Source organism: Candidatus Methanoperedens nitratireducens, assembly GCF_000685155.1.
GTDB lineage: Archaea > Halobacteriota > Methanosarcinia > Methanosarcinales > Methanoperedenaceae > Methanoperedens > Methanoperedens nitratireducens.
The window spans coordinates 294,712-340,169 of record NZ_JMIY01000007.1; the positions used below are offsets into that span (position 1 = coordinate 294,712).

The following is a 45,458-nucleotide window of genomic DNA, read 5'->3' on the forward strand; positions in this document are numbered from 1 at the left end:
CCAAAATAATAGCGAAAAGTGTCCATATTATATTTTTCGGCGTTAACTCTAAACCCTGAAGCATTAACTTTAGTACATCTAATTTTTTCATGCTGGAGGGTGCATACCCTTTTGTTTTCTTAAGATGTAGATGTCCTGCAAATATTCTTCGTCTCTGTTTAAGAAAATCTGAAATGGTCTCAGGCCCTTTATTGTAAACATTGGCGTCTGGAGCATATACTAGTTCGTATCCTTTCTCTCTAATAAGTGCCTCTACGAAGGCCTCATCTACAGCGGTATCATTCGGAATCTCCGTTATCAGATCTCTTCTAAAAGCTACTAATTCACCCAATTTCGGATGTCTCAGAGCAAGTTTATGGTGCATGTCCCATAATAAATGCACAGTAAAGCCCATAAATGTGTTCGAATCGTTTACTGGAATCGGATGACCTCCAGTCATGCCTACCTCCGGGTTTTTAAAAGGCTCAGTTAGATTTTCTATTGTATCGATTGCAGGAATAGTATCTCCACTTTCCAGCACCAGTATATCGCCACTGGCATATTTTAAGAAGAGGTTTATTGCAGAAGCTTTACCTTCTCTCTTTTCCTGTTTGATTAAAACTATTTTAGGGTTTGAGTTTAAAAAATGATGTTCGATAATATCGTTTGTTTTATCACTACATGCAGATGATACAACTATAATCTCTTTGATATATTTCGTAGTCTCCTGGTTTAATAGTGAATTTAGCAAATCCCTGATATTCTTCTCCTCGTTGTAGACGCAGACACCTATGCTTATTGTAAGCATTTTATAACCCCTTCTCAGATAATACCGAAATGGATCGATCTTACATTAATCCCACTTTTTTCCTGTGCCAGGGTTAACAGTTTACTCAAGCATCGCCCGCATTACTGCAAGGGACGCAATTAGTTCCACCATTCTATACTTCATATTATCTCTCCTGTAATTTATTCAGAACTGTATTACATAAACACATAATACAACTCATTAAACCATATATATTTATCGCTTGGAAAAAATATTATTAGTATAATACTCATCATTATCATGGATAAAAAATTTATTAGGATAAATCCCGTATTCAGTACCCCTGGATTTAAAACGGCCAGGACGAATAAAAAATTAATTAAGCTATACACTCTCTAAAAGGTACGGAATATACGATAAATCAGGGCTAATCCCCTTATTTATGCCCGTAAATTTATTGGTGGGAGGAAATCACAGAATACCTGTATAGTTTAATTAAATGTTGCACATAGTTTAAATGTTCCTTCCAGTTTAACTTGCTCTCGCCCTTATATCTATTCTTGAAGGTGAAAGGAATTTCCTTGATATTGATATATCTTCCTTTAACTATAATCTCCAGCATTATTTTATAACCGATTGGAGAGAGTTCAATCCCATCAATAACAGTTCTTTTTAAAAAAAAGAAGCCACTCATCGGATCACTGACATCTGTTAATGGCCTTGCAAGTATAGTTGCTCCCCGACTGATCATTTTTCTGCTAAGCGGCCACTTTTCGATTTTTTCTTTTCTTATATATCGACTTGCGATTACAAACTCTGATTCACCATCCAGCAGGGGCCTGATAAGTTCTGGAATCATCTCCGGAGGATGGCTTAAATCAGCATCCATCACCCCAATTATATTGGATCCAGTATATTTAAATCCTTGTATTATTGCGCTGCTTAAACCCTCTTTACGCCTTCGGTGAAGTACCTTAATCTTATTATTCTTTATCGAGAGTTCGTCGGCAATCTCTCCGGTTCCATCAGGAGAGTTATCATCCACGATTACAATATCTCCTTGCAATAAATTATCATTAAACACTGAGAAAATAGCATCCACCACTATTGGCAAATTATCTTTTTCATTATATGTAGGAATTATAATTGTTATCATTTTTATTCCCTTTCATACGTTTTTTTATACGTTTTTTTATTCCTTTCTTTATACGTTTTTTTGCAGGTCAGGACTAACAGAGACAGGAGTTTGATATTTGTAGTATAAATTGATGATATTAGGTCGTGTATTGAACAACCAGCCCGGGCATAAGATCTGTGTTATCCAGATCATATCTTTCACTATTTTTAGTGTCTCAGATAACCCCCACATGATACAATCCCTCTATATATATCTGTTGGCTTAAATACTTTTAAGTATTATAATCATCATCACTAAAAAAACCTGTTCAATTCAATTTTGGATTTGAATTGTATTTAGAGCAGCAATTAGATCGGAACTCTACTTGTTTTACGTAATACCTAACTTTGATCGAATGTTTATTTTCTATATTTTTTAGCTATATATACGGCAGCCAGCAGTCCAATTACCGACATTATAATTTTGAAACCCCGGGCAGATTTAGGTACTTCGAGGAGCAATGAAGTAGCTATTGTTGATTCATCGTTTAAAACATATAGCAACCAGGCATCTGAACCTCCCGCGCCATAGCTGAACGTAGTCCCTGATATTATATATCCACCGTCAGAGGTTTGCTGTACAGAGGCTGCTGACTCGTTGTTTACTCCACCAAAGGTCTTGTCCCACAGTCTGCTTCCATTAGCATCGGTCTTGATCAGCCAGGCGTCTGATCCACCTGCGCCATAGCTGAACGTAGTCCCTGATATTATATACCCGTCGTCAGAGGTTTGCTGTATTGAGGATGCCCATTCGTTATTTACTCCACCAAAGGTCTTATCCCATAGTCTACTCCCGTTAGCATCAGTCTTTAGCAGCCAGGCATCCGAGCCGCCTGCTCCATATGTAAACGTAGTCCCAGCGATTATATACCCGTCGTCAGATGTCTTCTGTATAGAAGCTGCAGATTCGTTACCTGTTCCTCCAAAAGTCTTATCCCACAGTCTGCTTCCATTAGCATCGGTCTTGATCAGCCAGGCGTCTGATCCGCCTGCTCCATAGCTGAACGTAGTTCCTGCTATTATATATCCGCCGTCCGATGTTTGCTGTACTGAGGCTGCCCATTCATTTTCTATCCCTCCGAATGTTTTATCCCAAAGTCTATTTCCATTGGCATCTGTCTTGATCAGCCAAGCATCTGATTCGCCTGCTCCATATGTGAACGTGGTCCCTGCAATTATATACCCACCGTCCGATGTCTGCTGTACTGAAGCCGCTGATTCGTTATTTATTCCACCAAAAGTCTTATCCCACAGCCTTTTTCCACCAGAATCAGTTTTGATAATCCAGGCATCTGAGCCGCCTTCTCCATATGTGAACGTTGTCCCTGCGATTATGTACCCGCCATCCGAGGTTTGCTGTACAGAAGCTGCCGATTCGTTGTTTATTCCACCAAATGTCCTGTCCCACAGCCTGCTTCCATTAGCATCGATCTTTAGCAGCCAGGCATCTGAGCCTCCGGCTCCATATGTGAACGTAGTTCCTGCTATTATGTACCCGCCATCCGAGGTTTGCTGTACAGAAGCCGCTGATTCGTTATTTACTCCTCCAAAGGTTTTATCCCATGCAGGAACCGCGCCATGCACTGCACTGGCAAGCAGGAAACCAAGCAGTGCGGCAATTATTATAGCTTTTTTATGATACATAACATCCCACAATTTTATTATCAGTAAGTGGACTTCCCCTTTTATGCCGTAGCATAAGAGAAATAGCGCGGGGACGCCAGGAAGTCCATGAGTATTATCACGCAGCAGGTTTATATATTTTGTTAAATGAGCTCATCATTGCCTCTGCAATTATGCCTTCTTCATATCCACGGATGTCTTATTTTTTTTAATAGTCGTCTCTCCAAGTAATCTCTTTATCATTGGCGCATCCCCGAACACATCCTCCCGTTTGCCCTTTCCATTGATATAGACCGCAACAAGTATTATTGTTAAGCCAATCTGTGGATTAGCTTCTGTTATACTCAGTCCTATCAATGCAAGAGCGCCTGCAGCCATACCCCGCAGGGCGCCTCTTCGATATGATTCTATTTTAGTTCGATGATAGATACGGATATCCCGCAGAGTAAGAAAAATAATCACTATAAACCCGAACGCTGCAATATATACGTACACCATGCTAGACCACACCTGCCACTTTCTCAGGCTTTGTGCGTTTCAGGTACTCTCTTATCATTGCTGGAAACGATTTTGCATTTACGAAGCGAAGCCCGAGCTGCTCAGCCCATTTCTGGATGCCCATATCGCTTGCCACCACGGCAGCATCAAGCTCTTTTGCAAGCAAAAGCACATCAATATCAGGTGCACTATCAAGAATACCATAGCGCAGTGCATTTCTGTATTTGTCCCTGAATTTGCTTATAATCTCACCGATCACATGGCGTTCGATCTCTGGCTCGATCTCATGCCTTGTCCGTGCCTTGGTAGTGCGGAAGAGACATTCTGTAGCGCCTGCCCAGATCGCTTCCTCGGCAACATCCATACCCTTGTTGATGCGGCCTCTCATGAAATCCACGTAATCATAGAATATCTTGGCAGGGATTTTCACCTCGTATCTATCAGGGGTTTTTTTGACAAGCCATGTATCTATCTTTGCAAGCAGATCTTCATCACAGCCGTTGCTCTTTGAAAATTCTCTCAGCTCATTATATACAGATGGGAACGGGATGTAGCAACTGATCCCGAGATACAGGCGCGCCTCAGCTATGATATCAAGTATGCTGCCCATTGCAGTACAGAGTGTACCCCCTTCAAGCTCTCGCATCTGGGTATCGGTAAGTGCGCTGGTATCCAATACAAATCTCTGTCTAATCATGTGAACTATTATTGTATTTTATTACGTTAAATTAGTAGTATTTTTCTTCAGGGTCTGTTTTGCTCAAGAATTGTTCTGGTTATTTAAGAACTTCACTGTAGATATCGCGCCAAAAACCGATGCAACCGAAAAAAATAATACCCGGCTTCACTATCCTATCTTGAGGTCTGATTAATGACATCTGAAAAATGCAGCTACTATTCAGAAGAGAAATGCATTGCCGCAGATCTAGTCCCCTGCGATTTCCAGGGAAATGACTTCAAAGAGTGCCTGCGCTACCGACTTTATTTCCTGAGACCACAGATGATGCAAATACGCTAAGTGCTATTCGGTGGTTACCAATCCATGGATTCACCACTTAAAGACGATTAACAACGAACTCAAAACGAACTTAAACGAACTCATCAGCCCAAGTTCGTATCGAGTTCGTACCAGTTCGTTGTTTATATTAGCTGAATACAATGGTATGGGAAAAAGTTACCAATGGTTTTGGATAGGCGTTGGTAATCACCTATTCTCTGGAGCGATAGTTATTTAACTTCATGGAATTAAAACTAATGCCATGGCAAAATATCGATGTACTGTCTGCGGTTATATCTACGATCCTGAGATCGGGGATAACCCGATAGTCAAACCCGGAACTGCCTTTGAGGATCTGCCGGATGACTGGGTATGCCCTCTGTGCGGTGTGGGAAAAGATATGTTTGAGAAAATTTAAATGAGGTGAGAGAATGTGCAGTGTAGGTGATATGTTCGATATTGACATATCAGGCGAGGCAAAGGTGAACGAGTATATATGCCGTGATTGCGGCAAGGAGTTCAAGGGAATAGGAAAAAACCTTCGCTGTCCTGCGTGTCATTCGATGAATTCTGAGGTAAAGTAATACGACTCTGTAACAGAAAAAGCGAATGCCTGAGCCGTGGCATTATCCTGAGTACTGGTAAGTACGAAAAGCATATATAAAAAAACAACATTTACTTTATTAGTACGTAAAAATGTAATGGTGGAGTTTGGGGTTCTTTTTGAATGAGGGGATCAAGAAGGAATAGGTAAGCAAAGGGGTGGAATAGATTATGGACAGGAAATTCAGTCTGGCCATAATTGCACTTGTTGGGATAGGTGTATTCGCTCTTCCAGCAACGATAGCGCTGTTCGCAGGGCAGCACTCATTCTACAACATAGATGCAACAGGCAACCAGATACCGTGCCAGAAATGCCACGGTGATGTGAAAGCAGAACTGGGCAGTGGATTTGGATATTCTCCGACCACAGGAACGCCCGGACCGCATGCGAAATTCAAATGCGAGTATTGCCACAGGGCTGAGCAGGGCTACTCAAGCGGAGATGATGGATACGGTCTTATCTATTACAGAGGAGACGGATTCAATGGAGACGGAGAAAGGAGTCTTGTGATCTCTATATACGATTATGAGACAAGAGCATATCCTGAGTATATACTTGCTGAAGGAGACATAAGTGAAGCAGCACCGGGTGTTATAGGCAGTATAAGTCCTGGTAGTGGCACAGGCGTATTAAGATACGCAGGTTCGTATCTGCGCCCTGCATACAGGAACGGTGAACCGATCGATACGAATCCGACTACAAGGTTCGGTGGATTTGATCCAACCAGGATCACGAACTGGAGGTGGAGAGGAGCTTATTATGAACCGGCTGATCTTGACGGGGCAGGTTCCAGATCAGTCAATCCGGGCAGCAAGTATCATGCAGCATCGCTGGTCTCCTGCATGGAATGTCACGGCGGAGAATACCCGGTCGGTCACTACAGCAGACTGATCGATGACGAAAGAGTAAATACAGAAGGTATAAAGTGCGGGGACTGTCATTATGGCGAGGCTATCAATTTAGTAACCGACCTGCGCGCCGGAGGGTTCGGCCTTACAGAAGACTTGAGAGTGGATCTGGAGACAGGCGAGCTGATAAATCTGGATACAGGTGAGGCAGAAGCCCACAATGCATTCGTGAAAACAGATCCGGGAAATATCCTGAGATATCAGTACGGTGCAGCCAATGCAGCCTGTGTATCATGCCATACGCATGTGGCAGTGGACATCAGCTTCACGAATAGGTACAAGATCAAGCTCGATGCAGTCGCAGGCTCAAATGGTGAGTGGTATGTCGGCGACTACTCGGCTGAAGGCAGCGTCTTCATCCCGACGTATGGCAACCGCAGTGGTGGTACATACGCAACTGGTGACAAGAGCATTAACTGGGTACCTGGCACAGATCTGTATATCAACGGCACAGGAGAACGTATCACCGGTCTATACAACGCTACGGATGACAGCAAGGCAGCATTGACGGCAGAACTATACGATAGCGAGGCAGCACTGATAGCAGAGCCGTAAATGAAACAGGAACTGGATTTCTTACCTCTTCCTTTTTTTTGCTATCCTGCTATATTCTATGTCAGTAGATCGTTAGATATTTCGGATGTAATTTATATACCCGCATTGTTCAACCGATCGCAGACTCCAGGCGGGAAAGTCATTCTTTTATAGCGGATATCTCTACTGTTAGATTAGCAATCCGTTCCTGTGAATCAACATCATGCTTTGTCATGATGTTTGTAAGCCGATTCAAATTTTCATTTGTTTCATTTTTGAAATCATTCAGAATGGAGGTATTCTCTTTCAGAATGGAGGTATTTTCTTTCAGAATGGATGTATTATTATCCAGCTTTTCAGATATTTGTAAAAGAATAGGTATTCCTTTACCCCATTGCTCCATCTGAAACGATTGCATAACACGCTCTATAGGGGGAACAGTGTTCCTGTAATCCTCAAAGGAGATATTTTCCATGATCGCTTCTTTTGGCCTGAAGTCTGTGACGTAATTTTTAAACTCCTCGATTGCTTCATCATTTGCTTCAATGATTGCTATAACTGTCTGAGTGCCATCAAAATATGTATTGAAAGCATTAAAACTATCCACGCCAAGCGATAGGGCTTTGTTGACCAGGAAAACACGATATCCTACATCATGCACCTTACTGCCCGTGATCTTAACTTTAAGTTTTTGCATTTCTCTTACTTGCATAGCTTTCATTCCTATTTGGTTCTTGATTCAATAAAATATTAACCGCAGATGTGCTAGTGTATATCTGCGGTTTTATTGCTGAGGTATTTAAATATTTGAAGTATCATAAGGTTTACATAGTTATATATACTATTTGTCCGTTGATGAACAAAACCCCCTATGAATATCACTTATACAAACCATGCAGAAGAGAAATTATCCGAAAGAGACATTTCAAAATAAATAATTGAAGACTCTATTAAAAATCCCGATGATGTCTTGGACGGCAATTTTGGAAGAAAAATCGTGCATAAACTTATAAAAGACAAACTGCTAAGGATTGTATATGAAAAAGAAAGTGATGCATATATTGTGATATCTGCATATTATACCCACCCAGAGAGATATTGAGATGAGAAAATGAAAATAACATACGACCCTGAATCTGATGCAATGAACATACAATTCCAGAAAGGAAAGTATGAGATAAGCAAAGAAATAGCGGAAGGCATAATAATAGATTATACCAAAGACGGCAAAGTTCTTTCCATAGAGATTCTGGATGCATCAAAAAGGATGCCCATTGCGAGCATCAAAGATGTTACGGTAGGTCTGCCTATAGAAGCTTAATTTTTTTATTTTGAATATTCATGTTAAACCCCGCTCTTGAGCGGCGCATCCCATGGGATCTGGGGTCGCACCCCCGGCGCCATAAGGCTAATGTTGACCAAAAGTATTAATAGTACGCTTATCTGCGGTTTATAAAATTAAAGGAACCGCAGATGAACGCAGATGAACGCAGATGAACGCAGATTTACAACGCTTTTTTACTTTTCGGATAGGCTCTTATGCGCAACCATCCTCCAACTTTTAAACCAAATACGAAAAGCATATATATAAAAAATATCATCTAATCCACTATGTGTACCTTATCGGTACATTAAATTGCAGGTGCCCAAATTCATCTGAACAAGGGTGGGAGCCCAGGTTCTATCTGAACAGGAGTGAAGACCCAAGTTCTATCTGGACAAGGGATCGCCTGCATGGAACGGATAGGTAAAAACAAGGAGGTAGAATATGGATAGGAAATTCAGTTTAGCCGTGATTGCACTTGTTGGGATCGGCGTGTTCGCCCTGCCGTCAACAATTGCGCTGTTCGCAGGACAGCACACCTTCTACAACATAGATGCAACAGGCAACCAGATACCGTGCCAGAAATGCCACGGTGACGTAAAAGCAGAATTGAGCGGACAGGCTGTAAATCCTGTTACAGGAACAAAAGGACCGCATTCAAACTTCCAGTGCGAGTACTGTCACAGAGCAGAGGCAGGAGCATCAAGCGGTGATAATGCATATGGAGTTATTAGATACGGCGATGGTACCCCAGCAAATACAAGATTCCTGGCAGTTACAATGAATGACTTAGAAAATAAGAGCTGGCCAATGACCATTAATGGGAGCGATCCAACAGTATCTGGTCCGAGAGGTCAGTATAAACTCAGTCCCACAACCCCGGGAGGAGTATTAACTGCTAACAGGGAACGAGAAGTATCAACATATAATAGAACAACAGGACAACCGCTTGATACAAATGAAACCACAAGATATACAGGATTAAGACTGGCGAATGCTGTCTGGACAGGAACAGGAGACAATCAGGTATTGAATCTGAATGGTGCAGGTTCCAAAGCAGTCAACCCCGGTACAAGATACCATGCTGCATCACTGGTCTCATGTATGGAATGCCATGGTGGAGAATATCCATTAGGACATTATACCAGGTTGTTAAATGATGAAGCAGTGGCAGAATCTGGTTCAACATGTCAGGAATGTCACTATGGACCAAGTGGACGATACTGGACTGACCTTGCAGCAGGCGGATTTGGTCTTACAGATGCACCGGGTGACACAGGAGAAGCAGAAGCCCACAATGCATTCGTGAAGCAAGATCCAGGAGGAATCCTGAGATTCCAGTACGGCGCGGCTAATGCTGCATGTGTGGCATGTCATACACACGTGGCAGTGGACATCAACTTCCAGAAGAGGTACAAGATCAAGCTGGATGCCAATGCATTTGACGATGGCAGCTGGGGCGTCGGCGGCTACGCGGCTGAAGGCGTGGTCAATATCTCAGTGTACGGCAACAGTACCGGCAGCACATTCGCAATTAGTGACCAGGACTATAGCTGGACTCCAACTGAGACATTGTATATCGGCGGCGATAAAGCAAAGGTCATCACTGGTCTTAGCAACGATTCGGACGACAGCGAGACAGCACTGACAACGTAACTGAAATGGGTTTTCCCATTTCTCTTTTTTTTATTTTAAATCGTTATAAATGTGTTAAACGAAAAAGCAAACTATTTATACTCTTGCATACGACATATTTCGTATTGAATCGAACAACAAAAATATTTATAAAAATAGCGGCTCTCTGGCTCTTCATTATTTCTGCTATACTGACTCCGGGGTCTGCCCAGTATATCCGGGACTGGCATAAGCCTACCCCGTGCTTTGGATGCCATGAAGAGACTCTTGGTGCACCTTATGGGAGCGAGGAGTGCGGGAACTGTCATTATTATTTCCTCGATGTGCCCAAACTGCAGGAAGAACATAACCCGAAGATCTGCAGGTCATGCCATATAGGGAACACCATGGTTGAGGGCAGTGATAAACAGATCTTCCACAGCGGTCACAGTGCAGTAAGCTGCACGCGCTGCCATACCGAGGATAATTTCACTGTAATAAAGATCGAGAGCAAGGGATTTGAATGTGTATCCTGTCACGGCAACCAGGTTCATTCCATACATATCAAGAACCTTGGCAGGGCATGTCCCATATGTCACGGCTCATGGGCAGAAGGCAGGAATTATAAAGCAGAGAACACTTCTCCTATACCTGGCAAAGAGCAAGGAAAATCCGTACTAGAAAATTTCACAATATTTAATTTCTTAAAAGACCTGTTCTACGCTATATTTGGAATAGGGAGGTAAAAAAATGGATAAGGAAAAAACAATCAAATATACTAAAGTATCTACGGTAGTACTGCTGATATTCCTTGCATCCGGATACTACCTGTATGACCATACAGTGGAGTTCAGAGTGGCAAATAATGCAGTGGAGTTTGGAGTGGCAATACCCGGCTCGGACATATTGACAAAACTACTGGAATGGGTAACAGATTATGTAGTGAGGCTCGGAGTGGCAAAACCCACGCTTATACTTACGATCTCCACGAATTTAACAGAGGATGACACGCCCTTGGTCAACAATGTCACGTTCGAGCAGTCAGGTGTGCCGTTCTTCTATAAGAGAGTGGATAGTATTCCAAAGTTCCCTGAAATAGATGTCAATGCCCGCATCAATAAGCTGGATTCGGCCCCGGCAAGCTACTGGGCCTCCACAACCTACACAGGTGAAGGTACATATACCCTCACTCTATTCTTCAAAGATGGAAATGAACCAAAGGAGGGGGATATCCTGATACTACCGATACGCATCACAGGCCCGACAGGCGTTATCGTCTATAAAACAACAGCTTTCTGGTTATGGGAGTGATGGGGAGTGGGTTATGGGAGTGATGGGGGAATGATATGAGGGTAGTATGGGCAATGCTTGCTCTGGTCGGGGTCTCCTTATGGTACATACCCGGTACCTTTTCCCTGTTTAGCGGACAGCACAGTTATTATAATATCGACCCTGAGGGCAATCAAATACCATGCAAGAAATGCCACGGGGATATAGCATTAGATCTGCATACAGGCTTTACACACAGCAACTTCACATGTGCAGACTGCCACCGTATCCAGAAAAGTGTTCAGTACGCATCAGGCGATGGGGTGGGTAATACCACACCAGGTATGTTGGCCCATGCCGCAAGCACTGTCCTGTGTGCAGATTGCCATTCCGAATATCTGGGCAGTGTACCCGATACTATCCATGATGCTTTTATCAGGTACGGCATGGAACAGAATACAAATATTAACTGTATCGCCTGCCACACTGCCACAGCAGTCTCGATAAACTGGACGCGCCCTGCTGCGATGAGCATCGATACGATATCAGACGGGAACAATATAACAATCAGAGGGACCGGCACTGCTTACAGGATCAGGGTAGAGACCTTCGGGAACAGGTCAGGTGATGTGCTTGCGGTATCCGATGTTACGGTGATCTGAGATGAAAAAAGCGATAATACTTATCTTTTTGATCGCTCTCATGCTGTATATACAGTATGTACAGCCTGGATTAGCACAGGATGAATCAGCAAAGGGGGAGTTCAGGTTCGATCTTGCTGCACAGGTCGCAGGGATCGATAACTACACAAAACACTGGTCTGGCATATACCCTCCGGACCCAAAAGCTGACATTATAATCTATTCTTATGCCGGCAACCTGTCCTACAGGCGCATGTCAGCTCTGGGATTTTTCTATGTTGTCTATGACCCGTTTGATAATATTGTTGCCGTAGAGAAGATAGAATCCTTCAAACGCAGTTACGAGCCCAGCGTTGTTTATTATACCCTCCATCCCGAATCCGACTGGATGGAAGGAAATTACAAGATCAGGGTTATAGTATATGATAAAATAAACAGGGACGCCTGGGATAATATAACTACTGACCCGTTTGCTATTGCGCGTGAACCTGAAAAATACAAGACATTCTATGAGACAGGCTCTAATGCTGAAGAACTGGGTATTATTCAACCACTGGGTGATGCTGTTGTTCAGGCGTTCCTTTATTTCCAGATCGACAAATCAGTAACAACATATCCGCCTGACAGGTTCCTTATCCGTGATGTACGCTTTGTTGATGACAGTATGGAACGGATACTGGGTGAGAAACTCAAAGTTGAAGTAAAGGTAGATAATAATTACAAAGATGATGGCGAATTCAAACTGGTCATGATGGTGGATAACAGCATCGTGTCAACACAGGATATCGCTGTTAAGGGGTTCAATACCTCTACGGTCATCTTCGATGCCAAAGCAGGTAAAATCGGTACGTTCAAACTTCACTTTGGCGCTGATACGCCTGATGTAAAATATAAGAATGCTGAACTGATGTTCACCATCAAGAACGAGACCGAATCTACAAGGCTTGATGTACCCAGGATCGAGATCACAGGGATGAACGTTGATAAGGAGTTCGTGCCTCTGGACAGCAGCGTGATCGTTTCAGTGACAGCGGTCAATAATGGTAAGACAGGGACCAAAACAATCACAGTGTACTCTAACAGAGAGCCGATCGGATCGGCTGAGTTGAATTTTCAGTACCTTGAGGAAAAAACCGTGGATATACCTGTAACCCTGAGAAGCATGGGGATAAACAGGATCACAGTATCCGACGCACCCCAGCTCTACAGGAATGTGTTCGTACAGGAAGCTGATGGATCATCGCTCGGAGATAGCCCTGTCATGAAGCGGCTTGAAGAAAACCCACTAAAAGTCTCAGCAGTAGTTGTGCTTCTCGTGTTCACAGGCGTGCTCTACTATGTAAGAAAGAGGCTGCTCGGAGATGAGATGCCTCAAGTTGAAGCTCCTGCGAAAGCATCTGAGGAAAAACCGAAGAAAAACAGACTATCCGGTATGAGGGAGTATCTGGCCGGTAAGGTACAGAATGTTAAAAAGATCACAAGAAGAAGGCCCTGATTATAATGAAAGTGATAGATTATACAACACCAGCGCTTGTATCAGGATCTTTCGCACTGTTACTGTTAGTCTTCTACCTCTACAAATCAGAGAACAGCAAAATGATGCACTTCCTCTCAGCCAGGTTCATGAGAAACAGGTACAGCCCTGCCCAGATCCAGAAGGATACCCGCAGTCAGGATGCTGTTATGTTAACCGTACTTATGATCATGATACTTGCACTTGGTTTAAAGATGATTATGCTCCAGGCTGTCGTCTCAGATTCCATGGTACCAGAATTCAAAAAGGGGGATCTCATATTGACTCAAACCATGTCTAAAGAACCACAGGTCGGGGATATTGTAACATTTAAAGCAAGAAATGTTATAAACCCGGTGACCCATAGGGTTATTGATATACGGGATAATATAGTGATAACCAAAGGTGACAACAACCCTCTTGTTGACGACTATTTTACCACAAGGGACGATATTATTGGAAAGGCCGTTGTTATAAGGGACAATCCTGTTGTGATCAAGGACATTGGCTCTTATTTCATTCTCGATTTTAGCAAAGAGGGCAGGCTCTATAAGTACGGTGATAAGTTCGAATTCATTCAGCAGATGTTTTTGACCATACGGACATGGGGATATGTCCTTACAGCAATCGCTCTTATTGCTTTAATAATGTCCATGGCTGGTAATAAGATATGAACAGAAAAATTTCAGTGTCGTGAGTGGTGATTAAAAATGTGGATCGACAATAACTTCCATCGAAAATGAACAAGGTAATATATATAATAGTGCTGGTATCAATTGCAACGACCACCTTGAGCCAGACCGTTTCATTCGTTGGTGGTGACCATCAGTTCTACGAGAGCGTACAGGATAAGTGTACAAAGTGCCACGGGGATATCAAAATGCAGCTATCAGCTTCATCTGAGCATTCCTCTTACTCATGTACGTTCTGCCATACCAGATCAGAAAATAACCATACCAACACCAAACCCACATGCCAAGACTGCCATTCATCTGTGCGATTGAACGATACACGTGAGGCACATCCAGGCTTTGCAAGCCTGGGCTCAGAAGGCTGCATTGCCTGCCATACAACCTATAACGTAATTGTGAACTATTCCAGGCCTGAATATATCGATTATACCATTATGAACAAAAACGGGGACTGGGTCATCTCTGATGTCACGACCACAGGAGAGCTGAATCTCTCCTATAATGCTATGAGGCAGGGTGGAGACCATAATGTGAAAAATTTATCATGCAAAGACTGCCATAAGGATATCTTCGATGCTGTCTCAGTCGGAGGTCATGCAGTCGTTCTTGATAAGAATGGTACACAGGTGCCCTACCACAACAACACCAATTCTAACCTGGAAGCATGGTGCAGAACCTGCCATAATCGAGATGATACTAAATTCACAACTCAGCAGCATTCAGTACGAAGAACCACGTGTGAGGGATGCCATCAAGCCTATAATTTAACACCCCATCCAGGTAATTTTTTTACGAGTATCAATACAGTCCCCCATCTGTACCGCAGTCTTGTCTGCATATCCTGTCATTCAGTGGGCTGGCCTGCACCGACCGGGGGAATACATTTCAAGGTACGCCAGGAACCGTATTTCGATGTTGAGTATGAGATAATAACACCTCTATCTATTACGAATTCATCACCTGCTGGTGATCCAACTACAGCAGTTGGTACAGTCCAGACGTTCTCTATCACTCTCGATAGGATTGCTGATGTTACCTGGTATAAGAATGGATCTGAGATCTTTACAGTACTGGGTGTTACATTATCAGGCTATACCAATTCTAATGCAGCTATTGGAGTTTATAATATAACAGCCACTGCCGATGATGGCTATACATCGGCCCTGAGGACATGGAACTGGACTGTTACCGCCAGTGGAAGCGGTGGAGACGGCGGAGGAGGCGGAGGTGGTGGAGACGGAGGCAGCGGCATAGGAGGCAGCGGAGACGGCCTTAGCAGTATAAGCGGATATGTATTCGATAACTATGGTATTGGCCTGGAAGGAGTTACTGTGAAGGGCACCATGGATAACATAACCGCAGAAAATATAACTATAATGGACGGCTATTATTCAATAACCAATCTGTCCAGCGGCACTTATAACTTTAGCTTATCAAAGGCAGGATTTGATACTGGCTATTTTGAATTTACATTCAACGGAGGGGTTATAGTAAGGAATATGAACAAGACTATCTTCGATACTACGCCACCCGCTCAGGTTACCGGGTTGAGGAGTGATAATCTGACCAATTCAACTGTTAATCTGAGCTGGGATCCGGTAGAAGATGCAAATTATTACCAGTTATTCAGGAACTCCGATAGTCTTGGGTATACCCGGAACACCTACTGGAATGATACCGGGCTAACTCCGAACGTTCTATATCAATATATGGTCAGAGCAAATGATTCCTATAATAACTGGGGACAAAACTCATCGGTTTTAACAGTAAATATGCCTTTGACAATTATATCCTGGTCACCTGTTGAAGATCCGACTGCAACAGAAGATACAGCCCAGACATTCGAGGTAGTTCTTAATAAAACTGCTGATGTCACCTGGTATGTTAATGATTCTATAGCAGGGAGTAATTCAAGTATAATATCAGCAAACTATACTAATTCTACAGCAGGCATTGGAGTATACAACGTAACAGTATTTGCTTCAGATGGCTATAATTGGGCATCAAGAGCATGGAACTGGACTGTTATCGAGCAGCCCAGGTACAACCTGAGCGGGTATGTATTTGACAACTATGGTCTGGGACTTGGGGATGTTCTGGTACAGAACAGCAGCTATCAGAACACGACACCGGAATCCGGATATTATTCAATAGGCAATCTGTCCAATGGCACATATAACTTTAGCTTCTCAAAGGCAGGATTTGATACCGGGTATTTCGAGATCATAATCAGTGGCTCAGATAATACAAATGAAAACATAACAATCTATGATACTACTCCGCCTGACTCAGTATCCAACCCGGATGCAACAACAGGCAACTTCTTTATAAACAACACCTGGATTAATCCAGAAGATGCTGACTTTGATCATATACTGTTCAGGTACAGCAACGATACGACCCTGCAGAACGTCAGTAACCCTGCTAACTATCTCAATCTAACCTGGGCGCCGCACTATACCCAGAATATCAGCGCTCAGACTGTGGATATATATGGCAATATCAATCAAACGAAGGTATGGTTCAATGCCACTATACCGAATAATGTGCCAATCCAGCTTCCGATTGGAGATAAAACGGTGACCGAGGGAGAGCTGTTAACCTTCAATGTATCAGCCACGGATGCAGATTCAGATACAATAACATATGGCACCAATGCTACAAAGGGAATCTTCAACACAACTACAGGTGAGTTCTCATGGATACCTGGATATGAGGATGCAGGAATCTACATATGGTACTTCAACTCCAGCGATGGATATGACGGTGTAGCAAGTGAGACAATAACCGTAACTGTGAATGATATGCCCTTATCAGCTATATTCTCATCACCTGTTAGCGATCCTATTACAACAGTCGGCACAGTCCAGACATTTGAAATAGATCTTAATAGAGCTGCAGATGTTACCTGGTATATTGATGGCTCTGCCGTCCAGAGTAATTTAAGTGTAATTTCGGCAAACTATACTGACTCCACAGCAGGCATTGGAGTATACAATATTACTGCTATTGCCAGTGATAGCTTTGATTCAGCCTCAAGAACCTGGAACTGGACTGTTATCGCACAGCCCACGTATAATGTGAGCGGCTATGTATTCGATAATAATGGTGCGAGATTAGGAGATGTCCTGGTGCAGAGTGACAGCTACCAAGACCCCACAATAGCATCTGGTTACTACTCGATAACAGGTCTTTTGAACGGTACATACAACTTTAGCTATTCTAAATACGGGTTTAATACTGATTATTTAGAGGTTGCGGTTAATGGTGCGGATATCACTAATACAAATATAACAATCTACGATACTACACCTCCTGCCCAGGTTACCGGGTTGATGAACGACACTCCTACTCAGACAACTGTTAACATTAGCTGGGATTCAATAGCAGATGCAAGCTATTACCAGGTATTTAGAGATTCCATAAGCATTGGATATACACAGAATACCTACTGGAATGATACAGGACTAACTGCGGATACTTTATATGAATATGTGGTCAGAGCCAATGATTCATATGACAACTGGGGACAAAACTCTTCAATTTTGAGTGTTAAAACCGCTGTGGCTGCTGATACTACCCCGCCTGCTTCGGTATCAAATCCAGGTACGACAACAGGTAACTTCTTTATAAACAACACATGGGTTAATCCAGAAGATACTGATTTCAGTTACGTATGGTTCAGGTACAGTGATGGCACTATCCTGCAGAATATTACTAATCCTGATAACTATCTCAATCTCACCTGGTCACCACATTATACCCAGAATATTAGCGCCCAGACAGTGGATACTTCAGGTAACGTTAACCAGACGAAGGTATGGTTCAATGCAACTATACCGAACAATATGCCAATCCAGCTTCCGATTGGAGATAGAACCGTAACCGAGGGAGATCTATTGATCTTCAATGTGTCAGCCACAGATGCTGACTCAGACACGATAACATACGGTACAAATGCAACAAGAGGTTCACTTAATCCCACAACAGGAGAATATTCATGGCAGACAGGCATCGGCGATTCAGGAACATACATCTGGTACTTCAGTTCCAGTGATGGCTATGGCGGTGTAGCAAGTGAAACTATAACTATTACAGTAACCGTGAGCCCACCAACAGAATATATCCCGCCAGATCCAGTGAACCTTGCCAGTACGCAAGGAAACTTCTGGATCAACTATACATGGCAGGCAGGAGCAGGCAATGTGACTGATAGTTATAACATCAATGTTAATGGTATCTGGACAAACGGGACAAACAGCACTTATTATAATAACAGTGTTGGGCCACATGGCTGGAGCAATATAACTGTATGGGCTTACAACAATTCAGGTAGCGGAAGTTTAAGTTCAGCCTCAGTATCGCAGAATACACAGGTTGTCAACAATATTCCAATGCAAGAACCAATTGGGGATAAGACCATAGATGAGAATCAGCCTCTGCAGTTCACAGTATCGGCTACAGATGCAGATTCTGATCTGATAACGTATGGTACAAATGCCACAAAAGGTACATTTAACATCACAACAGGTGAGTTCTCATGGATTCCTGGCTATGGGGATGCAGGGATTTATATCTGGTATTTCAATTCAAGTGATGGCTATGGCGGTATTACAAGTGAAACAATAACCGTAACTGTGAATGATGTACCTCTATCAATTACATCTTCGTTACCTGTTAGCGATCCAACTACAACTGTAGGTACAGAGCAAACATTTGGAATAGATTTGAATAGAACTGCTGACATTACCTGGTATATTGATAGCTCTATAGTTCATACTGATTTGAGTGTGGTATCAGCGAGCTATGCTAATTCTACGGCAGGCATAGGAATGTATAACGTTACTGCAATTGCCAGTGATAATTATGATTCAGTCTCAAGAACCTGGAACTGGACTGTTATAGAGCAGCCTACGTATAGTGTGAGCGGCTATGTATTCGATAATAATGGCGCAGGATTAGGAGATGTAGATGTCTTGGTACAGAATGGCAGCCACCAAGACACCACAATAGCGTCTGGTTACTACTCGATAACAGGTCTTTTGAACGGCAATTACAACTTTAGCTTCTCAAAACCAGGATTTGATACTGGATATTTAGAAGTGATAATTAACGGCGCAGATAACACCAGTGCTAATAAGACGATCTACGATACTACACCTCCTGCTCAGGTCACAGGGTTGAGAAACGATACTCCGACTCAGATGACCGTTAACCTTAGCTGGTATCCAATAGCAGATGCAAGCTACTACCAGGTATTCAGAGATTCTGCCAGTCTTGGATATACCCAGAATACCTACTGGAACGATACCGGGCTGATTGCAGATACCTTATATGAATATGTGGTCAGAGCTAACGATTCATATGACAACTGGGGCCAAAATTCTTCAATTTTGAGTGTTAGAACAGCTCCAGCCGCAGATACTACTCCGTCTGCTTCAGTGTCCAGTCCTGCCATGATAACAGGTAACTTCTATATAAACAACACCTGGGTTAATCCAGAAGACCCTGATTTCAATTATGTATGGTTCAGGTATAGCAATGATACTACACTTCAGAACGTTAGTAATCCTACGAATTACCTAAATCTCACCTGGCCACCGCACTATACCCAGAATATCAGCGCACATACTGTAGATACTTCTGGTAACGTTAACCAGACTAAGGTGTGGTTCAATGCAACTATACCGAACAATGCACCGGTACAAGCAACAATTGGAAACAAGATAGTAACCGAGGGAGATCTATTGACCTTCAATGTATCAGCCACAGATACTGACTCAGACACGATAACATACGGTACAAATGCAACAGGAGGTTTACTTAATCCCGCAACAGGAGAATATTCATGGCAGACAAGCAGCGGCGATTCAGAAACATACATCTGGTACTTCAACTCCAGTGATGGCTATGGTGGAGTTGCAACTGAAACAATAACAGTAATCGTGAATAACGTACCTCTATCGATCACAAGCTCATCGCCTGATTACGATCCTACCACTACGGTTGGTACAGCCCAAACATTTGGAATAAACCTTAACAGAAATGCAGATGTTACCTGGTATATTGATGGTTCTATAGTTCAGACTGATTTGAGTGTGGTATCAGCGAGCTATGCTAATTCTACTGCAAACATAGGAATGTATAACGTTACTGCAACTGCCAGTGATAGTTATGATTCAGTCTCAAGAACCTGGAACTGGACTGTTATAGAGCAGCCTACTTACAGTGTGAGCGGCTATGTGTTCGATAATAATGGCGCAGGATTAGGAGATGTAGATGTCATGGTACAGAATGGCAGTAAACAGGATACCACTATAGCCTCTGGATACTATCAGATAACCGGCCTGCTAGATGGTATTTATAACTTCAGTTATTCCAAAGCCGGGTTTAATACTGATTATTTAGAGGTTGCAGTTAATGGTGCAGATATCACCAATATGAATATAACAATCTATGATACCACACCTCCTGCTCAGGTTACCGGGTTGATGAACGACACTCCGACTCAGACAACTGTTAACCTTAGCTGGGATCCAATAGCAGATGCAAGCTACTACCAGGTATTCAGAGATTCTGGCAGTCTTGGATATACCCAGAATACCTACTGGAACGATACCGGGCTGATTGCAGATACCTTATATGAGTACATGGTCAGAGCTAACGATTCATATGACAACTGGGGACAAAACTCATCAGTTTTAAGTATCAGGACGGCTCAAGCCGCAGATACTACTCCGCCTGCTTCGGTATCAAATCCATCTATGATAACAGGTAACTTCTTTATAAACAACACATGGATCAATCCAGCAGATTCTGATTTCAATTATGTATGGTTCAAGTATAGCAACGGCACCACCCTGCAGAATGTCAGTAATCCTATGAACTACCTGAATCTCACCTGGTCGCCCCATTATACCCAGAATATCAGCGCACAGACTGTGGATACCTCTGGTAACGTTAATCAAACGAGAATATGGTTTAATGTGACTATACCCAATAATGTCCCGGTTCAATTGCAAATTGGAAATAAAGTTGTAGATGAAGGGCAACTGCTGACTTTTACAGTATCATCAACCGATGCTGATAATGATGCTATAACCTATGGCACTAATGCCACAAAAGGAACCTTCAACACAACTACAGGTGGGTTCTCCTGGACACCTGGCTATGGAGATGCAGGAGCTTACGTCTGGTACTTCAATTCAAGCGATAGCTACGGCGGTGTTACAACCGAAACAATAACCATAACTGTAAACGACATACAGTTATCTATTACTTCATCCTCGCCATCATCCGATCCCATAACCACACAGGGTGAGGCTCAGATCTTCAGTATAACTCTGAACAGAACTGCTGATATAGCATGGTACATGAACGGAGTTCAGGCTCATACCAATACAAGTGTTACTTCAGCAAGCTATGCCGATTCTATAGCAAGCATTGGTACATACAACGTTACAGCTATTGCCAGCGATAGCTATGATTCAGCCTCAAGATCATGGAACTGGACAGTTATTGCACAGCCTACCTATAGTGTGAGCGGCTACGTATTCGATAACTATGGTTCAGGACTTGAAGGTATCCTGGTACAGAACGGCATCTATCAGAACACCACAATAGCATCTGGTTACTACCTGATAACTGGTCTACTTAACGGTACATACAACCTTAGCTTCTCAAAACCAGGATTTGATACTGGCTATTTAGAGATCACAGTTAGTGGCACAGATATCATAAATGTGAACAAGACAATCTACGATACCACACCTCCTGCACAGGTTACCGGGTTGATGAACGACACTCCGACTCAGACAACCGTTAACATTAGCTGGGATCCAGTAGCAGATGCAAGCTATTACCAGGTATTCAGAAACTCTGACAGTCTTGGATATACCCAGAATACATACTTGAACGATAACGGGTTGATTGCAGATACTTTATATCAATACCATGTCAGGGCTAATGATTCATATAACAACTGGGGTCAAAACTCATCAATTTTGAGTGTTAAGACCGCTGAGGCTGCTGATACTACTCCACCTGGTTCAGTATCAAATCCAAGCACAACAGCAGGCAACTTCTATATAAACAATACCTGGATCAATCCAGAAGATGCTGATTTCGATCATGTATTATTCAGGTACAGTGATGGTAATATCCTGCAGAACGTTAGTAATCCTATGAACTACCTGAATCTCACCTGGTCACCACATTATACCCAGAGTATCAGTGCTCAGACAGTGGATGCCTCTGGTAACGTTAATCAAACGAAAGTGTGGTTCAACGCCACTATACCGAATAATGCACCTGTTCAAGCACCGATCGGAGATAGAACCGTAACCGAGGGAGATCTATTGATCTTCAATGTGTCAACCACGGATATAGACTTAGATCCAATAACATACGGTACAGATGCAACAAGAGGTTCACTTAATCCCGCAACAGGGGAATATTCATGGCAGACAGGCATCGGCGATTCAGGAATATACATCTGGTACTTCAGTTCAAGCGATGGCTATGGCGGTGTAGCAAGTGAAACTATTACAATTACAGTAGCCGTGAGTCCACCAACAGAATATATCCCGCCAGATCCAGTGAACCTTGCCAGTACTCAAGGAAACTTCTGGATCAACTATACGTGGCAGGCAGGAGCAGGCAATCTAACTGATAGCTATAACATCAGTGTGGATGGTATCTGGATAAATGGAACGACTAATACTTATTATAATACATCAGTCGGGCCACATGGCTGGAGTAATATAACTGTATGGGCATATAACAGCTCAGGAAGCGGAAGCCTGAGCTTAAATTCTATATCGCAGAATACACAGGTTGCCAACAATGTCCCGATTCAAGAATCAATTGGGGATAGAACCATAGATGAGAATCAACTTCTGCAGTTCACAGTTACAGCTACAGATACAGATTCCGATCTGATAACGTATGGTACAAACGCCACAAAAGGTATCTTCAATACAACCACGGGAGAGTTCTCATGGACTCCAGGCTATGGGGATGCAGGGGTTTATATATGGTACTTCAGTTCAAGCGATAGCTACGGTGGAGTTGCAACAGAAGCAATAACCATAACTGTGAACAATGTACCTCTGTCAATTACATCTTTATCACCTGTTAATGACCCCGCTACAACAGTTGGTACAGAACAAACATTTGAAATAAACCTTAACAGAAATGCAGATGTTACCTGGTATATTGATGGCTCTATAATTCAGAGTAATTCAAATGTAGCATCAGCAAGTTATACCAACTCCACGGCAGACATAGGAGTGCACAATATCACTGCAATTGCCAGTGATAGTTATGATTCAGCCTCAAGAACCTGGAACTGGACAGTTATTGCACAGCCTACCTATAGTGTGAGCGGCTACGTATTCGATAATTACGGTTCGGGATTGGGGGATGTTCTAGTGCAGAATGGCAGCTACCAGAGTACTACGATAGCGTCTGGTTACTATCTGATAACCGGTCTATTCAATGGTACCTACAACTTTAGCTTCTCAAAGTCAGGATTTGATACTGGTTATTTAGAGGTTACAATTAGCGGCGCAGATATCATAAATGCGAACAAGACGATCTATGATACTACACCTCCTGCTCAGGTCACCGGGTTGAGAAACGACACTCTGACCCAGACGACTGTTAACTTTAGCTGGGATACAATAGCAGATGCAAACTATTACCAGATATTCAGAAACTCTGCAAATCTTGGATACACCCAGAACACATACTGGAACGATACAGGGTTGATTGCAGATACCTTATACGAATACGCGGTCAGAGCCAACGATTCATATAATAACTGGGGACAAAACTCATCAATTTTAAGTATCAGGACGGCTCAAGCCGCAGATACTACTCCGCCTGCTTCAGTATCAAATCCATCTATGATAACAGGTAACTTCTTTATAAACAACACATGGATCAATCCAGCAGATTCTGATTTCAGTTATGTGTGGTTCAGGTACAGCAATGGCACTACACTGCAGAACGTTAGTAAGCCTGCTAACTACCTCAATCTCACCCTGTCACCGCATTATACCCAGAACATCAGCGCACAGACAGTGGATACCTCTGGTAATGTTAACCAGACTAAGGTGTGGTTCAATACTACTATACCCAATAATGTCCCGGTTCAATCCCAGATCGGAAACAGAGCTGTAGATGAAGGGAAATTGATGGCCTTCACAGTATCATCAACCGATACTGATAATGATACTATAACCTATGGCACTAATGCAACAAAAGGAACCTTTAACACAACTACAGGTGAATTCTCCTGGACGCCTGGTTATGGAGATGCAGGAGTCTATATCTGGTACTTCAATTCAAGCGATAACTACGGCGGTGTTGTGAGTGAAACTATAATGGTGACTATAAGTGATGTACCTCTATCTATTACATCATCATCACCGGTTAGTGATCCCACCACTACAAACGGTACAGCTCAAACATTTGAAATAATGCTTAATAGAACTGCAGATGTTACCTGGTATATTAATGGCTCTATAGTAGAGAGTAATTCAAATGTAGCATCAGCAAGTTATACTAACTCTACAGCAGATATAGGATTATACAATGTTACTGCAATTGCCAGTGATATTTACGATTCAGTATCCAGAATATGGAACTGGACTGTTGATTAGAAAAAAGTGAACGGAGCATAGATGTGAAAAATGATGCAGTACCTAGAAGCATTAAAATGGTGATAAAATGAAAGAAAAAATTGCGGCTTTCAGCGCTATCCTGCTGGGTATGGTAGTTGGATTATTCGCAACCGTATCACTGATAATCGATGCCTTCATTCTCGATAACCTGACAGGTACTTTAGTAGACCTTGTTATAATGGGATTCTCTTATCTGACAGCATGGATCGGGATTCGGTATGTACTCATGGAGAAAATCGCTAAAGACAAATTGGACAAAGAATGGGACTATAAGATAAAACCTCTTACCAACATGCTTACAGATACCGTCGGGCGCCTCAATGCAATGGAATTGGAGGTCATGAGGACCAACCGTAAAATCGACACCTCTCTTGATTACATAACCAGAATGCAGGATATGGATGCCTCATCGGTGTACATATTCCCTGGTGCGTCTTTTAAATTCATAGCCAAAGCTCTTGTCCTCATAGTCTTTACTTTCTCTGCACTGGTCTATGTATCTGAGTACCCTCTGGGCATTGTTCATTACTTCATTATGGTGATCTATTTATTATGGTGGGCATTATTCACCTCAGAGTACAATCTATTTGAGAACAAGACAGCATGGATATGGGCACTTGCTCCTATTATGACAGTACCTTTTCTTGGCATTATCCTGGATTCCACCCTGGGACCAAATAACATGATAGGTATTCTGTTCTTTTTTATGTTCATCTATGCCTATTCCTACTATTCATGGGCGGCCTATGTTACCACTGGATTTAAGCTGCTTGATATAAACAAGGTCAAGGGCTATATACTGAGCCATGCCGACACTTACATGCAACAAAATGAGATAAAGACCAGGGTAACCATGATAAACAGGAAATGGATCGATGCCGGTATCCTGTTATGTATAGCGATTGCAGGAGCAATCGCAGTCTGGATATTTATCTAATATCCCGTCTAATTATTGGATGGGTTAAAAACCACAGTAAGATATATAACTGTTACATATAGAGAAGATATATTTAACACCGTTTGGGAATTGTGAATACATAAAATGGATAGGATAAGGAATTGTAGAGATAATAGTATAATTTATGATGAAAGATAATCAGGTGATTCAGAGAGAACTGTATATATCAGTTATCATTCCGACATATAATGAGCGGGGAAATATAGAAAAACTAATTCCACAGATTGCAGAAGTTCTCCAGAACTATAAATATGAGCTTGTTATTATAGATGATTCATCCCCTGATGGCACAGCCGAAGCTGCAAGGGAATTCGCAGAAAAGTATAATGTCAGGGTTCTAATTCGACAGAATAAATCGGGCCTATCATCGGCTGTGGTTGAAGGATTTAATACAGCCCTGGGTGATATAATTGGTGTAATAGATGCAGATTTGCAGCATCCTCCTGAGTACATAATAAATTTTATACAGGCTATTTCTGATGGCTACGATATTGCAGTTGGATGCAGGTATATAGAAGGCGGGAAAACAGAGGGATGGAGTATGTTCAGACTACTGGTCTCAAGAGTTGCCATTATGTTCTCAATGCCTTTAACAGATGTAAGAGATCCACTGAGTGGGTACTTTTTTCTAAAAAGAAAGGTTATTGAGAATGTCTCATTCAACCCTACAGGCTTTAAGATACTGCTGGAAATACTGGTGAAAGGATTTTACAGTAAAGTAAAAGAGGTTCCCTATACCTTCAAGCTCAGAGAGAACGGGGAGAGCAAGCTTAGTGTCAGCGAATATTCCAATTACCTTAAGTTACTGTATTATCTCTACGGATTCAAGCTGAAGAGATATACCAGATCCGTACCAACAGATATTTATAATATAAAAACATAGCTCCTACTGGTGTTGGAATGGATAGGATTGACTTCGGTATAGTAAATCTACTTGCGGCTTCTAATAAAAAGGAATCCGCTGCTCGTATTCTTAGCGGCATTACTGTTATACTCTTGATTCTGGCTGGCTCTCCTTTTTTAAATATAGCGACCAATATTGGAGCTGATGCTGCTTCCAATCCGTACGCCCCTGCTTCTATTTTAAATCTAACAAACTCTGATCCTACTTCAAGCGGCTCTTTTATTTTCTGGGATACCAACGAGTCCAGTAATAGCAGAGTATATTATGGTCTGGATGAGACAGATGTTAATAATCTTATAAATGGAACATGGAGCTACTGGTATAATAATACGTTCAATGTGAGTATCAGAGTATCAGGTCTTTCTTCAAATACCACCTATTATTATAAGCCTGAGAGCTGGTCATCAGGAATTGCCAATAATTCAGTACCTGCCAGTGCATTTGTGACTCTAAGGCCAGGTGTCTGGGTCAATCCATCCGAATATATGGTCAGTCCACCTGGATGGATGGGCTCGCCTGTTAACTTCCGTACAGTTAATATATCAGCAGCAGTTTTAAATAGTAATGGCCGTTATGTCTCTGGACTTTCACTTGAAGCTGTTATCTACAACAGTACAGGCAATGAGGTCGGCAGGACCAGTTTAAGCGGTGATGGTCCTTATTCAGGCGATTTCACTCTGCCAGATTATCTGGATGAAGGGGGATACGTGGTAAAGATTACCGATTATCCGATTGCAGGAGAGTTCAGTGTCCTCAGATGGAGCTGTGCTAATTGCCATGTTGGTCCTGGTGCCAACTATCCCTCTACATTCGATCCCGCAACAGTTCATCCAGAGCATTTTGATACTACTGATATATATGTGGTGCATGAGGATGAGACTATAACCTCCACATCGCAGTGTGGGCAGTGCCATAGTAGCAGATATCCCAACTGGGTAACGCACCCGGCGAATAACCAATGCAGCAACTGCCACAGATCTCCTTCAGGCACTACCGCCGCTCTATCCTGTGAGAATTGCCATAATGACAGGACAACGAACCAGAATGTTCTATCCCAGCGCTATGGCCAGGATAAACACTTAAACCAGGCATGCAGTAACTGCCACGGCAGTCTGACATCTCTTAACACCAGACCGAACTGCACAACCTGTCATCCAAGGCCGGGATCAAACCTCACCACTGTTCCCGATTCTATCAGTAATAAAAGCCATTCTACTCAGAAGACGGTAGCCTGCGGCCTGTGCCATAACCGTGAGCATGATGTAAAGTCTCTGACACTGGATGCTAAAACATGCAGAAGCTGCCACACTGGTATAAACCATGATGGAGGAGCACAGTGTACAACCTGCCACGGAAGCGATCCCCACGAAATAACATCAGCAGGCGGTGAGGCATGCATAGAATGCCACGGTACCAACTACCCGGACGCAAACCCCATGGCAAGAACGACCCTGGTTAATATATCAGCCTTTAGTGAATCCATTCACCTGAACATCAATGCTACTCCTCCTGATACAGTAACTAATGATGACTGCTGGTCATGCCACTATAACAAGGATATGAACCGCCAGAATATAAGGAAATGCGGTGACTGCCACAGGAAGCCGCAGCAGTGGCATGGTAATGCGAATATAACAACCAACATTTCGAAACTCTGGTAAGACGTGGGATTTAATGATAAGGCGAAGTGGTGCAATAAATGTAATCATAATTATAATCGCTTTTGTCTTTTTAATGCTATCATCTTCTGCGGCATTTGCCCGGGAGAGCAGTATCATACTAATCCCCAACAGGTTCGTGGTACTCGATGACCCGAACTCAGGCACGAAAGCTCCGGGGTTCTTCAACCCAACCGAAGTGAGAGGTGGAAGCTGGAATTCGAATTACTGGTATGGCGAATCTACCACGATAAGGGCGATAGCTCAGGTTCTAAATGACAGTGGGCATCCACAATCAGGAACCACGGTTACTTTCACGCTCAGGAACCCCGCAAATGCCATCAAAAACACAGCCCAATCTACAACAGATAGTAAAGGCACAGCATACTATTCCTTTGATCTGAACGAGCAGAGGTACTGGGGATACTGGACTGTGGAAGCCAGCGCAGTGGTGGAAGGCGGCAGTATTAACAGTAATACCTCCTTTGCGCTTAACTGGTGGGGCTGTGCCCAGTGCCACGGGAAGGAAGATCCCGGTAAATGGGGCACCCGCTATACTCCCAAGTCCTATTATACAATGGGATATGATTTCCATAAAAGCCAGACAAAATCAAAGCACACAGACGCAATGGCTAAAGGCACATGCATAATATGCCACCAGATGTACAACGGGACACCTGTGAACTGGGGATTCAGGGACAACAGCCCTAATATCAATCCAGATAACGAATACTCGCCTGACTGGCATTACGGCAGGGCAAAATGCCAGAACTGCCATGCAGGCTCGAATATATCCACCACCCCGCAGGGGAAGAACCCGGAGACAGCAGGATGCTACGATACAGAGGGCTGCCATGCAAAGAAGAACAATAATCTTACGGGTGTATCATCCACCACAGGATATGCAGTCGGAGGCAATTACAGGACAAACTACTCATATATACCTGCAAATACCGTAAAAGCTCATAATAGTTCAGCCATTCCGTGCATCGTGTGCCACAATGCAGGTCATAAGATCACAAAGCCCTATAATACCACTTCAACAAGCAATACCTTCACAGAATACCAGCAATGCATAGCCTGCCATCAAACATACGCCCGCCATAATGACAGTGTAAGCTGCACTGTCTGTCATTCACAGGATGCACATGCTATCAAGGTATTTTCTCAGAGCGCTACTTATGTGACTGGAAAAACCAATCCGGAAAGAGGCAACTGTACAGGCTGCCATCAGAACTCTACATTCCTGGACACTCTTAAGGCGCAACCTATGGCAGGAAGTTACACAGTAGACGTGCCCCAGATCCCGTCTCCCCTCAACCATAGTACAAACCCTTACTCAGGCGCCCTGTGGAACGGTACACAGCCAGCGTATTGGGATAATACGAGCCAGATGAGCGCATGTAATTACTGTCATGGCGCCTCGGTCATTCATAGCAATTCGGCACTTGGCAATATCAGCAGGGTCAAAGGCACGAACAATCTGAACCAGGATATTGCCGGAGGCACCTGGTGTGCTAATTGCCATTATGCAAATGCAGCCGGTTATGCTGGAGATCAATTCTCTCCACAGCCTCCCGAAATATCGAATATGAGCGGACTTGTTCCTGCAACTGCTAGCGATGGTACTGCATTCTACAATCACTCTGACGCCCTTGCTGCAGGATATGATGATGCAAAGTGCAAAAGCTGTCACGGGCTCGCTTTATCGGGATATTCAGAGACTTCACTTAACTTCTCGCACAGTGTAAGCGCTGGAGGTGGAGAGAGCTGTATTGAATGTCATGGCACGGATTACCCGGGAGCATCTCCTTCAGTGTCCCAGACCTTTGTTAATATAACCGCATTTGGTGAATCCATTCACCAGAATATCAATGCTGCTCCTCCAGACACTGTAACTAATGATGACTGCTGGTCATGCCACTACAATAAAGATATGAGCCGCCAGAACATAAGGAAATGCAGCGATTGCCACAGGAAACTGCAGCAGTGGCATGGTAATGCAAATATTACTGCAAATTTTGCGCATCTGTGGTAATATGGATAGAATGCGATTTATTGTAGAAACATATAATACCAGATATTATATAAAATCAATTCTTTTAATCTTAACATCGTTTATATTACTGATTTTTGTAACCATTGCTACAGGCTATGCAGCACCAGTCACCAAGATACATGATAATATCAGTGGAGATCTAACAGACCCGGAGTGCAGCATCTGCCATTTGACCAAACAAACAAAGCCTCTTAAATCAGAATCAATTAAACAGAAAAAGACCCAGGAGGCAGATACTATGAATATATACTCGCTCTTCTCGACCGGTAATAACTATACCAATAACTATACCGCAATCCTTGTAATAGGGCAGACTCCATATCAGCTCGGACCTTTTTCCTTATCAAGCAGTGGAGATAGTGGCTGGTCATGGTGGGATACAGACAACTACGGCATGGAGAAGCAGAAAAATCTCATAGCACTTATGGTGCTTGATAACACAACAGGCACAGTAAAACCACTCACCGGACTAGCATCAGCGCAGTCAGCATGGCCACTATCGAGCTACAGAAGCTACAGCGGGACATACAGCTATAAAGCAGATACAGATCCAGCACCCATAACCACACAGAACAACTATGCAGATAATATGGATCTCTGGATGATAAAAGAGATCAACCTGACAGGCATGACAGGTGCGATCCTCACCTTCAGGACATGGTACTCCATAGAAACAGACTGGGATTATGGATACGTTGCAGTATCAACAGATAGCGGGGATAGCTGGATAAACCTTCCTGGAACCCTTACAACAAATACAGACCCTGAAGGAAACAACCTTGGAAACGGAATAACTGGCAGCAGTATCGGCTGGATGCAGGAGACCATGGATCTTACGCCATATGCAGGGAATAGAATACTGCTTGGTTTCAGGTTCAAATCAGATGCCTATGTTAATAAAGAGGGATGGTATGTGGACGATATTAACATCACTTCAGGCACAACAACTATATTCACTGATAATGCGGAAACTCAACCAATAAAAACATTGAGTGTTAATGTCACATACCCGAACCTTGTCCTTATAAACAATACAGATCCTCTGACGAACTCTACAACACTGCAATATGTCCAGTACATAGAGCCGGTAGATCTATTTGAGGATACAAGCCACCCTGGCACTTATATCGGATACTTCAAGTATGACCCCTTTGCCGAGCAGTACTCGGGCAACTACACCGTAGTGCTTGATACCACAATAAACAATACACCGGTCACGACTGCTGCACAATTCCAGACCACCATATTCGGATGCCAGAGCTGCCACAATAAAAAAGATGGCGGTACTGAAACAAGCTACATCCATGGAGAAGGCGGAGGCATGAAATCCTGTATGTACACATGCCACAGCGGCTCACGCGGGTTCTACGGCGGCTCACCCCCCTTTTTCGGCCCACCGCTCAATGCAAACCCGATGCATGTTCATGAAATGCTGTATGGACATAGTGGTGGATTCCTGCGCGGAGCATGGTATCCCCAGACACCATACAATATCCCTTCCCATGTAAACACAACAGCATGCACACAATGCCACACATCTTTCTTACATGATAATACAGGCACAGATACTGCAAAAATAGCAAACTATACCCTTAAAGGCACAAACATAAGCTTTTCATCAGGTACACATAAGAACATGACATGCGAAAACTGCCACGGTACCTTAAGTTACCCTGCAATACCAGAGAACCAGTACCAACTGCAGGGAACCCTTGGAAATTATAAACCAACATTCTCATCCCACGAATCCTTCACAGACACCTACATAATAGCAGTAAACAGTACAGAGAACCTGAGAATAACCCTTACAGCTAACAATACAACAAAATATGCCTCATTATACACCATTGGCCCCGTAGATAACACCACAACAGCGCTGCAGGGGCCATGCTACGGCAATCCCTGCGAGAAGACCCAGAGCCTGACAGCGCCGCTTGAACTAAACATTACAAATCCATATATTGGCACATGGATAGCAAAGCTGATTCAACTGCAAGAAGGCAGGGTAAACTACACTATAACAAGCAGCTATCCCATAGAACGAAAGCCAATAATACAGATACCAGAATGCAATAGCTGTCACAATTTAAGTGCTACTGGCGGTGCATTCACAGAGTATGAAATCCCCGATTGGAACCCGGGCTTTGCACATGCTGATACGAACAAGGATGGTACCCTTGATATACAGTGCAGGATGTGCCATAATTCAATGCACAACATAATAACCAGAGATTGCCGCAACTGCCATACCACTGCACCAGTCAACCATCCTGTAGGTGAACCCGAATTCACACAATATACCCAGAGCCAGTGCTCTACATGTCATGGCGATCCGCACAAAATAGCAGTGGCACAGGGTGAAAACTGTATTAAATGCCACGGCACCAATTACACAGGCGCAAACCCAATGGCAAAAACGACCTTAGTAGATATATCGGCCTTTAATGAATCAATTCACCAGAATATTAACGCTACTCTTCCTGATACTGTGGATAATAACGATTGCTGGTCATGCCACTACAAAAAAGATATGAGCCGCCAGAACATAAGGAAATGCAGCGATTGTCACAGTAAACTGCAGCAGTGGCATGGTAATGCAAATATTACAACTGACTTATCACATCTCTGGTAAGGGCGGATAGGCTCAGATAATTACGAAAAGTTATTAAATCTTAAGATTATTGTTACATCCAGGTAGTACAGGAAATTTAAAACGAAGCCAATGGTAATTAATGCAAAAATATTGATACCAGTCTTTATCGCGATTCTCGGCATATACATGATGCCGGCTATCCTCGCAACATTTTATAGCCCCCATACCATCGAATCATCATCTGATGCGCGGGATTTGAAGTGTATCTCCTGCCACGACTACATAGCAAGAGAATTCAACTCTTCAGATGAATCCAGGCGCGTCCTCGATAAACATGCTGCTGCAGCAAATAATATTAATTATACCACATTTCTAAAATACGGTTATCATTATAATATAAGCGAAGGCAGAATTTACACTACAAAGAATACTTCAACATGGGATCTTGGAGCAAGCGCCGACCCTGCCAGCTATATCTACTGGGAGCCATCTTTAGGCTGGTGGATAGATAACAGAGCAGGAACGATGCAACTTGCAAGTGTAAACCTTGAGAATAATGGTATCCAGGGTATCCAGTTAGAAGAGATATGTCTTTTTTGCCACAGCAGTGATATCCTTGGTGTCTCAACTCATACCAGCGTATCGGTAACAGGATGCACTGATATTAAATGCCATGGGAACTCAAGCGGTACTGGATATGGAAAAGAGTTCTATACAACAGTGATGACAGGATACAATCTCTCAAGCAACAATGTCCATGCCCGATGGTTTAAGGCTATGGGAAATACATCCAGCCCATATAACTACACGGTGCACGGCGATTCCCATGTTAGCTCAGACTATCTCACCTGCATTGGCTGTCATACATATACCAGAGTGAGTTTAAACATCACAAGCCCTGAAAAATATATGCACAATGATTTTAACACAGCAAAAATAAGATATCAATGATCAATAAGAATTATCTTAACAAAGCATTAGTAATTTTTATATTCTTAGTTATATTTGCTGCTATAACGCATATGGTGGCTGCATATTATATATCAGGCTATGTAACAGACTCATCCACTGGCATGCCCCTCTCCAACGTCAATGTAACCACAAATACAAGCCTTGTTACAAGTACAGATATCTTTGGTTTTTACAACTTAACTGATATAGATAATGGCACCTATCTCATAAATACAAGTCTGCCCGGCTATTCCACCAGCTCCTCAGAGAGGGTGATCAACAGCACGGACATAGATAATGCAAATATCTCGCTGTCACCGCTATTAGATCCTACTTATTCGATAAGCGGCTATGTGTTTGATAATTATGGTCTGGGGCTGGGAGATGTTCTGGTTCAGAACGACAGCAACAAAAATACCACGATACCATCCGGCTACTACCTGATAACCTCTTTACCCAATGGTACTTACAACTTTAGCTACACTAAGACAGGATTTGACACTGGCTATTTAGAGGTCGCAGTTAGCGGTGCAGATAACACCAGTGCTAATAAGACGATCTATGATACTACACCTCCTGCTCAGGTTACCGGGTTGATGAACGATACCCCGACACAGACGACTGTTAACCTGATCTGGAATTCGATAGCAGATGCAAACTATTACCAGGTATTCAGAGACTCCACCAGTCTTGGATATACCCAGAATACTTACTGGAATGATACTGAACTTACTCCGGATACCTTATATGAATATGTGATCAGAGCCAATGATTCATATAACAACCGGGGCCAAAACTCTTCAATTTTAAGTGTCAGAACGGCTCAAGCCGCAGATACTACCCCGCCTGCTTCGGTATCAAATCCATCTATGATAACAGGCAACTTCTTTATAAATAACACCTGGATCAATCCGGTAGGTGCTGATTTCAATTATGTATGGTTCAGGTACAGCAATGATACTACACTTCAGAACGTTAGTAATTCTACGAATTACCTGAATCTCACCTGGTCGCCTCATTATACCCAGAGTATCAGCGCACAGACAGTAGATACCTCTGGCAACGTTAACCAAACGAGAATATGGTTTAATGCGACTATACCCAATAATGTCCCGGTTCAATCACACATCGAAAATAAAGTTGTAGATGAAGGGCAACTGCTGACTTTTACAGTATCAGCAACCGATACGGATAACGATGCTATAACCTATGGCACTAATGCCACAAATGGTATCTTTAACACCACAACAGGTGAGTTCTCCTGGACACCTGGCTATGGAGATGCAGGAGTTTATATATGGTATTTCAATTCAAGCGATAGTTTTGGTGGTGTAGCAAGTGAAACAATAACCGTAACAGTAAACGACATACAGTTATCAATCACTTCATCCTCGCCATCATCAGATCCTACAACTATACAGGATACATCACAGAGCTTCAACATAACCCTGAGTAGAACTGCTGATATAGCATGGTATATGAACGGAGCTCAGGTTCAGATCAATACAAGTATTACTTCAGCAAGCTATACTAACTCAACTGCTGAGGTTGGTACATGGAATGTGACCGCAATTGCGACAGATAATATTGATATTATCTCAAGAACCTGGAACTGGAGTGTAAATGCGCAACCGCCAACTGCTTACATCCCTTCAGATCCTACCAATCTTCAGGACACCACTGGCAACTTCTGGGTGAATCATACATGGCAGGCAGGAGCAGGCAATCTAACTGATAGTTATAACATCAGTGTTAATGGTATCTGGGCAAACGGGACAACCAGCACTTATTATAATAATGGCGTTGGGCCACATGGATGGAGTAACATAACTGTATGGGCTTACAACAATTCAGGCAGCGGCAGCTTGAGCTTAAATTCTATATCGCAGAATACACAGGTTGCCAATAATGTCCCGATTCAAGAATCAATTGGTGATAAGATCATAGATGAAAATCAGCTTATGCAGTTCACAGTATCAGCCACAGATACAGATTCTGATCTGATAACGTATGGTACAAACGCCACAAAAGGTACCTTTAACATCACAACAGGTGAGCTCTATTGGACTCCAAGCTATGCAGATGCGGGGGTTTATATCTGGTATTTCAATTCAAGTGATGGCTATGGCGGTATTACAAGTGAAACAATAACCGTAACTGTGGATGACGTGCCTTTATCAGTTATATTCTCATCACCTGTTAGCGATCCTATTACAACAGTCGGTACAGCCCAGACATTTGAAATAAATCTTAATAGAACTGCAGATATTACCTGGTATATTGATGGCTCTGCCGTCCAGAGTAATTTAAGTGTAATTTCGGCAAACTATACTGATTCCATAGCAGGCATTGGAGTATACAATGTTACTGCTATTGCCAGTGATAGCTTTGATTCAGCCTCAAGAACCTGGAACTGGACAGTTATCGCACAGCCCACGTATAATGTGAGCGGCTATGTGTTCGATAATAATGGCCTAGGACTGGGAGATGTTCTGGTGCAGAACAGCATCAGCCAGAATACCACGACAGAATCTGGGTACTATTTGATAACAGGTCTTTTGAACGGCACTTACAACTTTAGCTTCTCAAAACAAGGATTTGATACTGGATATTTAGATGTGACAATTAACGGCGCAGACATCATAAATGCGAACAAGATAATATACGATACTACGCCTCCTGCTCAGGTTACCGGATTGAGAAACGATACTCCGACACAGACGACTGTTAACCTGATGTGGGATCAAATACCGGATGCAAACTATTACCAGGTATTCAGAGATTCCACAAGCATTGGATATACCCAGAATACTTACTGGAGTGATACCGGGCTTATTGCAGATACTTTATATCAATACCAGGTCAGGGCTAATGATTCATATAACAACTGGGGACAAAACTCATCAATTTTAAGTGTTAAGACCGCTCAAGCTATAGATACTGCACCACCTGCTTCAGTATCCAATCCCAGTACAACAACAGGTAACTTCTATATAAACAACACCTGGATTAATCCAGAAGATACTGATTTCAGTTACGTATGGCTCAGGTATAGTAACGACACTACTTTACAGAATGTTACTAAGCCAACTAGCTATCTCAATCTCACATGGTCGCCGCATTATACCCAGAATATCAGCGCACAGACTGTGGATACTTCTGGTAACGTTAACCAGACGAAGGTATGGTTCAACGCCACTATACCGAACAATGTGCCAATCCAGCTTCCGATTGGAGATAGAACCGTAACCGAAGGAGATCTATTGACCTTCAATGTATCAGCCACAGATACTGACTCAGACACGATAACATACGGTACAAATGCAACAGGAGGTTTACTTAATCCCGCAACAGGAGAATATTCATGGCAGACAGGCAGTGGCGATTCAGGAACATACATCTGGTACTTCAACTCCAGTGATGGCTATGGTGGAGTTGCAACTGAAACAATAACAGTAATCGTGAATGACGTACCTCTATCAATTATATTCTCGTCACCTGTTAGCGATCCTGTCACTACAGTTGGTATAGAACAAACATTTGAAATAAACCTTAACAGAAATGCAGATGTTACCTGGTATATTGATGGTTCTATAGTTCAGACTGATTTGAGTGTAGTATCAGCAAGCTATACTAATTCTACTGCAAACATAGGAATGTATAACGTTACTGCAACTGCCAGTGATAGTTATGATTCAGTCTCAAGAACCTGGAGTTGGACTGTTATTGCACAGCCTACATATAGTGTGAGCGGCTATGTATTCGATAATTACGGTTCGGGATTGGGGGATGTCCTGGTACAGAATGACAGCTACCAGAATACTACAATAGCCTCTGGTTACTATTTGATAACCGGTCTACTTAATGGTACATACAATCTTAGCTTCTCAAAGGCAGGATTTGATACTGGTTATTTCGAAGTTACAGTTAGCGGCGCAGATATCATAAATGCGAACATAACGATCTATGATACAACATCTCCTGCTCAGGTTACCGGATTGAGAAACGATACTCCGACCCAGACGACTGTTAATCTGAGCTGGGATCCAATAACAGATGCAAGCTATTACCAGGTATTCAGAAGTTCAACAAGCATTGGATATACACAGAATACTTACTGGAATGATACAGGACTGATTGCTGATACTTTATATGAATATACGGTCAGAGCTAACGATTCTTATAACAACTGGGGTCAAAATTCTTCAATTTTGAATGTTAGAACAACTCCAGCCGCAGATACTACGCCGCCTGCTTCGGTATCAAATCCATATATGATGACAGGCAACTTCTTTATAAACAACACATGGGTTAATCCAGAAGATACTGATTTCAGTTACGTATGGTTCAGATATAGTAACGACACTACTCTACAGAACGTTAGTAATCCTATGAACTACCTGAATCTTACATGGTCACCGCATTATACCCAGAATATCAGCGCACAGACAGTGGATACCTCTGGTAACGTTAATCAAACGAAAGTGTGGTTCAATGCAACTATACCGAACAACGTGCCAATCCAGGCACAGATTGGAGATAGAACCGTAACCGAAGGAGATCTATTGACCTTCAATGTATCAGCCACAGATACTGACTCAGACACGATAACATACGGTACAAATGCAACAAGAGGTTCACTTAATCCCACAACAGGAGAATATTCATGGCAGACAGGTATCGGCGATTCAGGAACATACATCTGGTACTTCAGTTCCAGTGATGGCTATGGCGGTGTAGCAAGTGAAACTATAACTATTACAGTAACCGCGAGCCCACCAACAGAATATATCCCGCCAGATCCAGTGAACCTTGCCAGCACACAGGGAAACTTCTGGATCAACTATACATGGCAGGCAGGAGCAGGCAATGCAACAGATAGTTATAACATCAATGTTAATGGTATCTGGACAAACGGGACAAACAGCACTTATTATAATAACAGTGTTGGGCCACATGGCTGGAGCAATATAACTGTATGGGCTTACAACAATTCAGGTAGCGGCAGCCTGAGCTTAAATTCTATATCGCAGAATACACAGGTTGCCAACAATATTCCAATGCAAGAACCAATTGGGGATAAGACCATAGATGAGAATCAGTATCTGCAGTTCACAATTATAGCTACAGATGCAGATTCTGATCTGATAACGTATGGTACAAACGCCACAAAAGGTACATTTAACATCACAACAGGTGAGTTCTCATGGATTCCTGGCTATGGGGATGCAGGAGTTTATGTCTGGTATTTCAATTCAAGTGATGGCTCCGATGGTGTAGCAAGTGAGATCATAACTGTGACTGTGAATGACGTACCTCTATTAATTACAGTCTCATCGCCTGCTAATGATACCACTACAACAGTTGGTACAGCACAGGCATTTGAGATAGTTCTTAATAGAGATGCAGATATTACATGGTATATTAATGACTCTATAATTCAGAGTAATTTGAGTGTAATATCCGCAGATTATACCAACTCTACAGCAGGCGCAGGAGTGTATAACGTTACTGCAATTGCCAGTGATAATTATTATTCAATATCCAGAACATGGAACTGGACTGTTATAGATCAGACCGCTCCAGGTGGTGGAGGTGGTGGCGGTGAGGTCAGATCTTATAATATAAGCGGCTATGTACTTGACTCATCTAATCTAAAACCATTGAGCATAGCAAATGTAACCACAAATACAAGTCTGCAAACCACAACAGATTTAAATGGCTACTATAATTTCTCCGGGCTTATAAATGGCAGCTACATGATAAGTGCAGGCTTGATGGGCTATGCTGATAACTATATAAACAGAACGATAAGCGGCGCTGATATTTCTTATGCTAATATAACCCTATCTCCACTGTCGTGTACTGACTGCCATTACTCTATCAGTTACATGAATAGTTTTGACAGGTCGGACTTGTATGTAAACCAGACCATGATTAATGACAGCGTGCATGTGGCGCTCAGTTGCAGGGATTGCCATACAGATACCAGTGTACATCCGCCTCCCAAATCAGGATGGAAGTGGTGCGAGGACTGCCATGCAAATACACAGAATCCCAGGACAGATAAGGGCAGGCACAATATTGTAAGCAATCCCTGGAACAATCTCTACAATGGGGTAAGCGTGGTAAATATAACCTCATGTACAACCTGCCATGATCCTGCACTTTATAATAACTCCAAAGATACATATGGAAAAGAGAAGGGAATAGATTGTGATTACTGCCACAGTTTTCCTGACAATGTCATCGAAGCGTTCTCGATTACTGCCACACTTTTCCTGTTAATACTATCGAACAGGTACAATAATGATTAGGGTATAATAATGATTAAGAAGCTTGCTCTCATTACAGTTTCGATTATACTTTTGATATATACGATGCAGCCGCTCCTGAGCACCTTTGCCGGAAGCCACGCTATAGAGACGCAGAGGAATTCTACAGATTACGGTAACATCTATATCTGCGCCAATTGCCATGAAGAAGAAGCATCACTGAACAGCATCTCTGCTCACGGAGCGGTCGGGTGCGTATGCCATGGTTATGCTCCCAACCTGACCCAGGAGTATAATATCAATGCTGCCCATAACCTGACAAAAAATCTATATTGTACCAATTGCCATTCCAGTTATGATACAGATGGACGCCAGGAGATATATCCTGGAATAACAACCTCAAATCAATCAGGTCATTATATTAAGAAAAACAGGACTATTGCCTATGATCATGCACAGAAATTCTTTCCCTGAAGCGATGCCATGAGTATAAGATCTTATAAAATAGCCTGTATCATAAGTATATTATTGATCGCAGTACCTGTTAGCCTGGCTGAGGAAGAGAACGATCGGGAAGCAAACTGGGCATATGCTAAAAATATTAATGAGCAATCTATTACATGGGTCAGCCACTATAATGGGACCATAAGATGGGGGGACAGGATAAACATAGATGACTGGGCTCTTGGAAACTTCACCATTGAGCTAACCGACCTGATGAAAGATACTACAGGCAGCAGGATAATCGGTTCTCTTATGACTGTAACCAGAGGGAATAAAAAAAGCACGGTAATGATAAATAGCGATGAGTCTGAGATTGTAACATTCGAGGCGCCATTCTATGATGATGAGATGAAAATATATGCCAATATCAGCGGGGAAAGAACGTGGAGCAGGCAGCTTCTGGAACCGAATATATCGATCCAGGTCTTCCTGAGGGATAAGCCTGGCATCAACCTGTCATATAAGATTTATAATGAAGATCCCCGGAGCAATGCCAGTATCAACGCATCTGATTATATAAAATCTAATAAAATGTCCTATATCCAGATATCCCTTGAGAATAAAGGCAATGTATCCCTTATGAATGCTCTACTGGATGTGAATCTTACTAATTATACTATTCCCCAGAAACAATTACTAGAGCAAAAACAGGGCATGAGCTTTAAACAGGTCGAGAATTCTATAATCTACAATTTAAATGAACTAAAGGCAAATGAGACCAGGATTATAAATCTAAGCGTAATAGCGCCTATTTCACCTGTTAATAAGACCTTCCCTATCCCCTTAAGATTAAGCGGCAGAGATAACAAGGATGTTGAGTATATCCACAGAGCAGAGGAACAGATTCTCGTAAAACCATTCATTGAGATTAATAAACAGATCGGGTCATATATTAATTATACAAGCACTGAGGGAGACTATGAGAATGTATTATATTTAAATGAATTCTCTAAGGTTTTCCTGTATATAAAAAACAATGGAGATCAGGCTACTGTCATTAATCTGATAGATTATGTGCCTGATAATTTTGAATATAAAACAGAGGATAATAAGAGCTTGAACTGGATACTATCAATCCCTGCTGGATCATCTGATATAATAACATACTCAGTTAGACCTATAAGATATAAACAGAATTCAATATTACCAGAAGCAACTGCGACATTTGAATTTGACGGCAAGAACTACAGTGTGGACTCAGATGACATTGAGGTAAAGATAAAAGGCGCAGATGTGTCCCTCACAAAAGATATAAAGGTCAATCAGCAGAGTAACGGGATTATTAATGCAACGATAACGATACATGCTAATAATCAGGGAGATCAGCGTGTTTCTATTAATATAGCAGATAGACTTCCGGATAATGCAGACTTAATAAACGGCACTACCTCAAGAGATAATATATTTCTTGAGAAGGATGAATTGTATAGCTACAGCTATGAGATCTCGATTCCATTTGAGGAAAGGATAGTTCTGCCCGCTGCAAAAGGATATTTCATAGATTTTAGAGGGTTCATCGAAAAAGACAGTAGAAAGAGCGATTATCGGCGTGAGATAGAATCCAATCAACCGGTGATAGAATCAAGACCGTCTGCACCTGAGCCAACTCCAGAAGATATAGGTCAGGAGACGCTGGAGAATACCACCAATATCACCTTATCAAGCCAGGTTGATAAAGAGGATAAAAAGACAAAGCTTGAGATAATAAAGGAGTTCATATTAAAGTTATTAAACATTATTACGGGTAACCAGAAGGAAGATATCCTGGAAACTGCCCGGATCCAGAAAACAGATATAATCGCACAAACTGAACTCATCACCAGACGAATAGAAGAGACGCATTCCTCCTTCACATGGACTCTTGGCTGGGAGAGTCAGGATAACGAGAATGCCAGCGGCGGAGCATGGAAGGTATCAGAAACACCTGGATCAAGGGTGACTGTATCCTTTACTGGAACAGGTGCAGTGCTGTATTACGCCGCAGGTCCACAGGGAGGCATAGCGAGCATTGAACTGGATGGGGAACCATACGCTGATATCGATATGTACTCATCGGTTCCCATAAGCCAGAACAACAGGACAATAGCCAGCGGTCTGGAAAATACACGCCACACCTTAGCGATCACGGTTTCGGGTGCCAGAAACCCGGCTACATCCAATTCTATCGTGGTTATCGATGCCATTGAAATTACCCAGCCATCTTAAACTCAACCAGAGGATCAGCTTAAATTATTCTTCCGTTTGGCCCTAGCAATGAGAATATCCAGTGATAATAGGAAAAGACCTGCTGTATATTGTATTGCAATCTTGAATATATTTTCCTCAAGCGATGAGGGGGACAGGAAGTAGAAAGAGATCGCTGCTCCCAGGGAGAGGAGGACTCCTGCAGGGAGTAGAAAGGAGTTGATGGCAAATACCCTTTTTCCTCCTTTTCCTGCAATGGAATAACCGGTAGCAAGCATTATTATACCAATAAAGATAGCCCCGAGGGATACATCCTCGTAAGTGCCCGCAAAAGCGATAATAGATACGGCACCAAGAGAGGCAAGGATGACACCTGCCAGTGAGATCTTTTTGCCGCTCTGGCACAATTGCTGAGGCCAGACCATGCCCGTGAAGATGAGGCTGAGATTTCTAATCTTTATCCTGATCGCGCTGCGGATGACATCCATAACATTGATCCCTGCCTGTTCTGTCCCGATCTGAGAAACAGGCAAGGGGGATGGTTCCTGAACTGGTTCTGGCTTACTGATCCTTAAGAGTGCCTGTTCCAGAATACTCTTCTTTTTATCCTCTATTTCCACTGCTATCTGTTTCTCTGCCCTTGCCTTTTTTGAAGTTGCCAGTTCCTCTTTTAGCTTTGCGATTGAGAATGAGGAGATGCCTGTGGTAAGATACTTGTAGTAGTAGTAGGTGGCTGCAACATAGAAGAACAGCGCGAGGAAGACAATGAAAAGTACCTGATATGATTCAAGGACTATACGAAGCAAAATACTGAGTGTGGGGAGAACTGCTATGAAAATGGCGGGTATATATACTGCCTTTGGATCAAAGAGAAGGCCGAAATATTTAGCTATCAATACCCACCAGGCTATTCCCAGGATGATGACGCTGTATGGCACCATTTCATAGGGATGGGCCTCAAGATATACATACAGACCTATACTGACATTGGTGAGCAGTGCCACGAACAGAAGGAACTCCCACCACCTGATAGAGACAGGGTTTGGACTCTCAGGATGTGCTGATGCGCTCTCCATGCTTCGCTTCTCCAGTGCCTCAAGCTTGTCTATCACCTTCTCCACAACCAGGCGCTGCCTGATGACCTCCTCGATAAATGGCTTTGTGTAAAGCACAAAGTCCTCAAACTCCTCACCTATCTTCTTTGAGAGCAGTTTATTGAGGAAGGCTATACGGTAGAGGGCAAAGAAACAGGAGATCGCTCCATAAGCTGAGGCCAGCATGAGCCCCATGCTGAAGATTATAGCAAAGGTTATGTCTATACCTTTAGCACTGAAGGTGGAGTACAGGTTGTTGAACAGCACAATGGCGCCTGTGGCGAGGATGATGCCGCCAAGAAGAAGACCTATGTAAGTACCTGAGTCCTGCTGCTCTGGTGCAGTCAGGGGCTTCTTTGAGGACTTTTCTATATCTATCTCATTCATTTAGTAAGTTGTTTTTCTTGGTTAATAATAGCAAATACATTTTTTTACAGAATGCACATACTGGCTTTTGTATGATAAAATTTTTGTTTCAATAATGGATAATAGGATATGTTTATGTACACCTAGGTCTCTTCCTATATAATAATTGTTGGTAGAAAAATGCATTACTTTATCATTGATATAATTCGCTTTAGTATAGGTTTTATACTGCTTGCCCTGGCCATGCGGGCGTTTTTGAAAACAAGACTTCCTGCAATGCTCTATCTCACTATTGGTTTTGCCTTACTTACAGTCGGGCATCTATTAGCTGATATCTATTTTTTTAACTCTGTGGATATGGCAAGATTATTCTCTGAGGTTTTTGATATACTCGGGCTTATGGCCCTGATAATAGCCATAAAAAAAAGCTAATCTAGTGATAGAAAATGAGTAATTAAGAATAAATAATGAAAACAAAAAAGGATAGCGCAGAAGCATTCATTGAACTCCTTGCGGATGGTTATGCAAGAGCGATAATGAGCATGACCTTCAGAAAGGAATGCTCTGCCCTGGAGTTGAGTCAGGAGCTTGATATACCTCTTGCAACTGTGTATCGTAGGTTAAAGCTTCTTGAGGACTCTATGCTGATACAGAATGTGCAGACGATTATAACTTTATCGGGCAACGAGGAAAAGTATTATCGCTGTGTACTCCGCGAGGCCACGGTGCGCTTTCGCAATGGGGAGTTATCGATCAGCCTCGATAAGGAGAACTACAGTGACGGTATTGTCAGGCTATGGAAAAGGCTCGCCAGACCTGAGAATTAGATTGGATTGTATAATTGGTTTTATGTATGTGTATCAGTTAAACGCGTCTTCTGACCTGTTTATGGTATGATTGAGGTATTGCGTACCGGGATACAGATACAGCGATTATATCATAATTATAATTATCATTTTCTTATTTGATAACGGGTTATATATTTTATACTGCATGGGGTTATGATTAATATTCGGACAAGGATATAGTCAAGTTCTCAAATACTCGTAAATTGGAACCATCGTGATACCCTCCTCAAATGCC

The 45,458-nt window shown here is 42.6% G+C and carries 30 protein-coding genes (1 of these 30 running past the window's edge); 23 read left to right on the top strand and 7 right to left on the bottom strand.

Annotated elements, in window-relative coordinates; translation table 11 throughout:
* The 5 genes from ANME2D_RS13450 to ANME2D_RS13470 form a co-directional block, all read right to left on the bottom strand.
* On the bottom strand, positions 1 to 787 hold the 5' portion of the coding sequence (locus ANME2D_RS13450) for a glycosyltransferase (RefSeq protein ID WP_052368931.1). The gene continues 452 nt to the left of window position 1, outside the view; 787 of the gene's 1,239 nt are visible here — the first part of the coding sequence; the start codon lies at positions 785 to 787; its stop codon lies beyond the left edge, outside the window.
* A 415-nt stretch (positions 788 to 1,202) separates the two neighbouring features.
* Positions 1,203 to 1,904, bottom strand: coding sequence for a polyprenol monophosphomannose synthase (locus tag ANME2D_RS13455; protein ID WP_052368932.1), 702 nt, complete (start codon positions 1,902 to 1,904; stop codon positions 1,203 to 1,205).
* Positions 1,905 to 2,284: 380 nt separating this feature from the next.
* Complete coding sequence (locus tag ANME2D_RS13460) at positions 2,285 to 3,568, bottom strand: PGF-CTERM sorting domain-containing protein (protein WP_081810292.1); 1,284 nt, start codon at positions 3,566 to 3,568, stop codon at positions 2,285 to 2,287.
* 150 nt (positions 3,569 to 3,718) lie between these two features.
* A complete protein-coding gene (locus tag ANME2D_RS13465; RefSeq protein WP_320408819.1) occupies positions 3,719 to 4,045 on the bottom strand; it encodes a hypothetical protein in 327 nt (108 codons plus the stop codon).
* Between the two features lies 1 nt (position 4,046).
* On the bottom strand, positions 4,047 to 4,742 hold the full coding sequence (locus ANME2D_RS13470) for an RNA ligase partner protein (protein ID WP_048092698.1): 696 nt from the start codon (positions 4,740 to 4,742) through the stop codon (positions 4,047 to 4,049).
* A 174-nt stretch (positions 4,743 to 4,916) separates the two neighbouring features.
* Here ANME2D_RS13470 and ANME2D_RS18175 point away from each other — a divergent pair, with 174 nt between their 5' ends.
* The 4 genes from ANME2D_RS18175 (at position 4,917) to ANME2D_RS13475 (ending at position 7,109) form a co-directional block, all read left to right on the top strand.
* On the top strand, positions 4,917 to 5,063 hold the full coding sequence (locus tag ANME2D_RS18175; RefSeq protein WP_157834129.1) for a hypothetical protein: 147 nt from the start codon (positions 4,917 to 4,919) through the stop codon (positions 5,061 to 5,063).
* A gap of 241 nt (positions 5,064 to 5,304) precedes the next feature.
* On the top strand, positions 5,305 to 5,460 hold the full coding sequence (gene rd / locus ANME2D_RS17515; RefSeq protein ID WP_081810293.1) for a rubredoxin: 156 nt from the start codon (positions 5,305 to 5,307) through the stop codon (positions 5,458 to 5,460).
* Positions 5,461 to 5,473: 13 nt separating this feature from the next.
* A complete protein-coding gene (locus ANME2D_RS18495; RefSeq protein WP_198527435.1) occupies positions 5,474 to 5,626 on the top strand; it encodes a hypothetical protein in 153 nt (50 codons plus the stop codon).
* Between the two features lie 190 nt (positions 5,627 to 5,816).
* Positions 5,817 to 7,109 (top strand): cytochrome c3 family protein, encoded by a 1,293-nt coding sequence (locus ANME2D_RS13475; RefSeq protein WP_048092700.1) that lies wholly within the window; start codon positions 5,817 to 5,819, stop codon positions 7,107 to 7,109.
* 139 nt (positions 7,110 to 7,248) lie between these two features.
* Here ANME2D_RS13475 and ANME2D_RS17075 read toward each other — a convergent pair whose 3' ends face one another.
* The gene (locus ANME2D_RS17075; protein ID WP_198527436.1) at positions 7,249 to 7,800 is read right to left on the bottom strand and encodes an acylphosphatase; all 552 of its coding nucleotides are present in this window, start codon (positions 7,798 to 7,800) and stop codon (positions 7,249 to 7,251) included.
* Between the two features lie 399 nt (positions 7,801 to 8,199).
* Here ANME2D_RS17075 and ANME2D_RS13485 point away from each other — a divergent pair, with 399 nt between their 5' ends.
* The 17 genes from ANME2D_RS13485 (at position 8,200) to ANME2D_RS13565 (ending at position 42,936) form a co-directional block, all read left to right on the top strand.
* Complete coding sequence (locus ANME2D_RS13485) at positions 8,200 to 8,409, top strand: DUF2283 domain-containing protein (RefSeq protein WP_048092703.1); 210 nt, start codon at positions 8,200 to 8,202, stop codon at positions 8,407 to 8,409.
* Between the two features lie 447 nt (positions 8,410 to 8,856).
* On the top strand, positions 8,857 to 10,068 hold the full coding sequence (locus ANME2D_RS13490; RefSeq protein ID WP_048092705.1) for a hypothetical protein: 1,212 nt from the start codon (positions 8,857 to 8,859) through the stop codon (positions 10,066 to 10,068).
* A gap of 104 nt (positions 10,069 to 10,172) precedes the next feature.
* Complete coding sequence (locus ANME2D_RS13495) at positions 10,173 to 10,772, top strand: hypothetical protein (RefSeq protein WP_048092707.1); 600 nt, start codon at positions 10,173 to 10,175, stop codon at positions 10,770 to 10,772.
* Between the two features lie 4 nt (positions 10,773 to 10,776).
* Positions 10,777 to 11,337: a hypothetical protein gene (locus ANME2D_RS13500; protein WP_048092709.1), complete on the top strand. Its 561-nt coding sequence runs from the start codon at positions 10,777 to 10,779 to the stop codon at positions 11,335 to 11,337.
* 35 nt (positions 11,338 to 11,372) lie between these two features.
* Positions 11,373 to 11,957: a hypothetical protein gene (locus ANME2D_RS13505; protein WP_048092715.1), complete on the top strand. Its 585-nt coding sequence runs from the start codon at positions 11,373 to 11,375 to the stop codon at positions 11,955 to 11,957.
* Position 11,958: 1 nt separating this feature from the next.
* Positions 11,959 to 13,431, top strand: a complete 1,473-nt coding sequence (locus ANME2D_RS13510; RefSeq protein ID WP_048092717.1) for a hypothetical protein — start codon at positions 11,959 to 11,961, stop codon at positions 13,429 to 13,431.
* Between the two features lie 5 nt (positions 13,432 to 13,436).
* Complete coding sequence (locus ANME2D_RS17080; protein WP_052368934.1) at positions 13,437 to 14,123, top strand: signal peptidase I; 687 nt, start codon at positions 13,437 to 13,439, stop codon at positions 14,121 to 14,123.
* Positions 14,124 to 14,188: 65 nt separating this feature from the next.
* Positions 14,189 to 24,808, top strand: a complete 10,620-nt coding sequence (locus ANME2D_RS13520; RefSeq protein ID WP_048092719.1) for a carboxypeptidase regulatory-like domain-containing protein — start codon at positions 14,189 to 14,191, stop codon at positions 24,806 to 24,808.
* Positions 24,809 to 24,875: 67 nt separating this feature from the next.
* Complete coding sequence (locus ANME2D_RS13525; protein ID WP_048092721.1) at positions 24,876 to 25,766, top strand: hypothetical protein; 891 nt, start codon at positions 24,876 to 24,878, stop codon at positions 25,764 to 25,766.
* Positions 25,767 to 25,911: 145 nt separating this feature from the next.
* Positions 25,912 to 26,670 (top strand): polyprenol monophosphomannose synthase, encoded by a 759-nt coding sequence (locus ANME2D_RS13530; protein WP_052368935.1) that lies wholly within the window; start codon positions 25,912 to 25,914, stop codon positions 26,668 to 26,670.
* Between the two features lie 17 nt (positions 26,671 to 26,687).
* Positions 26,688 to 28,352, top strand: coding sequence for a cytochrome c3 family protein (locus ANME2D_RS13535; protein ID WP_048092723.1), 1,665 nt, complete (start codon positions 26,688 to 26,690; stop codon positions 28,350 to 28,352).
* A 13-nt stretch (positions 28,353 to 28,365) separates the two neighbouring features.
* Entirely contained in the window at positions 28,366 to 30,387 is a 2,022-nt protein-coding gene (locus ANME2D_RS13540) for a hypothetical protein (RefSeq protein WP_048092725.1), read from the top strand.
* 1 nt (position 30,388) lies between these two features.
* Positions 30,389 to 33,040, top strand: coding sequence for a cytochrome c3 family protein (locus ANME2D_RS13545; protein WP_048092727.1), 2,652 nt, complete (start codon positions 30,389 to 30,391; stop codon positions 33,038 to 33,040).
* 90 nt (positions 33,041 to 33,130) lie between these two features.
* Positions 33,131 to 33,952 carry a hypothetical protein gene (locus ANME2D_RS13550; RefSeq protein ID WP_048092729.1) on the top strand — a complete coding sequence of 274 codons (822 nt, stop codon included), beginning with the start codon at positions 33,131 to 33,133 and terminating at the stop codon, positions 33,950 to 33,952.
* Between the two features lie 71 nt (positions 33,953 to 34,023).
* Positions 34,024 to 40,269: a carboxypeptidase-like regulatory domain-containing protein gene (locus tag ANME2D_RS13555; RefSeq protein ID WP_198527437.1), complete on the top strand. Its 6,246-nt coding sequence runs from the start codon at positions 34,024 to 34,026 to the stop codon at positions 40,267 to 40,269.
* Positions 40,270 to 40,278: 9 nt separating this feature from the next.
* Positions 40,279 to 40,701: a hypothetical protein gene (locus ANME2D_RS13560; RefSeq protein ID WP_048092732.1), complete on the top strand. Its 423-nt coding sequence runs from the start codon at positions 40,279 to 40,281 to the stop codon at positions 40,699 to 40,701.
* A gap of 9 nt (positions 40,702 to 40,710) precedes the next feature.
* Positions 40,711 to 42,936 carry a hypothetical protein gene (locus tag ANME2D_RS13565; RefSeq protein WP_048092734.1) on the top strand — a complete coding sequence of 742 codons (2,226 nt, stop codon included), beginning with the start codon at positions 40,711 to 40,713 and terminating at the stop codon, positions 42,934 to 42,936.
* A 14-nt stretch (positions 42,937 to 42,950) separates the two neighbouring features.
* Here the strand turns inward: ANME2D_RS13565 and ANME2D_RS13570 are convergent, their stop codons facing one another.
* Complete coding sequence (locus ANME2D_RS13570) at positions 42,951 to 44,396, bottom strand: hypothetical protein (protein WP_048092737.1); 1,446 nt, start codon at positions 44,394 to 44,396, stop codon at positions 42,951 to 42,953.
* 159 nt (positions 44,397 to 44,555) lie between these two features.
* On the opposite strand from ANME2D_RS13570, the gene ANME2D_RS13575 reads away from it, so the two are divergent.
* Both ANME2D_RS13575 and ANME2D_RS13580 read left to right on the top strand, forming a co-directional pair.
* A complete protein-coding gene (locus ANME2D_RS13575) occupies positions 44,556 to 44,807 on the top strand; it encodes a DUF7521 family protein (RefSeq protein ID WP_048092738.1) in 252 nt (83 codons plus the stop codon).
* Positions 44,808 to 44,842: 35 nt separating this feature from the next.
* Positions 44,843 to 45,202 (top strand): ArsR/SmtB family transcription factor, encoded by a 360-nt coding sequence (locus tag ANME2D_RS13580; RefSeq protein ID WP_052368936.1) that lies wholly within the window; start codon positions 44,843 to 44,845, stop codon positions 45,200 to 45,202.
* The last annotated feature ends 256 nt before the right edge of the window (positions 45,203 to 45,458 follow it).

Excerpts from the sequence above, each read along its gene's own strand:
- ANME2D_RS13505 (WP_048092715.1), top strand. The coding sequence starts at position 11,373 with ATGAGGGTAGTATGGGCAATGCTTGCTCTGGTCGGGGTCTCCTTATGG.
- ANME2D_RS13455 (WP_052368932.1), bottom strand. The coding sequence starts at position 1,904 with ATGATAACAATTATAATTCCTACATATAATGAAAAAGATAATTTGCCA.
- ANME2D_RS17080 (WP_052368934.1), top strand. The coding sequence starts at position 13,437 with ATGAAAGTGATAGATTATACAACACCAGCGCTTGTATCAGGATCTTTC.
- ANME2D_RS18175 (WP_157834129.1), top strand. The coding sequence starts at position 4,917 with ATGACATCTGAAAAATGCAGCTACTATTCAGAAGAGAAATGCATTGCC.
- ANME2D_RS13575 (WP_048092738.1), top strand. The coding sequence starts at position 44,556 with ATGCATTACTTTATCATTGATATAATTCGCTTTAGTATAGGTTTTATA.
- ANME2D_RS13580 (WP_052368936.1), top strand. The coding sequence starts at position 44,843 with ATGAAAACAAAAAAGGATAGCGCAGAAGCATTCATTGAACTCCTTGCG.
- ANME2D_RS13535 (WP_048092723.1), top strand. The coding sequence starts at position 26,688 with ATGGATAGGATTGACTTCGGTATAGTAAATCTACTTGCGGCTTCTAAT.
- rd (WP_081810293.1), top strand. The coding sequence starts at position 5,305 with ATGGCAAAATATCGATGTACTGTCTGCGGTTATATCTACGATCCTGAG.
- ANME2D_RS13475 (WP_048092700.1), top strand. The coding sequence starts at position 5,817 with ATGGACAGGAAATTCAGTCTGGCCATAATTGCACTTGTTGGGATAGGT.
- ANME2D_RS13560 (WP_048092732.1), top strand. The coding sequence starts at position 40,279 with ATGATTAAGAAGCTTGCTCTCATTACAGTTTCGATTATACTTTTGATA.
- ANME2D_RS13550 (WP_048092729.1), top strand. The coding sequence starts at position 33,131 with ATGGTAATTAATGCAAAAATATTGATACCAGTCTTTATCGCGATTCTC.
- ANME2D_RS13470 (WP_048092698.1), bottom strand. The coding sequence starts at position 4,742 with ATGATTAGACAGAGATTTGTATTGGATACCAGCGCACTTACCGATACC.
- ANME2D_RS13570 (WP_048092737.1), bottom strand. The coding sequence starts at position 44,396 with ATGAATGAGATAGATATAGAAAAGTCCTCAAAGAAGCCCCTGACTGCA.
- ANME2D_RS13525 (WP_048092721.1), top strand. The coding sequence starts at position 24,876 with ATGAAAGAAAAAATTGCGGCTTTCAGCGCTATCCTGCTGGGTATGGTA.
- ANME2D_RS13485 (WP_048092703.1), top strand. The coding sequence starts at position 8,200 with ATGAAAATAACATACGACCCTGAATCTGATGCAATGAACATACAATTC.
- ANME2D_RS13565 (WP_048092734.1), top strand. The coding sequence starts at position 40,711 with ATGAGTATAAGATCTTATAAAATAGCCTGTATCATAAGTATATTATTG.
- ANME2D_RS13500 (WP_048092709.1), top strand. The coding sequence starts at position 10,777 with ATGGATAAGGAAAAAACAATCAAATATACTAAAGTATCTACGGTAGTA.
- ANME2D_RS17075 (WP_198527436.1), bottom strand. The coding sequence starts at position 7,800 with ATGCAAGTAAGAGAAATGCAAAAACTTAAAGTTAAGATCACGGGCAGT.
- ANME2D_RS13545 (WP_048092727.1), top strand. The coding sequence starts at position 30,389 with ATGGATAGAATGCGATTTATTGTAGAAACATATAATACCAGATATTAT.
- ANME2D_RS13520 (WP_048092719.1), top strand. The coding sequence starts at position 14,189 with ATGAACAAGGTAATATATATAATAGTGCTGGTATCAATTGCAACGACC.
- ANME2D_RS13555 (WP_198527437.1), top strand. The coding sequence starts at position 34,024 with ATGGTGGCTGCATATTATATATCAGGCTATGTAACAGACTCATCCACT.
- ANME2D_RS13465 (WP_320408819.1), bottom strand. The coding sequence starts at position 4,045 with ATGGTGTACGTATATATTGCAGCGTTCGGGTTTATAGTGATTATTTTT.
- ANME2D_RS13540 (WP_048092725.1), top strand. The coding sequence starts at position 28,366 with ATGATAAGGCGAAGTGGTGCAATAAATGTAATCATAATTATAATCGCT.
- ANME2D_RS13510 (WP_048092717.1), top strand. The coding sequence starts at position 11,959 with ATGAAAAAAGCGATAATACTTATCTTTTTGATCGCTCTCATGCTGTAT.
- ANME2D_RS13490 (WP_048092705.1), top strand. The coding sequence starts at position 8,857 with ATGGATAGGAAATTCAGTTTAGCCGTGATTGCACTTGTTGGGATCGGC.
- ANME2D_RS13460 (WP_081810292.1), bottom strand. The coding sequence starts at position 3,568 with ATGTATCATAAAAAAGCTATAATAATTGCCGCACTGCTTGGTTTCCTG.
- ANME2D_RS18495 (WP_198527435.1), top strand. The coding sequence starts at position 5,474 with ATGTGCAGTGTAGGTGATATGTTCGATATTGACATATCAGGCGAGGCA.
- ANME2D_RS13530 (WP_052368935.1), top strand. The coding sequence starts at position 25,912 with ATGATGAAAGATAATCAGGTGATTCAGAGAGAACTGTATATATCAGTT.